The organism is Pseudomonas sp. NFACC46-3 (assembly GCF_900114515.1).
Lineage (GTDB): Bacteria > Pseudomonadota > Gammaproteobacteria > Pseudomonadales > Pseudomonadaceae > Aquipseudomonas > Aquipseudomonas fluorescens_Q.
Genome location: NZ_FOTH01000038.1, coordinates 1 through 46,920 on the forward strand (window position 1 = coordinate 1; position 46,920 = coordinate 46,920).

43 protein-coding genes are annotated in these 46,920 nt (G+C 62.0%); 19 read left to right on the forward strand and 24 right to left on the reverse strand.

Annotated elements, in window-relative coordinates; translation table 11 throughout:
• Positions 1-57 precede the first annotated feature (57 nt).
• The 8 genes from BM300_RS25975 to BM300_RS26010 all read right to left on the reverse strand — a co-directional run bounded on the left by BM300_RS25975 (position 58) and on the right by BM300_RS26010 (position 9,412).
• Entirely contained in the window at positions 58-1,059 is a 1,002-nt protein-coding gene (locus BM300_RS25975; RefSeq protein ID WP_092464389.1) for a response regulator, read from the reverse strand.
• A 45-nt stretch (positions 1,060-1,104) separates the two neighbouring features.
• Positions 1,105-2,037, reverse strand: a complete 933-nt coding sequence (locus tag BM300_RS25980; RefSeq protein WP_092464391.1) for a chemotaxis response regulator protein-glutamate methylesterase — start codon at positions 2,035-2,037, stop codon at positions 1,105-1,107.
• On the reverse strand, positions 2,034-4,298 hold the full coding sequence (locus BM300_RS25985) for a hybrid sensor histidine kinase/response regulator (RefSeq protein WP_092464393.1): 2,265 nt from the start codon (positions 4,296-4,298) through the stop codon (positions 2,034-2,036). Before BM300_RS25985 ends, BM300_RS25980 begins: the two co-directional genes overlap by 4 nt.
• Complete coding sequence (locus tag BM300_RS25990; protein WP_092223282.1) at positions 4,295-4,966, reverse strand: chemotaxis protein CheW; 672 nt, start codon at positions 4,964-4,966, stop codon at positions 4,295-4,297. Before BM300_RS25990 ends, BM300_RS25985 begins: the two co-directional genes overlap by 4 nt.
• The gene (locus BM300_RS25995) at positions 4,963-6,228 is read right to left on the reverse strand and encodes a CheR family methyltransferase (RefSeq protein ID WP_092464395.1); all 1,266 of its coding nucleotides are present in this window, start codon (positions 6,226-6,228) and stop codon (positions 4,963-4,965) included. The genes BM300_RS25990 and BM300_RS25995 overlap by 4 nt, the downstream gene beginning before the upstream one ends.
• Positions 6,225-6,761, reverse strand: coding sequence for a chemotaxis protein CheW (locus tag BM300_RS26000; RefSeq protein WP_092143969.1), 537 nt, complete (start codon positions 6,759-6,761; stop codon positions 6,225-6,227). The genes BM300_RS25995 and BM300_RS26000 overlap by 4 nt, the downstream gene beginning before the upstream one ends.
• Entirely contained in the window at positions 6,761-8,383 is a 1,623-nt protein-coding gene (locus BM300_RS26005) for a methyl-accepting chemotaxis protein (protein WP_092143966.1), read from the reverse strand. Before BM300_RS26005 ends, BM300_RS26000 begins: the two co-directional genes overlap by 1 nt.
• 318 nt (positions 8,384-8,701) lie before the next feature.
• Positions 8,702-9,412 carry a tellurite resistance TerB family protein gene (locus tag BM300_RS26010; RefSeq protein ID WP_092143963.1) on the reverse strand — a complete coding sequence of 237 codons (711 nt, stop codon included), beginning with the start codon at positions 9,410-9,412 and terminating at the stop codon, positions 8,702-8,704.
• Positions 9,413-9,596: 184 nt separating this feature from the next.
• On the opposite strand from BM300_RS26010, the gene BM300_RS26015 reads away from it, so the two are divergent.
• The 9 genes from BM300_RS26015 to BM300_RS26055 all read left to right on the forward strand — a co-directional run bounded on the left by BM300_RS26015 (position 9,597) and on the right by BM300_RS26055 (position 18,562).
• Positions 9,597-10,511 carry a LysR family transcriptional regulator gene (locus tag BM300_RS26015; RefSeq protein ID WP_018611075.1) on the forward strand — a complete coding sequence of 305 codons (915 nt, stop codon included), beginning with the start codon at positions 9,597-9,599 and terminating at the stop codon, positions 10,509-10,511.
• 144 nt (positions 10,512-10,655) lie between these two features.
• Positions 10,656-12,113 carry a gamma-aminobutyraldehyde dehydrogenase gene (locus tag BM300_RS26020; RefSeq protein ID WP_092464397.1) on the forward strand — a complete coding sequence of 486 codons (1,458 nt, stop codon included), beginning with the start codon at positions 10,656-10,658 and terminating at the stop codon, positions 12,111-12,113.
• A gap of 90 nt (positions 12,114-12,203) precedes the next feature.
• The gene (ydcS, locus tag BM300_RS26025; protein WP_092223288.1) at positions 12,204-13,355 is read left to right on the forward strand and encodes a putative ABC transporter substrate-binding protein YdcS; all 1,152 of its coding nucleotides are present in this window, start codon (positions 12,204-12,206) and stop codon (positions 13,353-13,355) included.
• A gap of 233 nt (positions 13,356-13,588) precedes the next feature.
• A complete protein-coding gene (locus BM300_RS26030) occupies positions 13,589-14,626 on the forward strand; it encodes an ABC transporter ATP-binding protein (protein ID WP_003198125.1) in 1,038 nt (345 codons plus the stop codon).
• A gap of 1 nt (position 14,627) precedes the next feature.
• A complete protein-coding gene (locus BM300_RS26035; RefSeq protein ID WP_092223290.1) occupies positions 14,628-15,575 on the forward strand; it encodes an ABC transporter permease in 948 nt (315 codons plus the stop codon).
• Positions 15,565-16,383: an ABC transporter permease gene (locus BM300_RS26040; RefSeq protein ID WP_057448389.1), complete on the forward strand. Its 819-nt coding sequence runs from the start codon at positions 15,565-15,567 to the stop codon at positions 16,381-16,383. The genes BM300_RS26035 and BM300_RS26040 overlap by 11 nt, the downstream gene beginning before the upstream one ends.
• 82 nt (positions 16,384-16,465) lie before the next feature.
• The gene (locus BM300_RS26045) at positions 16,466-17,890 is read left to right on the forward strand and encodes a gamma-aminobutyraldehyde dehydrogenase (protein WP_092223292.1); all 1,425 of its coding nucleotides are present in this window, start codon (positions 16,466-16,468) and stop codon (positions 17,888-17,890) included.
• A 146-nt stretch (positions 17,891-18,036) separates the two neighbouring features.
• Positions 18,037-18,300, forward strand: a complete 264-nt coding sequence (locus BM300_RS26050; protein ID WP_063322816.1) for a CopG family ribbon-helix-helix protein — start codon at positions 18,037-18,039, stop codon at positions 18,298-18,300.
• The gene (locus tag BM300_RS26055; RefSeq protein WP_092349114.1) at positions 18,263-18,562 is read left to right on the forward strand and encodes a type II toxin-antitoxin system RelE/ParE family toxin; all 300 of its coding nucleotides are present in this window, start codon (positions 18,263-18,265) and stop codon (positions 18,560-18,562) included. Before BM300_RS26050 ends, BM300_RS26055 begins: the two co-directional genes overlap by 38 nt.
• Positions 18,563-18,606: 44 nt before the next feature.
• Here the strand turns inward: BM300_RS26055 and BM300_RS26060 are convergent, their stop codons facing one another.
• Entirely contained in the window at positions 18,607-18,792 is a 186-nt protein-coding gene (locus tag BM300_RS26060) for a hypothetical protein (protein ID WP_092143945.1), read from the reverse strand.
• Between the two features lie 361 nt (positions 18,793-19,153).
• On the opposite strand from BM300_RS26060, the gene BM300_RS26065 reads away from it, so the two are divergent.
• Positions 19,154-20,782 carry a glucan biosynthesis protein D gene (locus BM300_RS26065; RefSeq protein ID WP_063322818.1) on the forward strand — a complete coding sequence of 543 codons (1,629 nt, stop codon included), beginning with the start codon at positions 19,154-19,156 and terminating at the stop codon, positions 20,780-20,782.
• A 98-nt stretch (positions 20,783-20,880) separates the two neighbouring features.
• Here the strand turns inward: BM300_RS26065 and BM300_RS26070 are convergent, their stop codons facing one another.
• The 3 genes from BM300_RS26070 to BM300_RS26080 all read right to left on the reverse strand — a co-directional run bounded on the left by BM300_RS26070 (position 20,881) and on the right by BM300_RS26080 (position 24,775).
• The gene (locus tag BM300_RS26070; protein ID WP_063322819.1) at positions 20,881-21,987 is read right to left on the reverse strand and encodes an NADH:flavin oxidoreductase/NADH oxidase; all 1,107 of its coding nucleotides are present in this window, start codon (positions 21,985-21,987) and stop codon (positions 20,881-20,883) included.
• A gap of 377 nt (positions 21,988-22,364) precedes the next feature.
• Positions 22,365-24,074, reverse strand: coding sequence for a single-stranded-DNA-specific exonuclease RecJ (gene recJ / locus BM300_RS26075; RefSeq protein ID WP_092349117.1), 1,710 nt, complete (start codon positions 24,072-24,074; stop codon positions 22,365-22,367).
• 158 nt (positions 24,075-24,232) lie between these two features.
• Entirely contained in the window at positions 24,233-24,775 is a 543-nt protein-coding gene (locus BM300_RS26080; RefSeq protein ID WP_003198109.1) for a YaeQ family protein, read from the reverse strand.
• 147 nt (positions 24,776-24,922) lie between these two features.
• Here BM300_RS26080 and BM300_RS26085 point away from each other — a divergent pair, with 147 nt between their 5' ends.
• A complete protein-coding gene (locus tag BM300_RS26085; protein ID WP_063322821.1) occupies positions 24,923-26,122 on the forward strand; it encodes a CaiB/BaiF CoA transferase family protein in 1,200 nt (399 codons plus the stop codon).
• A gap of 234 nt (positions 26,123-26,356) precedes the next feature.
• Here the strand turns inward: BM300_RS26085 and BM300_RS26090 are convergent, their stop codons facing one another.
• The 11 genes from BM300_RS26090 to ffh form a co-directional block, all read right to left on the reverse strand.
• Positions 26,357-26,644 carry a DUF3509 domain-containing protein gene (locus BM300_RS26090; protein WP_063322822.1) on the reverse strand — a complete coding sequence of 96 codons (288 nt, stop codon included), beginning with the start codon at positions 26,642-26,644 and terminating at the stop codon, positions 26,357-26,359.
• A 185-nt stretch (positions 26,645-26,829) separates the two neighbouring features.
• Entirely contained in the window at positions 26,830-28,200 is a 1,371-nt protein-coding gene (locus BM300_RS26095) for a transporter substrate-binding domain-containing protein (RefSeq protein WP_092223294.1), read from the reverse strand.
• A gap of 120 nt (positions 28,201-28,320) precedes the next feature.
• Positions 28,321-29,730 (reverse strand): threonine synthase, encoded by a 1,410-nt coding sequence (gene thrC, locus BM300_RS26100; RefSeq protein ID WP_092464399.1) that lies wholly within the window; start codon positions 29,728-29,730, stop codon positions 28,321-28,323.
• 146 nt (positions 29,731-29,876) lie between these two features.
• Positions 29,877-31,181, reverse strand: a complete 1,305-nt coding sequence (locus BM300_RS26105) for a homoserine dehydrogenase (RefSeq protein WP_003198098.1) — start codon at positions 31,179-31,181, stop codon at positions 29,877-29,879.
• Positions 31,182-31,313: 132 nt separating this feature from the next.
• Entirely contained in the window at positions 31,314-32,045 is a 732-nt protein-coding gene (locus BM300_RS26110; protein ID WP_063322825.1) for a DsbC family protein, read from the reverse strand.
• Positions 32,046-32,351: 306 nt separating this feature from the next.
• Positions 32,352-33,248 (reverse strand): site-specific tyrosine recombinase XerD, encoded by an 897-nt coding sequence (gene xerD / locus BM300_RS26115; RefSeq protein ID WP_003198093.1) that lies wholly within the window; start codon positions 33,246-33,248, stop codon positions 32,352-32,354.
• 133 nt (positions 33,249-33,381) lie between these two features.
• Complete coding sequence (gene rplS, locus BM300_RS26120) at positions 33,382-33,732, reverse strand: 50S ribosomal protein L19 (RefSeq protein WP_003175895.1); 351 nt, start codon at positions 33,730-33,732, stop codon at positions 33,382-33,384.
• Between the two features lie 45 nt (positions 33,733-33,777).
• Positions 33,778-34,551 carry a tRNA (guanosine(37)-N1)-methyltransferase TrmD gene (gene trmD, locus BM300_RS26125; RefSeq protein ID WP_170845966.1) on the reverse strand — a complete coding sequence of 258 codons (774 nt, stop codon included), beginning with the start codon at positions 34,549-34,551 and terminating at the stop codon, positions 33,778-33,780.
• Positions 34,533-35,069, reverse strand: a complete 537-nt coding sequence (gene rimM / locus BM300_RS26130) for a ribosome maturation factor RimM (protein WP_058544503.1) — start codon at positions 35,067-35,069, stop codon at positions 34,533-34,535. Before rimM ends, trmD begins: the two co-directional genes overlap by 19 nt.
• Positions 35,070-35,074: 5 nt before the next feature.
• Positions 35,075-35,326, reverse strand: coding sequence for a 30S ribosomal protein S16 (gene rpsP / locus BM300_RS26135; RefSeq protein ID WP_003198088.1), 252 nt, complete (start codon positions 35,324-35,326; stop codon positions 35,075-35,077).
• Between the two features lie 251 nt (positions 35,327-35,577).
• A complete protein-coding gene (ffh, locus tag BM300_RS26140) occupies positions 35,578-36,954 on the reverse strand; it encodes a signal recognition particle protein (RefSeq protein ID WP_003198085.1) in 1,377 nt (458 codons plus the stop codon).
• Positions 36,955-37,160: 206 nt separating this feature from the next.
• Here ffh and BM300_RS26145 point away from each other — a divergent pair, with 206 nt between their 5' ends.
• The 8 genes from BM300_RS26145 (at position 37,161) to cmoB (ending at position 46,614) form a co-directional block, all read left to right on the forward strand.
• On the forward strand, positions 37,161-37,973 hold the full coding sequence (locus BM300_RS26145) for a cytochrome C assembly family protein (RefSeq protein WP_092143920.1): 813 nt from the start codon (positions 37,161-37,163) through the stop codon (positions 37,971-37,973).
• A gap of 12 nt (positions 37,974-37,985) precedes the next feature.
• On the forward strand, positions 37,986-39,227 hold the full coding sequence (locus BM300_RS26150; protein ID WP_092464401.1) for a transporter associated domain-containing protein: 1,242 nt from the start codon (positions 37,986-37,988) through the stop codon (positions 39,225-39,227).
• 430 nt (positions 39,228-39,657) lie between these two features.
• Entirely contained in the window at positions 39,658-40,971 is a 1,314-nt protein-coding gene (locus BM300_RS26160) for an MFS transporter (RefSeq protein WP_092464405.1), read from the forward strand.
• Between the two features lie 150 nt (positions 40,972-41,121).
• On the forward strand, positions 41,122-43,536 hold the full coding sequence (gene lon / locus BM300_RS26165) for an endopeptidase La (RefSeq protein WP_092143911.1): 2,415 nt from the start codon (positions 41,122-41,124) through the stop codon (positions 43,534-43,536).
• 198 nt (positions 43,537-43,734) lie between these two features.
• Positions 43,735-44,127 carry a protease inhibitor I42 family protein gene (locus BM300_RS26170; protein ID WP_092464407.1) on the forward strand — a complete coding sequence of 131 codons (393 nt, stop codon included), beginning with the start codon at positions 43,735-43,737 and terminating at the stop codon, positions 44,125-44,127.
• Positions 44,128-44,129: 2 nt separating this feature from the next.
• Positions 44,130-44,774: a lysoplasmalogenase gene (locus BM300_RS26175; protein WP_092223302.1), complete on the forward strand. Its 645-nt coding sequence runs from the start codon at positions 44,130-44,132 to the stop codon at positions 44,772-44,774.
• A gap of 143 nt (positions 44,775-44,917) precedes the next feature.
• On the forward strand, positions 44,918-45,661 hold the full coding sequence (gene cmoA, locus BM300_RS26180) for a carboxy-S-adenosyl-L-methionine synthase CmoA (RefSeq protein WP_018611163.1): 744 nt from the start codon (positions 44,918-44,920) through the stop codon (positions 45,659-45,661).
• Complete coding sequence (gene cmoB / locus BM300_RS26185) at positions 45,658-46,614, forward strand: tRNA 5-methoxyuridine(34)/uridine 5-oxyacetic acid(34) synthase CmoB (RefSeq protein WP_092143899.1); 957 nt, start codon at positions 45,658-45,660, stop codon at positions 46,612-46,614. Before cmoA ends, cmoB begins: the two co-directional genes overlap by 4 nt.
• A 106-nt stretch (positions 46,615-46,720) precedes the next feature.
• Here the strand turns inward: cmoB and BM300_RS31210 are convergent.
• Positions 46,721-46,920: hypothetical protein (locus BM300_RS31210; protein ID WP_218190630.1), on the reverse strand; the 200-nt coding region annotated here is incomplete at its 5' end.

Here is a 46,920-nt window from a genome sequence, read left to right on the forward strand (position 1 = left end):
CGCAGCCCAACGGGAGCAAGCTCCCTCGCCACAAAAGCAATCTCGCCAGGCTAGGGGTTATTCGAAGCCTACCCGATTCCGCCCATTGTGCTTGGCCAGGTACAACCCCTTGTCCGCCGCCGAGATCAGTTGCCGGCAATCGCCACCTTGCTGCGGCGTGACGGTCGAGACGCCAATGCTGATGGTCAGGTTCTCGCCGCCGTCAGGCATGGTATGGGGGATTTTCAGGGCGACGACGCCCTGGCGCAGTTTCTCGGCCATTAGCCGGGCGCCGCCCGGCGAGGTGCCGGGCAGGACCAGGGCGAACTCCTCGCCGCCGTAACGGGCTGGCAAGTCGGAGGGACGGCTGCACGCCTCGCGGATCGCCGTGGCGACCTTGCGCAGCGCTTCGTCGCCCTCCAAGTGGCCGAAGTTGTCGTTGTAGGCCTTGAAGTAGTCCACATCGATCATCAGCAGCGACAGTTGGCTCTGGTCGCGCATCGCCCTGCGCCATTCCAGTTCCAGGTATTCGTCGAAGTGCCGGCGATTGGACAGGCCGGTCAGGCCGTCGGAGTTCATCAAGCGTTGCAGCACCAGGTTGGTGTCGAGCAGTTGCTGCTGGCTGACCCGCAGTGCCCGATAGGCCGCGTCGCGTTGCAACAGCATCATGTAGGAACGCGAGTGATAGCGGATGCGCGCCACCAGTTCGATGTTGTCCGGCAACTTGACCAGGTAGTCGTTGGCCCCGGCGGCGAACGCCGCGCTCTTGACCAGCGGGTCCTCCTTGGTGGACAGGACAATGATCGGGATATCACGGGTGGCCGGATGGTTACGGTACTCGCGCACCAGGCTCAGGCCATCCAGGCCGGGCATCACCAGGTCCTGGAGAATCACCGTCGGCTTGATGCGAACCGCATGGGCGATGGCCTGGTGAGGGTCGGAGCAGAAGTGGAAGTCGATGTTGTCTTCATTCGACAGCCCGCGCCGCACCGCCTCGCCAATCATCGCCTGGTCGTCAACGAGCAAGACCATGGCGGCGTTCTCTTCGCGCTTGAATTCGTCGAGCTGCAGATCATTCATGGTGGCTTACCTGAGTACGGCCTGAGGCAACGCGGGCGGAATTCTTCATGGGGTAAAAATCTCCAACAACCGTGGCGCGATAGCGTCCAGGGCGACGGTCACATAGCCCTGCTGGCGCATGAGTTTAAGCCCTTGTGCACCGTCGCGGCCCATGCCGGTGAGCAATACGCCCACCGCGTCACCGCTCCAGTACTGGGCAACACTTTCAAAAAACACGTCGATGGAGGGCCGGTAGATCTCGTTCACCGGCTCGGCGGTATAGGCCAGGGTGCCGTCCTTCAACAAACGCAGATGATGGTTGGTCCCGGCCAGCAACACCGTACCACTTTGCGGCGTCTCGCCGTGCCGGGCCAGGCGCACCGTGTGGCCCGACACGCTGCCCAGCCACTCGGCCATGCCTGCAGCGAACACCTCGTCCACATGCTGGACCAGCACGATGGCCGGGGCAAAGTGACGCGGCAGCGCCTTGAGCAGCACTTCCAGCGCCGCCGGCCCGCCCGCCGACGACCCGATGGCCACCAGGCTCTTGCGCGACACTGCCGCACGCTGCGCCGCCGGCGCGGGGCGCTCATGCTTGTTGCGCTCACCGATCAGCCAGCCGATGTTGGTGATCTTGCGCAGCAGCGGTGCCGCCGCGTCCGCCGGATTACCGACACCCAGGGCCGGGGTATCGACCACATCCAGCGCGCCATGGCCCATGGCCTCGAACACTCGGTGGACATTCTGCTGGCTGTCCCCGGTGACAATCACGATCGCGCAGGGGCTGTCGGCCATGATCCGCCGGGTGGCCTCCACACCATCCATGATCGGCATGAGCAAATCCATCAGGATCAGGTCCGGGGTGTACTCGGCGCAACGCTGCACCGCCTCGGCCCCGTTGGCGGCCACCCAGACCAGTTGGTGCGCCGGCTCGAACGCCAGGGCCCGGCGCAGGGCCTCGACCGCCAGGGGCATGTCATTGACGATGGCGATCTTCAAGCGCGCGCCCCTCCGATCAATTCGACCACGGCATCAAGCAAGGCGTCGTCATGGAAACTCGCCTTGGCCAAATAATAGTCGGCACCGGCGTCGAGGCCACGGCGGCGATCTTCTTCACGATCCTTGTAGGACACCACCATCACCGGCAGCGATTGCAGCCGGTTGTCACGCCGCAACAGCGACACCAGCTCAATGCCGTCCATGCGCGGCATGTCGATGTCTGTGATCAGCAAGTCGAAATCCTCCGAGCGCAATGCATTCCAGCCATCCATGCCATCCACCGCCACCGCCACGTCATAGCCGCGATTGAGCAACAACTTGCGTTGCAGCTCGCGCACGGTCAGGGAATCGTCCACCACCAGGATCCGCTTGCGCGGGGCCTGGGCCTGGTTCTGCCGGGCAATGCGCTCCAAGCGTCCGGTATCGAGCAACTTGTCCACCGAACGCAGCAGGTCTTCGACATCGACAATCAACACCACGGAGCCGTCGTCGAGCAAGGCCCCGGCGGAAATGTCCTGGACCTTGCCCAGGCGTTCGTCCAGGGGCAGGACCACCAGGGTTCGCTCGCCGATGAAGCGCTCCACCGCCACGCCGTAGATCGTCTCGCGCTCGCGGATCACCACGACCTTGAGGGTTTGGCTGCTGCCTTGCGTCGCCGGGCGATTGAGCAACTGGCTGGCGGCGACCAAGCCGATATGCCGGCCTTCGTGCCAGAAATGCTGGCGGCCTTCGACCTGAACGATGTCTTCCGGCGCCAGGTCGCACATGCGTTCGATGTGGGCCAGGGGAAAGGCGTACGCTTCATCGCCGACTTCCACCACCAGGCTGCGCACCACCGACAGCGTCAGCGGCACCTCAAGATGGAAACGACTGCCCTCGCCCGCCGTCTGCTCCAGTACCACCGCGCCGCGCAGTTGCCGGACCATGTGCTGGACCGCGTCCAGGCCGACGCCGCGCCCGGACACTTCGGTGACCTTGTCGCGCAAGCTGAAACCGGGCAAGAACAGGAAAGTCAGCAGTTCCTCTTCGCTCAGGCTGGCGGCGGTTTGCTCAGGGGAAAGGCCGCGCTCGACGATGCTGCGGCGCACCCGTTCCAGGTCTACCCCGGCACCATCGTCCGCCAATTCCAGGACCAGCAGGCCAGCCTGATGGGAGGCGCGCAGACGAATCACGCCTTCGGCAGGCTTGCCGGCCAGTATCCGTTGTTCCGGGGGTTCGATGCCGTGGTCCACGGCGTTGCGCAGCAAGTGGGTCAGTGGCGCTTCAAGCTTTTCCAGCACATCGCGGTCGACCTGGGTTTTCTCGCCTTCAATCTCCAGGCGCACCTGTTTGCCCAGGCTGCGGCCCAGGTCACGGACCATGCGAGCCTGACCCGAAAGCACATCGGCGAACGGGCGCATGCGGCAGGCCAGCGCCGTGTCGTACAGCACCTGCGCCCGCTGACTGGCTTGCCAGGCGAACTCATCCAGCTCGGCGGTTTTCTGCGCCAGCATTTGCTGGGTTTCGGCGAGCAAACGGCGGGCATCGCCAAGGGCTTCCTGGGCTTGCAGGCTCAGGGCATGGTCCTTGAGGTGTACATTCAACTCTTCAAGGGCGCGCAAACCGGTGCTTTGCTGGCGCTTGAGCCGCTGCATCGTCGCCAGCCAGGGCTTGAGGCGCTGGGTCTCCACCAGGGACTTGCTCGACAGATCGAGCAAGCTGTTGAGGCGTTCGGCCGTGACCCGCAAGACCCGCTCGCCGCCTTCGGTGACCCGTTTGTGCTTGGGGGCCGGCTCCGTTGCCGGGGGCGGTTCCACTTCCGTCAGCTCGATGCGTAGCGGCTCGACCGCTGTCTCGACGCTTGGTACGACTACTGCCGGGGCCTGTGGCGCGTTGGGATCAAGCAGCCGCCCCATCAACGCCACATAGGCGTCGATATCCGGGGCACCGACGCTGTTGCCCGGGGTGGCGATGCGCATCAGCAGGTCAGTACCTTGCAGCAAGGCATCGATGTGTTCAGCGCCCAGCACCAGGCGCTGCTCCTGGGCGCTGACCAGGCAATCTTCCATCACATGGGCCACGCTGACCCCAGCGTCCACCCCGACAATACGTGCCGCGCCCTTGAGGGAATGCGCCGCGCGCATGCACGACTCCAGGTAATCGGCCTGGGTCGGATCGCGCTCCAGGGCCAGCAGGCCGGCACTCAGTACCTGGACCTGGGCTTCGGCTTCCAGGCTGAACAGCTCCAGCAACGAGGCGTCGCGCATCTGGTCAGGGGTCATGACAGGCTCCGAGCCACGGCGGACAGCAGTTGTTCTTCATCCAGCCAGCGCAGGCTACGGCCCTTGAAGGGCAGCACACCACGGGTGTACTTGCCCGTCGATTGCGAAGCGCTCGCCAGGACGCGTTCATCGATGGCGTGGATGCCGTCGACCTCATCCACCGGCACTACCACCGGCCCGCCCTTGGCCGCGACAATCAACATGCGCGGCATCACCCGCGCGCCGGAAACCACCGCCGCGCCGGGTTCCAGATCCAACAGCTCCACCAGCGACAGGCAGGCCACCAGCGCCCCGCGTACATTCGCCACCCCCAACAAGGCCCGCGAGCGCTGGTGAGGCAAGGAATGGATCGGCTGCAACGGCGCCACTTCCACCAGGCTGCGCGTCGTCAGGCCCAGCCATTCCTCGCCGAGGCGGAACATCAGCAGCGAGCGCGTGACCACATCGGTGTCCGCAGGGGCAAGAGACAGATCCCGCTGATCCTGAGGCAAGGCATAACGGTCGAGCAACCGGGTGGCGGCCGCCGAATACACCGAGCAATTGCGGCAGTGAATATGCTCGACCAACAACGGGCAGGATTTGTCGCCATGCACGCCGATGCGATTCCAGCAGTCGTCGATAGCCTGGGCATCGTCATGGGTAACGGTGTAAGAAGCCGAACCGCTCATCGTTTGTGCTCACTGTCTGCCGCGCGCCCGCTACGGGCGGCGCGTTCCTGCAATCGACGGGCTCCGGCCGCGTCTCCCTGGGAAGCCAGCAGCGCCGCCAGATGCACCAGGGCCTCGGCGTGTTGCGGTTCAAGATAAAGCGCCTTGCGATAAAAACCCTGGGCTTCAAGGGCGCTGCCAGCCATGTCGCTGAGCAGGCCCAACCAATAGAACACCTGGGCGTTTGGCGCGTGGCTGCGCAAGTAGGCCTCGCAAGCCACGCGGGCCTCGGCGCTTTTGCCACCGTTGGCCAGGGCAGCAATATTGGCCAGCAAGGCCGCAGCGTCACTGCTTTTGGGTTCGGCAATCGGCGTCACGCTTGCCGCAAACGGCCGCGGCCGAATCACCGGCGGGACAACGCGGGGCGGTGGCTGACGAACCGGCAGCGGGGTCGGCATCAAGGCCGGCAACGGTTGCGGCTCGGGTGCCCCCTGGCGGCTGAAGGCGAACGATTGGGCGATCCCGATCGAGCGCATGCCCAATCGGCCCAGCAAGCTGCCCTCGGCGGGGCCGATAAACAGCACACCGTCCTGATGGGTCAGGCGCTTGAGCACCTCGAACACCTGCTGCTGGGTCGGTTGGTCGAAATAGATCAGCAGGTTGCGACAGAACACAAAGTCGTAAGGTGCCTCGTTCACCAACAAGGCCGGATCCAGCAGGTTGCCCACTTGCAAACGCACCTGTTCGCATACCCGCTCGCTGAGGCGGTAGCCCTCGTCTTCGGCGTCGAAGTACCGCTCGCGAAAACCCAGCTCCGCACCACGGAAGGAATTCCTGCCGTAACGCGCTTCCTTGGCCCGCGCCACCGACAGCGGGCTGACATCCAGGCCGTCCACCTTGAACTGATGCGGTCCCAGGCCTGCGTCGAGCAAGGCCATGGCAATCGAATAAGGTTCTTCGCCGGTGGAACACGGCAAGCTGAGGATGCGCAGCGCGCGCAGGTGCTTGATCTCGGCCAGGCGCTTGACGGCCAGCCTGGCGAGGGTGGCGAAGGATTCAGGGTAGCGAAAGAACCAGGTCTCCGGGACGATTACCGCTTCGATCAGCGCTTGCTGCTCCTGGGCCGAATACTGCAGGCCCTGCCAATATTCATCGGCGGTTCGCCCGGGCACGGCACCGATGCGCTGACGCACGGCTCGCTCAATGATCGCGGTGCCGACGGAGGTCACATCCAGGCCGATGCGCTCCTTGAGAAAATCGAAAAAACGCTGGTCGTTGTTCATGGCGTTGCCTCGAGGTCGTCGAGGTTCAGCGGCGGCGCAGGAAACAGCAGCGCCCGAACCGACTCATCGAGCAGGTCATTGACCCGCACCCATTGCAGCAACCCCTGGGCATCTTCGCGTACCGGGCCGAGGTACGGCGCCTGCCGGTTGTCCAGGCCATAGGGTTTGAAATCGGCCGGGTCACAGCGCATGGTGTCGGTCGCCTGCTCAAGGATCAGGCCCAGCACCTGTCCCGTTTGTTGCGCGTCGCCCTGATAGCGCACCAGCACCAGTCGCGTACTGGTCCGGGCCTCGGCGCTCTGGCCAAAGGTCAGGGCGCACAGGTCGATCACCGGCACCACCGTGCCACGCCAGGCAAACACCCCCGCCACCCAGGACGGCGCCCGGGCGATCGGTTTGAGGGGCAGGCGCGGCAGCACTTCCACCACATCGATGGCCTGCAGGGCGTAACGTTCGTTGCCGATGCAGAACACCAGGAACAACGACTGGCGGGCCGTCGGTGCGGCGCCACGCCGGGTCTCGAGTTCGCCCATCAGACTTTGAAACGCGAGACGCCGCTGCGCAGCCCTACGGCTACCTGGCTCAGTTCGTCGATGGCGGAACTGGCCTGGCGCAGGGACTCCACGGTCTGGCTGCTGGCATCGCCCAGTTGCACCAGGGCGTGGTTGATCTGCTCGGCACCGGTGGCCTGGGCCTGCATGCCTTCGTTGACCATCAACACCCGCGGTGCCAGGGCCTGGACCTGATGGATGATCTGCGATAGCTGCTCACCCACCTGTTGCACTTCGGCCATGCCTCGGCGCACTTCTTCGGAGAACTTGTCCATGCCCATCACGCCGGCCGATACCGCGGACTGGATCTCGCGCACCATCTGCTCGATGTCATAGGTCGCCACGGCGGTCTGGTCGGCCAGGCGTCGTACTTCAGTGGCGACCACGGCGAAACCACGACCATACTCACCGGCCTTTTCGGCCTCGATGGCCGCATTGAGGGACAACAGGTTGGTCTGGTCGGCCACTTTGACGATGGTCACCACCACTTGGTTGATATTGCCGGCCTTCTCGTTGAGGATCGCCAGCTTGGCGTTCACCAGATCGGCGGCACCCATCACCGAATGCATGGTTTCCTCCATGCGCGCCAGGCCTTGCTGGCCAGAGCCAGCGGCCACCGAGGCCTGGTCGGCGGCGGTGGACACTTCAGTCATGGTGCGCACCAGGTCTCGGGAGGTGGCGGCGATTTCCCGGGAGGTCGCGCCGATCTCAGTGGTGGTGGCGGCGGTTTCGGTGGCCGTGGCCTGTTGCTGGCGCGAGGTCGCAGCGATCTCGGTGACCGAGGTGGTGACCTGCACGGAAGAGCGCTGGGCCTGGGACACCAGTGAGGTCAGCTCGGCCATCATGTCGTTGAAGCCGGTTTCCACGGCACCGAATTCGTCTTTGCGCGCCAGGTTCAGGCGCCCGCTCAGGTCGCCGCTGCGCATGACCTCGAGGATCTCGACGATGCGGTTCATCGGCCCCATGATCGCCCGCATCAGTAACAGGCCACAGAGTACGGCGACGACCAGCGCGACCAGTAACGACAGGCCCATGGCGATCTTGGCCGCCGTTACCGCGTCGCCAATGGTCTGGGTGGCACTTTGCGCCAGTTCGCGATTGCGCTCGATGATCTGGTTCAAGTGCCCGCGGCCGTCGAGCCACGCCTTGGTCAGCTCTGTGTTCAACGCCAGTCGCGCCCCTTCGTAATCCTTGCGCTGATACAGGTCCAGGACCTTCGCCAAGGCCTTGTTGAAATCCTGGTGATTGACTTCGAACTCGTCGAAAGAGACTTGGTCGGCCGGGTCCTGGATCAGTTTCTGATAGTTCTGTATTTCTTCGCGCAGGTGCTGCTCGAAGCCCTGGTAGCGGGCCTTGTCCTCGGCGGTGATTTCCCGGTTGCCCGAAAGGCCGACGATTTGCTGGGTCAAGACGTAGCTGTCCACCCAGCCACCGCGAATCATGGAGCTGTAATACACCCCAGGCACCGCATCGACCCGGACGTTTTCTTCACTGTCCTCGATCTTCAACAACCGTGAATACGAGACAACCACCATCAACAGCATGATGGCGATGATCACCGCAAAACTCGCCAGGATGCGTTGGCGCAATGTCCAATTCTTCACAGTAAAACCTCGGGCACTTGAAAATGCTGGGGAGTATAGCCGAGGGTTGCGTGGTGACTTAAGGGCGGCGTGGTGCGAAGGCAAGGTTCATTAATCGTCCAGGGCCAGATGAGAGCCCTGTGGCGAGGGAGCTTGCTCCCGCTGGCGTGTGGAGCACGTCCAAACGGACCGACGCGGTATGAGCTGACCCACCGCATCGGCTGGTTTGGGGCGGCTGCGCCACCCAGCGGGAGCAAGCTCCCTCGCCACAGGGGTTGCGCCCTTCTGTGGGAGCCTGCTCGCGATGGCGGTGGATCAGGGAATAGCGCTGGGGCTGTTCTAGGCGGTCGCCTGGCGCACCTGTTTTTCCAGTTCCACTTTCAACCCCGGCTCCAATTTGAGTTGGCGCGCCAGTTCATCGAGGTAGGACTTCTCCATGAAGTTTTCCTCGTCCACCAGCATTACGCTGGCGATGTACATTTCTGCCGCCATCTCCGGGGTGCTGGCGGCGCGGGCGACGTCGGTGGGGTCCAGGGGCTTGTTGAGTTCGGCGTGCAGCCAGTGTTGCAGTTCCTGGTCGTTGTCGAGCTTGGTGAACTCGCCTTCGATCAACTGCCGCTCGCGCTCGTCCACATGGCCGTCGGCCTTGGCCGCCGCCACCAGCGCCTTGAGGATCGCCTGGCTGTGCTGCTCGACCTGCGCCGGAGGTACACGGTCGAGGGTCTGCGGTTCGGATTTCGGCGCGGTGCCTTGCTGGGCCTGCCAGTTGCCGTAGGCCTTGTAGGCGATCACGCCCAAGGCTGCGAGGCCGCCATAAGCCAAGGCCTTGCCGCCGAAGCTGCGGGCTTTCTTGTTGCCCAGCAAAAGGCCCATGGCGCCGGCGGCCAGTGCCCCGCCGCCCGCGCCGGAAAGCATCCCGCCCAGGTTGCCGGAGCCGCCGAGCAATCCACCCAGACCGCCGGATGACTTGCCTTGGGACCCGCCAGCCTTGTTCTGCAACATTTCCTGGCCGGACTTGAGAAGCTGATCGAGCAATCCACGGGTGTTCATTTGTTGTCTCCACCTATTCGGGTCAACTTAAGGCCCCCAGCGTAGATCGAAAGTGCCCCGGCGCCGTTGGCGAGATTGCTTCCAGATGTTGCCTGGCTCATTCAAAGACACACTTACCTACCCTTCTAAAAAAACGATATACACTCCAGCACATTGATAAAAATCGCCCACCGGGTATTCGACCATGATGACCCTGCGCCAGATCCGCCATTTCATCGCTGTGGCCGAAACCGGCTCGATCTCCGCCGCTGCGCAAACGGCGTTCATTTCCCAGTCGACCTTGACCCTGGCCATCCAGCAACTGGAGCAGGAAATCGGCGTCAGCCTGTTCAACCGCCACGCCAAAGGCATGACCCTGACCCATCAGGGTCATCAATTCCTGCGCCAGGCCCATTTGATCCTGGCTACGGTCGACAACGCCAAGCGCAGCCTGCAACAGAGCACCGACCAGGTCGCCGGCCAAGTCACCATCGGCGTCACCAGCCTGGTCGCCGGCTATTACCTGGCTGACCTGCTGACCCGTTTCCAGCGCGCCTATCCCAACGTGGAAATCCGGGTGATGGAGGACGAGCGGCCCTACATCGAGCATTTACTGGTCAGCGGCGAAATCGACGTCGGGGTGTTGATCCTGTCCAACCTGGAAGACCGCCATGCCTTGCAGACCGAAGTGCTGACGCATTCACCACACCGCTTGTGGCTGCCGGCGCAGCACCCATTGCTGGAACACGACAGCATCAACCTGGCCGACGTGGCCCGCGAGCCGCTGATCCAGCTGAACGTCGATGAAATGGACCGTAACGCCCAACGCCTGTGGCGCGGTGCCGGCCTGCAACCGAAGATCACCCTGCGTACGGCATCGACCGAAGCGGTGCGCAGCCTGGTGGCGGCGGGGTTGGGCGTGTCGATCCAGCCGGACATGACCTACCGGCCTTGGTCGCTGGAGGGTGACATCATCGAAGCACGACCGATTGCCGACCTCAACCAGACCCTCGACGTCGGCCTGGCCTGGCGCCGGGGCACGGCGCGACCGGCGTCGGTCGACCCGTTCCTGGCCGTCGCCCGGGAACAGCCTCATGGCGGGCGCAAGCCATCTATTTAATCGAACGCAGCCTTGAGTATTTCGAATTTGTCGGCCTTGAGGCTGAGCACTAGTCTTGCTGCATCACCCCATTCCATTGTGGGAGCGAGCAAGCTCGCCCCCACAGGTTCGGTGTTTCAACCGACATAAAAAGAGAAATCGGACATGGCTGGTATGCAAACCCCGTTGTGCACCGCGTTGCTGATCGACGGGGAACTCGTTCCCGGTGCAGGCATTGTCGAGCCGATTCTCAACCCAGCTACCGGCGAAGTGGTGGCTCATATCGCCGAGGCCAGTACCGAGCAAGTCGAAGCCGCGATCCTCGCCGCCCATCAGGCCTTCGACGGTTGGTCGCGCACCACGCCGCAACAACGCTCGAACCTGCTGCTGGACATCGCCAGCGCCATCGAAAAGAACGCCGATGAGCTGGCCCGCCTCGAATCCCTGAACTGCGGCAAGCCGCTGCACCTGGCGCGCCAGGACGACCTCAATGCGACGGTGGATGTATTCCGTTTCTTCGCTGGCGCCGTGCGCTGCCAGACCGGCCAGCTCAGTGGCGAATACCTGCCCGGCTACACCAGCATGGTGCGCCGCGACCCGATTGGCGTGGTGGCGTCCATCGCACCGTGGAACTATCCGATCATGATGGCCGCGTGGAAAATCGCCCCGGCCCTGGCGGCCGGCAATACGCTGGTGTTCAAGCCGTCGGAACACACACCGCTGTCGATCCTGGCCCTGGCGCCGACACTGGCGCAGATCCTGCCTCGAGGCGTCATCAATATCCTCTGCGGGGGCGGCGAAGGTGTGGGCAGCCATCTGGTCAGCCATCCCAAGGTGCGCATGGTCTCGCTGACCGGCGATATCGTCACCGGGCAGAAGATCCTTCAGGCAGCAGCGAAAACCCTCAAGCGCACGCACTTGGAACTGGGCGGCAAGGCACCAGTGATCGTGTGCAACGACGCCGACATCCAGGCCGTGGTCGAAGGCGTGCGCACCTACGGCTATTACAACGCCGGGCAGGATTGCACCGCGGCGTGCCGGATCTACGCCCAAGGCGCGATTCACGATCGCCTGGTGGCTGAACTCGGTGCGGCGGTCAGCAGCCTGCGCTTTGCCGGCAAGCGCGACGCCGACAACGAGATCGGCCCGCTGATCAGCACCCGCCAGCGCGACCGCGTGGCCAGTTTTGTCGAGCGCGCCCTCGGCCAGCCGCACATCGAACGCATCACTGGCGCGGCAGTGCATTCCGGCGCCGGTTTCTATTACCAACCCACGCTGCTGGCCGGCTGCAAGCAAAGCGATGAAATCGTCCAGCGCGAAGTGTTTGGCCCGGTGGTCACCGTGACCCGCTTCGACGAACTCAGCCAGGCGGTGGACTGGGCCAACGACTCCGAATACGGCCTGGCGTCCTCGGTATGGACGCAAAACCTGGACAAGGCCATGCAGGTCGCGGCGCGCCTGCAATACGGCTGCACCTGGATCAACAGCCATTTCATGCTGGTCAGCGAAATGCCCCACGGCGGCCTGAAACGTTCGGGTTACGGGAAAGACCTGTCCAGCGATTCGCTCCAGGACTACAGCGTGGTGCGCCACATCATGGCCCGCCACGGCCAGCATCTGTAGGTAACAGCACTACTCTAATAACAGGCCTTCAATGGCGCTTCACCCCGTTGAAACACTGCCCCGACCATAATTAAAGCAAGAGGGATTTCCATGTACGCGCACAAGACCGTATTGCTCAGTGCACTCACCACGGCGCTGCTGACCAGCGTCAGCCTCCAGGCCGCCGAACCGCTCAAGGCCGTCGGTGCCGGCGAAGGCCAACTGGATATCGTTGCCTGGCCGGGTTACATCGAACGCGGCGAAAGCGACAAGGCCTACGATTGGGTCACCGGTTTCGAGAAGGAAACCGGTTGCAAGGTCAATGTGAAAACCGCCGCCACCTCCGACGAAATGGTCAGCCTGATGACCAAGGGTGGCTACGACCTGGTCACCGCCTCGGGCGACGCCTCGTTGCGGCTGATTGCCGGCAAGCGTGTGCAGCCGATCAACACCGCGCTGATCTCCAACTGGAAAAACCTCGATCCGCGCCTCAAGGATGCACCGTGGTACGTGGTCAACCAGCAAACCTACGGCACCCCGTACCAGTGGGGCCCGAACGTGCTGATGTACAACACCGACGTGTTCAAGCAGGCGCCCACCAGTTGGAACGTGCTGTTCAGCGCCCAGAACCTGCCCGACGGCAAGCCGAACAAAGGCCGCGTGCAAGCCTACGATGGTCCGATCTACATCGCCGACGCGGCGCTGTACCTCAAGACCGCCAAGCCTGAGTTGGGCATCAAGGACCCGTATCAACTCGACGAGGCGCAGTACAAGGCCGTGCTGGAATTGCTGCGGGCCCAGCAACCGCTGATCCACCGCTACTGGCACGACACCACCGTGCAGATGAGCGATTTCAAGAACGAAGGCGTGGTGGCGTCCGGCGCCTGGCCGTATCAGGTCAACGGGCTGATGAACGAGAAGCAACCGATCGCCTCGACCATTCCCAAAGAAGGTGCCACTGGTTGGGCCGACACCACGATGTTGCACGCCGAGGCCAAGCACCCCAACTGCGCGTACAAGTGGATGGATTGGTCGCTGCAACCGAAAGTCCAGGGTGACGTCGCCGCCTGGTTCGGCTCGTTGCCGGCGGTGCCAGCGGCGTGCAAGGGCAGCGAACTGCTGGGCGCCGAAGGCTGCAAGACCAACGGTTTCGATCAGTTCGACAAGATCGCCTTCTGGAAAACCCCACAGGCCGAGGGCGGCAAGTTCGTGCCGTACAGTCGCTGGACCCAGGACTACATTGCGATCATGGGCGGGCGCTAAGTCCCTCAGTCGGCGAAAAAACCGGAGCTGAGCACCGCTCTTGTGGCGAGGGGATTTATCCCCGCTGGGCTGCGAAGCAGCCCCAAAGCAGGCGATTCAATCTGCCTGATACCCGCAGGTGTCAGGTTTTGGGGGGCTTCGCCCCCAGCGGGGATAAATCCCCTCGCCACAGGTCCGTGCCCGACAATCCAGCCATGACTCAATAGAAGTCGCGCTTTTTGGAGCCCCGCACCATGACGCTTGCAGTCCAATTCACCCAGGTATCCCGTCAGTTCGGCGATGTGAAAGCCGTTGACCGGGTTTGCATCGACATCCAGGACGGCGAGTTCTTTTCCATGCTGGGCCCATCCGGTTCGGGCAAGACCACCTGCCTGCGGCTGATCGCCGGGTTCGAACAACCCAGTGCCGGCTCGATCCGCATCCATGGCGAAGAGGCCACCGGGCTCGCGCCGTACCAGCGCGACGTCAATACGGTTTTCCAGGATTACGCCCTCTTCCCCCATATGAACGTGCGCGACAACGTGGCCTACGGCCTGAAAGTCAAAGGCGTCGCCAAGGCCGAGCGCATCCAGCGCGCCGACGAAGCGCTGGAGATGGTTGCCCTGGGCGGCTACGGCGAACGCAAGCCGGTGCAGCTCTCCGGCGGCCAGCGCCAACGCGTGGCCCTGGCGCGCGCGTTGGTCAATCGCCCACGGGTGTTGCTGCTCGATGAGCCCTTGGGCGCCCTGGACTTGAAGTTGCGTGAACAGATGCAGGGCGAGTTGAAAAAGCTGCAACGCCAGTTGGGCATCACCTTCATTTTCGTCACCCACGACCAGACCGAAGCACTGTCGATGTCCGACCGCGTGGCGGTGTTCAACAAGGGGCGCATCGAACAGGTCGACACCCCACGCAACCTGTACATGAAACCGGCGACCACCTTCGTCGCCGAATTCGTCGGCACCTCCAACGTGATCCGCGGTGAGTTGGCCCGGGAACTGAGCGGTTATCCACAGCCGTTCTCGATTCGCCCGGAACACGTGCGTTTCGCCGAGGGTCCGTTGGCCAGTGGTGAGATCGAAGTCCACGGCCTGCTGCACGACATCCAATATCAGGGCAGCGCCACGCGCTACGAGTTGAAACTTGCCAACGGCCAGACCCTGAACCTCAGCCAGGCCAACACCCAGTGGCTCGACAACACGGCGCAGCACCAGACCGGCCAGCATCTGAGCGTACGCTGGGCGCGGGAGGCGATGGTCGCGCTGCACGACACCGTCAGTGGCGAGGTGTGAGATGAACACCCTGGCCATCGCTCAAACGCCCTCGCCCGGCTCACCGTTGCGACGCTTTTCCAACCTGCTGTACCGGCGCCCCAACCTGTACCTGTCGATGTTGCTGGTGCCGCCACTGATCTGGTTCGGCGCAATCTACCTGGGCTCGCTGCTGACCTTGCTGTGGCAAGGTTTCTACACCTTCGACGACTTCACCATGACGGTCACGCCGGACCTGACCCTGGCGAATTTCACCGCGCTGTTCCAACCGTCGAACTTCGACATCATTTTGCGCACCCTGAGCATGGCGATAGCGGTGTCCATCGCCAGCGCCATCGTCGCGTTCCCGATTGCCTATTACATGGCGCGCTACACCAGTGGCAAGACCAAGGCGTTTTTCTACATCGCGGTGATGCTGCCGATGTGGGCCAGCTATATCGTCAAGGCCTATGCCTGGACACTGCTGCTGGCCAAGGGCGGCGTGGCGCAATGGTTCGTCCAGCACCTGGGCCTGGGGCCGGTATTGCAGTTCGTGCTGGGGATCCCGGGCGTGGGGGGCAGCACCTTGTCCACCTCACACCTGGGGCGTTTTTTGGTGTTCGTCTACATCTGGCTGCCGTTCATGATCCTGCCGATCCAGGCGTCCCTGGAGCGCCTGCCGCCATCGCTGCTGCAAGCCTCTGCCGACCTGGGCGCCAGGCCACACCAGACGTTCATGCAGGTGATCCTGCCGCTGTCGATCCCCGGCATCGCCGCCGGCTCGATCTTCACCTTCTCGCTGACCCTGGGGGATTTCATCGTGCCGCAACTGGTGGGCCCGCCGGGCTACTTCGTCGGCAGCATGGTCTACGCCCAGCAAGGCGCCATCGGCAACATGCCCATGGCCGCGGCGTTCACCCTGGTGCCCATCGTGCTGATCGCGCTGTATTTATCCATCGTCAAGCGACTGGGAGCTTTCGATGCACTCTGACTCTCAAGACCGGGCCTCGTGGGGCTTGCGGATCGCGGCGTGGGGCGGGCTGGTGTTCCTGCACTTCCCAATCCTGATCATCTTCCTCTACGCCTTCAATACCGAGGACGCGGCGTTCAGCTTCCCGCCCAAGGGCCTGACCTTGAAGTGGTTCAGCGTCGCCTTCTCGCGCCCGGATGTACTGGAAGCGATCAAGCTGTCGTTGCAGGTCGCGGCCATCGCCACACTGATCGCCATGGTGCTTGGCACCCTGGCCTCGGCGGCGCTGTACCGCCGGGATTTTTTCGGCAAACAGGGCATTTCGCTGATGCTGATCCTGCCGATTGCCTTGCCGGGCATCATCACCGGTATCGCGCTGCTGGCGACCTTCAAGACCTTGGGCATCGAACCCGGGATGTTCACCATCGTCGTCGGCCATGCAACCTTCTGCGTGGTGATCGTCTACAACAACGTGATCGCCCGCCTGCGCCGCACCTCCCACAGTCTGATCGAGGCTTCGATGGACCTGGGCGCCGACGGCTGGCAGACCTTTCGCTACATCATCCTGCCTAACCTGGGGTCGGCACTGCTGGCCGGCGGGATGTTGGCGTTCGCGCTGTCGTTCGACGAGATCATCGTCACCACCTTCACCGCCGGCCACGAACGCACTTTGCCGCTGTGGCTGCTCAACCAGCTTAGCCGCCCTCGCGATGTGCCGGTGACCAACGTGGTGGCGATGCTGGTGATGATGGTCACGATGTTGCCGATATTGGGCGCGTATTACCTGACCCGTGGCGGTGAGAGCGTGGCCGGTAGCGGCGGGAAATAGTCACGGTGGAACCGGATCCCTTGTGGGAGCGGGCTTGCTCGCTCCCACAGGAGTCACAAACAAGATTGAAGAGGACTTGGACATGCAAACCAAACTGCTGATCAACGGCCACCTGGTGAACGGCGAAGGCCCCGGCCAGGCAGTGTTCAACCCGTCGCTGGGGCGAGTACTGGTGGAAATCAACGAGGCCAGCGAGGCCCAGGTCGATGCCGCCGTGCGCGCCGCCGATGCCGCCTTCGAAGCCTGGTCGCAAGTACCGCCCAAGGACCGCTCCCTGTTGCTGCTCAAGCTGGCCAATGCCATCGAAGCCCACGGCGAAGAACTGGCGAAGCTGGAGTCGGACAACTGCGGCAAACCCTTGAGCGCCGTGCTGAACGACGAGATCCCGGCGATTGCCGACGTATTCCGCTTCTTTGCCGGTGCCAGCCGCTGCATGAGCGGTTCGGCGGGGGGCGAATACCTGCCGGGGCACACTTCGATGATCCGTCGCGATCCGGTGGGCGTCATCGCCTCCATCGCGCCGTGGAACTACCCGCTGATGATGGTCGCCTGGAAAATCGCCCCGGCCCTGGCGGCCGGCAATACCGTGGTGCTCAAGCCGTCGGAGCAAACCCCACTGACGGCGTTGCGCCTGGCGGAACTGGCGTCGGAAATTTTCCCGGCCGGCGTGCTCAACGTGATCTTTGGCCGTGGGCAGACCGTCGGCAATCCGCTGGTCACCCACCCGAAAGTGCGCATGGTGTCGCTGACCGGCTCCATCGCCACCGGCTCGAACATCATTTCCAGCACGTCCGACAGCGTCAAGCGCATGCACATGGAACTGGGCGGCAAGGCCCCGGTGATCATTTTCGACGACGCCGATATTGACGCGGCGGTGGAAGGCATTCGCACTTTCGGTTTCTACAACGCCGGCCAGGACTGCACCGCCGCCTGCCGCATCTATGCCCAGCAAGGCATCTACGAGCAGTTCGTCGAGAAACTCGGTGCCGCGGTGGGCAGCATCAAATACGGCCTGCAAACCGCGCCGGACACCGAAATGGGCCCGCTGATCACCGCCCAGCACCGCGACCGCGTGGCCGCTTTCGTCGAGCGGGCCATCGCCCAGCCTCATATCCGCCTGGTCACCGGCGGCAAAGCGGTGGACGGCAACGGTTTTTTCTTCGAACCGACGGTGCTGGCCGACGCCCAGCAGGATGACGAAATCGTCCGCCGGGAAGTCTTCGGGCCAGTGGTGTCCGTCACCCCGTTCCTCGACGAAGCACAAGTACTGGCCTGGGCCAACGATTCGGACTACGGCCTGGCCTCATCGGTGTGGACCGCCGACATTGGCCGTGCCCATCGCCTGTCGGCACGCCTGCAATACGGCTGCACTTGGGTGAACACGCACTTCATGCTCGTCAGCGAAATGCCCCATGGCGGTCAGAAACGTTCCGGCTATGGCAAGGACATGTCCATGTATGGGCTGGAGGACTACACGGTGGTGCGGCATGTGATGTTCAAGCATTGACGACAAGACAACGTTGGCAACACATGCTCGCGCCTGCCCGGCGTTCGTCCTGCTAAGGTTTTCGTCGATCGGTGCACGCCCGCCGGTTGACGGAAATCCTGGCAGCACCTAGGGTGTCTACAACGTATACACCTTGGAGATCAGCCATGGCCTCGCCCGTTTTGTCCTTTCGTGTGGAAGAAGGTCTGGCCCAACAGCTGGACTTGCTGGCTGCCGCCACCGACCGCGACCGCCAATATCACCTCAAGCGTGCACTGGTTCGATATGTGGAAGCCGAATCCTGGCATCTGCAAGCCATCAGCGAAGGCATGGCCGATGCCGACGCTGGAAATCTGACCGATCTGGACGCCGTGAAGGCTAAGTGGGCAAAGCGTGCCGAGCATCGTACTGACCGACAAAGCACAGAGTGACCTCGACTCGATCCACGAACATTACCAAAGCGCTATCGGCGCAGAAGGCGCCGATGAGGTCATCTTCGCCATCCTGGAGACATTGCGCCAACTGCAACGCTTTCCCGGCTCGGGCCGTCCTTCGGTCGTTCCCGATATTCGAGAGCTGGTGTTGACACGCTACCCGTTCGTTGCCCCGTACCGGCTCGAGCAGGGACAACTACAAGTCCTGCGGATACTGCACCAGCGCACCGAACGTCCCCAGGACTGGTCGGTGGAGTGATGTCGGCCGGCGCGCCTGCCCCGACCGCTCACCTGCGCCACGCTTCAAAACCGCGAAACACTCCTCATCGCATCCACCAGGTAGCGCATGGCGATGCGGTCGTTTTCCGACAACTCCCGATAACGCTCCACCAGTCTCAATTCTTCAAGGCTGAGCCGGCGTGGCCTGCGCGGGTTGGTCAGGCCAGGAAAGATCCCCAGCATTTCGGTAATGCCCTGTATTTTTGTCATGAGTTGTCCTTCTTTACGTCGAGGTTAACCTGATAGCCCCGTCTGAACCCGGATTAGATCGTCTATCACGCTAAAGAATAGGGAGGATTCAAAGCGTGAAAAGGGAGTTTTAGAGTAATTAGTCAAAAAAAGTCGAAATCGATATAAAAAAAGAAATAACTGTAAGAAAATTTGACCAAGCCACGCTTTCCTTGCTCTCAAAGCCCGTATTTCCCCTATGATTTTGCGCCTCGGTGAACCGATCCAGCTCTCAGGCATCTGTTCTAACGTTCGTCGCGTTTGGCCAAAGGCATGTCCGAACTCCCTTATCAGTCTTTGTTGCCAGGAACGGCTCGGGATTGTTTCGAGAAAGGTTGTATTTATGCACCGCAGGAATCTGCTCAAGGCCTCCATGGCCTTCGCCGCCTACACCGGGCTTTCAGCCTCCGGGCTCATGGCCGCACGCGCCTGGGCCGCCGATCAGACTGCCGACGGCGAAGCCCGTCCTTTCGACTTCAACGGTTTGAAAGATCAAGCCCGACGGCTGGCCGAGAGCCGCTATGTCGACACCAAGCAAGTCCTGCCAGAAACCCTGGCCCTGATGTCTCCGCTGCAGTTCAACGCCATCCAGTACGACGTCAACCACTCGCTGTGGAATGACCTGGACGGGCGGCAACTGGATGCGCAGTTCTTCCACGTCGGCATGGGCTTCAAGCAACCGGTGCGCATGTACAGCGTCGATCCGAAGACGCGTATGGCCCGTGAGGTGCACTTCCGTCCGGAACTGTTCAACTATCAGAAAACCACGGTCAACACCGCGCAATTGAAGGGTGACCTGGGCTTCGCCGGCTTTCGCGTCTTCAAGGCGCCGGAACTGGACCGACACGACATCGTTTCGTTTCTGGGGGCCAGCTACTTCCGCGCCGTGGATGCCAGCGGCCAGTACGGGCTGTCGGCCCGCGGCTTGGCCATCGACACCTACGCCAAGCAACGCGAAGAATTCCCGGACTTCACCAAGTTCTGGTTCGAAACCCCGGAAAAGAACAGCACCCGGTTCGTGGTCTATGCCCTGCTCGACTCTCCCAGCGCCACCGGAGCCTATCGGTTTGACATCGATTGCCAGCCAACCCGGGTAGTGATGGAGATCGACGCGCACATCAATGCCCGTACCGCCATCGAGCAACTGGGTATCGCGCCCATGACCAGCATGTTCAGCTGTGGCACCGTCGAACGGCGCATGTGCGACACCATTCACCCGCAAATCCACGATTCCGACCGGCTGGCCATGTGGCGCGGCAACGGCGAGTGGGTGTGCCGTCCGTTGAACAACCCCGCCACCTTGCAATTCAACGCCTTCGCCGACAAGGACCCGAAAGGTTTCGGCCTGGTGCAGACCGACCACGACTTTGCCAGCTACCAGGACACTGTGGACTGGTACAGCAAGCGCCCAAGCCTGTGGGTCGAACCGACGACGGCCTGGGGCGAAGGCTCGGTCGACTTGCTGGAGATTCCTACCACCGGCGAAACCCTGGACAACATTGTCGCGTTCTGGACACCGAAAAAACCGGTGGCCGCCGGTGACTCGCTGAACTATGGCTACAAGCTCTACTGGAGCGCGCTGCCGCCGGTCAGCACGGACCTGGCCCGCGTCGACGCCACCCGCTCAGGCATGGGCGGTTTCATCGAAGGCTGGGCACCGGGAGAGCATTACCCGACCGTCTGGGCCCGTCGCTTTGCCGTGGACTTCAGCGGCGGCGGCCTCGACCAACTGCCGCCGGGCACCGGCATCGAACCGGTGGTGACCTGCTCCCACGGCGAAGTGAAGGACTTCAATGTGCTGGTGCTGGATGCGATCAAGGGCTACCGCATTACCTTCGACTGGCACCCGACCGACGACAGTGTGGAGCCGGTGCAGATGCGCCTGTTCATTCGCACCAAGGACCGCACCTTGAGCGAGACCTGGTTGTACCAGTACTTCCCGCCGGCGCCGGATAAGCGCAAGTACCCCTGAGCCCTGCTGCTCGCGATGAGACAGCTATAGACACCGAATATTTCCGCCAGATAAGCAAAAGCCCCGGCCAACAAGACCGGGGCTTTTTTATCCCTCACTCAATCACGCAAATCCGACTCATGAATCGGCTGGTCCCGATGCGTGGCCCGCTGGTACTGCGCGGGCCACGTGGCCTTGCGTCCGCCCAGGTCATCGTCGGCATGCAGGGCCCAGTACGGATCGCGCAACAATTCGCGGGCCAGGAAGATGATATCGGCCTGGCAGGTGCGCAGGATGTGTTCGGCCTGGGCCGGTTCGGTGATCATGCCGACGGTGCCGGTGGCGATTTCCGACTCCTTGCGCACCCGCTCGGCAAAGCGCGTCTGGTAACCCGGGCCGGTGGGAATTTCCGCATTGGCGGCCGTGCCACCCGATGACACATCGATCAAATCCACTCCCAGGGCCCTGAACCGCCGTGCCAGCTCCACGGTTTCGTCCGGGTTCCACCCGTCCTCGACCCAATCGGTGGCAGAAACGCGAACGAACACCGGCAGTTCTTCAGGCCATACGGCCCGCACCGCTTCGGTGACTTGCAGCACCAGGCGGATGCGATTCTCGAACGAGCCGCCATATTGATCGCGCCGCTGATTGCTCAAGGGCGAGAGGAACTGATGCAACAGATAACCATGGGCCGCGTGGACCTCAACCACCTTGAAGCCGGCCGTGAGAGCACGCTTGGCCGAGTCCACGAAGGCCTGGATCACCCCGGCGATCTGCCCTTCGTCCAGTTGGACCGGCTGGGTGTGCTGCGGGTCGAAGGCAATCGGCGATGGGCCAACCGGCACCCAACCGCCGTCCGCCGGTTTTACGCTGCCATGCTTGCCCAGCCAGGGTCGCCAGGTGCTGGCCTTGCGTCCGGCATGGGCCAGTTGTATGCCCGGCACGGCCCCTTGGGCGGTAATGAACCGGGTGATGCGTTGCAAGGGTTCGATCTGTTCATCATTCCACAGCCCCAGGTCCTGGGCAGTGATGCGACCGTCGGCGGTGACGGCGGTGGCTTCGGTGAACACCAGGCCGGCACCGCCCACGGCACGGCTGCCCAAGTGCACCAGGTGCCAATCGTTGGCCAGGCCATCGGTGCTCGAATACTGGCACATCGGCGATACCGCGATGCGATTGGGCAGGGTCAATTGGCGAAGGGTATAGGGTTCCAGCAGCAGACTCATGGGGCACCTCTCGAATCAGTGGGCAGGCTCCAGGGTTCTGTTTGAAAAGTCGACGTGTGACAAAAGGTGCAACACCCGCCCCCGCGGGCAAAAAATTCGACAAGACGTCACAAGGGCTATCAAGCAGTGCTTAGAGCCTAGTCGACAACCCGCAGGGACGGAGGGTTCAGAACTTAAAAACCGACGGTGTGACCAGATTACTCTCGATCGGGCCTGTGACTTTGTGGCGAGGGGATTTATCCCCGCTGGGCTGCGCAGCAGCCCCCTGGACCTATCAGACGGACCGAGTTGTCAGGTTGTAGGGCCGCTTCGCGCCCCAACGGGGATAAATCCCCTCGCCACAGGACAGTATTCCCACAGTAACTAACAGCTAGAGCCTAGCGCGGTTCGATATGGGCAATCATCAACTGCACCGTTTCCTGGCCGCGGAACTCGTTGAGGTCGAGCTTGTAGGCCAGTTCCACCCAGCGCACGGTAGGGTTGGGCCAGATCTCGCGGTCGATGCCGAAGGCAATGCCGTCGAGCTTCACCGAGCCGCACTCGCTCTTGAGGACGACCTTAAGGTGCCGTTCGCCCACCACGCGTTGTTCGACCAACTGGAACACGCCATGGAACATCGGCTCCGGGAAATGCTGGCCCCAGGGACCGGCATGGCGCAGCGCCCGGGCCAGTTCGAGGTGGAACTCCTCCACTGCCAGGGTGCCATCGGACAACAGCCGGCCGGTCAGGTCTTCTTCGCGCAATTGCCGGCGCACTTCCGCGTCGAACGCTTCGGCGAACAACGGAAAATTCGCTTCCGGCAACGTCAACCCCGCCGCCATGGCGTGACCGCCGTACTTGCTGATCAGGGTCGGATGCTGCGCCGCCACCACGCTCAGCGCATCGCGAATGTGAAAGCCCGGTACCGAGCGCCCCGAGCCCTTGAGCAAACCGTCCCCGGCATCGGCAAAGGCAATGGTCGGGCGGAAATAGCGCTCTTTCATCCGCGAGGCGAGAATGCCGATGACCCCTTGGTGCCACTGCGGATCGAACAGGCACAAACCGAATGGCATCGACTCCACGGGCAGGTCCTTGAGCTGAGCCAGGGCTTCGCGCTGCATGCCCTGCTCGATGGACTTGCGGTCCTGGTTCATGCCGTCCAGTTGCGCCGCCATCTCCCGTGCCAGGGCCGGATCGTCGGTGAGCAGGCATTCAATGCCCAGGCTCATGTCGTCCAGGCGTCCTGCCGCATTCAGGCGCGGCCCGAGGATAAAGCCGAGGTCGGTAGAGGTAATCCGTGAAGCGTCGCGCTTGGCCACTTCCAGGATTGCCTTGATGCCGGGCCGGGCGCGTCCGGCGCGAATCCGTTCCAGGCCCTGGTGCACCAGGATCCGGTTATTCGCGTCCAGGGGCACCACGTCGGCCACGCTGCCCAGGGCCACTAGGTCGAGCAATTCGCCGATGTTCGGCTGGGGTGTACTGGCATACCACCCCAGGCTGCGCAGACGCGCCCGCAGGGCCATCAGCACATAGAAAATCACCCCGACACCCGCCAGGGCCTTGCTCGGGAACTCGCAGCCCGGCTGATTCGGATTGACGATGGCATCGGCCGCCGGTAGTTCGAGGCCGGGCAAGTGGTGGTCGGTGACCAGCACCTTGAGCCCCGCCGCTTTCGCCGCCGCCACGCCTTCCACACTGGAAATACCGTTATCCACGGTGATCAGCAACTGCGGTTCGCGGGCCAGGGCGACTTCGACGATTTCCGGGGTCAGCCCGTAGCCATATTCGAAGCGATTGGGCACCAGGTAGTCGACATGGGCCGCACCGAGCAGGCGCAGCCCGAGCATGCCCACGGTGCTGGCGGTCGCGCCATCAGCATCGAAGTCGCCCACGATCAGGATGCGTTGGCGTTGCTCCAGCGCCGTCACCAGCAGATCCACCGCGGCGTCGATCCCCTTGAGCTGCTGAAAGGGAATCAAGCGCGCCAGGCTCTTGTCCAGTTCAGCCTCGGACTGCACACCACGCGCGGCGTACAGGCGGGTCAACAGCGGCGGCAGATCACCGAGAAATGGCAGGGTGTCGGGCAGTTCGCGGGGTTCTATGCGCATGGGGTGACGGACATTTCTCTATTTTTTGGATCCTGGACTGTGGCGAGGGAGCTTGCTCCCGCTGGGCTGCGAAGCGGCCCCTTTTTGTGGGCGCTGCGCACCCAAGCGGGAGCAAGCTCCCTCGCCACAATGAGTTCACTCAATACCGGGTCAACGGCTCAACCACGCTCGCCCAGCAACCATTGCAGCTGGACTTCATGCTGACCACGGTCGTCGGTCACGAAAATCGTGCCCTCACTGATCATCACATCCCACTTGATCACCCGGGGCATGTCCTGGGCCAGGGTTTCGAGCACTTCCTGGGGCACAGCGGCGATGTTGACGTTTTTCAGGTTCTTGACCGCCGGGATCACCTTGCCTTCCCACACCCGCAGGCTGCCGTAAGCCAGCAGGCTGGTGCGCTCGGTCCGGCGCGAACACCAGGTCAGGCGATCGGCATCCGGCTGGCCGACTTCGATCCAGTGCAGCACACGGTCATCCAGGCTTTTTTCCCACAGCGCAGGCTCGTCGACGTCTGACAGGCCACGACCAAACGCCAGCAGCTCGTTGTACCAGAATGCGTAGGCCAGCAGACGCACGGTCATGCGCTCTTCGGTTTCCGAAGGGTGGCGGGCGATGGTCTGCTTCACATTCTCATACACATTGCGGTCGAGATCGGTGAGGTTCAGTTCAAACTTGTAAGTCGTGGACGGCTGGGCCATGAACGGGCTTCTTGATACGAGGAAAGGCGGCAAGTCTAACCGATGACGCGGGCAATCCACGAATTGCCGACCATCAACCTACGGCGACTGACGCTGGCCTATGATAAAACGCTCTATTCGTTCTGCCTTTGTCCTACAGGATCTGTCATGTCGCTTACTGCCAAACCCCTTGCCGGCGTCAAAGTCATCGAACTCGGCACCTTGATCGCCGGGCCTTTCGCCTCGCGCATCTGCGGCGAATTCGGTGCCGAAGTCATCAAGGTCGAATCGCCCGACGGCGGTGACCCCCTGCGCAAGTGGCGCAAGCTATACGAAGGCACCTCGCTGTGGTGGTTCGTCCAGGCACGCAACAAGAAGTCCCTGACCTTGAACCTCAAGCACCCTGAAGGCCTGGCGATCCTGAAAAAACTGCTCGGCGAAGCCGATATCCTGATCGAGAATTTTCGCCCCGGCGTCCTGGAAAAGCTCGGCCTGGGCTGGGATGTCCTGCACGCACTGAACCCGAAACTGGTGATGGTGCGGCTTTCGGGCTTCGGCCAGACCGGGCCGATGAAAGATCAGCCGGGGTTTGGCGCGGTGGGCGAATCCATGGGCGGCCTGCGCTATATCACCGGCTTCGAGGACCGCCCGCCAGTGCGTACCGGGATTTCCATCGGCGACTCCATCGCCGCCCTCTGGGGCGTGATCGGCGCATTGATGGCCCTGCGTCACCGCGAGATCAATGGCGGAACCGGGCAAGTGGTGGACGTGGCCCTGTACGAGGCGATTTTCGCCATGATGGAAAGCATGGTGCCGGAGTTCGATGTGTTCGGCTTCATCCGTGAGCGCACCGGCAACATCATGCCCGGCATCACCCCCTCGTCCATCCACACCAGCTCTGACGGAAAGCACGTGCAGATTGGCGCCAACGGCGACGCAATCTTCAAGCGCTTCATGCAGATCATTGGCCGCGACGACCTGGCCAATGACCCGCAACTGGCCAGCAACGATGGCCGTGACAGCCGCCGCGACGAGCTGTACGGCGTCATCGATCGCTGGGTCAACGCGCTGCCGCTCGATAGCGTTATCGACCAATTGAACCAGGCCGGAGTGCCGGCCAGTCGGATCTTCAGCGCCGAGGATATGTTCAGCGACCCACAGTTTCTGGCCCGTGAAATGTTCCTGCAGGCCAAGTTGCCGGACGGCAAGGCGTTCAAGATGCCGGGGATCGTACCGAAACTCTCCGACACCCCGGGCACCTCCGAATGGGTCGGGCCGGCGCTGGGTGAACACAACGCACAAGTGCTCGGCGAGCTTGGCTACGATGCACAGCAGATCGCCAAGCTGCGCACCGAGGGTGCCATTTGACACACCGCAGCAGGCCGTCACAGAAGATCAGACCTGTGGGAGCGCCTGACAGAACGCGCTAAAAACGTAAAAGCCAGGCAAAAAGAAACCCCGAGAAGTGGGGAGACGACTCGGGGTTAAACGTGACCATTCATGGTCCGTACAACAAGCGACAAGCACCGGAGCACAATGCTTGCTCTTGTTGGTAAAGAGTCTGACTCGTCAGGACGTAGGAAGGTTCCCACAAACCCCCAGTCAATTCGCCCCGACCATGACCTTGTCGCGCGCCAGATTGCGCAGCGCCGCAATCACACAGGGCTCCAGGCGGCCCTCGGCAATCAATACATCGCGATGCAGGCCATCGACCACATCCGTCAACTGACGCTTGTCGGTCAATTGGGCCTGATTGAACACTCGCTCGACCATGATGGCCCCGGAGGCATTCTTCAGCGTCACCAGGCATTCGCCCTTGGCGCCGGAGGGAGTCAGCGTGACCAGATACGGGCTCAAAGCCTCACTCAGCAATAGGCTGATACTTTCCATTCGCTCACCCTTCAATAGTCCGAAAAACAACTGCATGTTCACAGTAAGTGACCGTGGGCCGCAGCAGAAAGTTCGTCAGCGCACCGGACCGGCACGCCTCCAACCTGTTCAACCGAGCATGCGCGCCCAATATGACAGGCAAACAACAGCCTTCTCTTGAGGCCTTGGCGTGGTGACGCTCGGCGTCAGGCCATCAACTTGTCGCAACGGCGCCGCCGACGCCCGGCATCGGTCCAGCCCCCCAGAATGCCGCGCAACTGCCCATCAGCCCCATAGAAGGGCACCGACCAATGATAGATTTCCCGCAAGCCGCTGCTGAACATCAATTGCCGGTCGAAGAACCGAGACTGGCCGGTGCGCAATTGCTCCATCACCTCCCCATGGAGCAACTCGGCGGTGGCCGGTGGAAATGCCGCCAAATCCGTCAGCCGCGTGCCCCGCAGCTTTTCGAAGCGGGTCGCTAACTGGTCCTCGTAGCTTTTGTTGCACATGACCAGGCGCCCTTCCAGGTCCCGGATGAAAATCGGGTCGGGAATGGCGTCCATCAAGGCGCGTTGGAGCATCAATTGGTCCTTGAGGATCGCCTCAGCCTTGAGGCGCTGGTCGATTTGTATCTGCAGACGGCGGTTCCATAGCAGGGACAGGAGGCCGAACACCACGACCACGGTCACGCACCAGTACCCCCAGCGGGAAAACCGCTCCCAGATCGATGGCGCCGGCGCGGGTGTGCTACCGGCCATCCATTTGGAACGCAGCGCGCGCATGTCCTTGGCCGGGAAGGCTTCCAGGGCTTTGTTCAAGATGCTCAGCAGCACAGCCAGGTCCTGGCGTACCGCGAGGTAGTCAGGTTCCCACTTGCCCTCAAGCCCCCTTCCTACCTGCAATTGCCCCGCCGGATAGAGATGCACCCCGGTTTCATTTTCGATGGTGGCATAGGCCTCCCGACTCTCGACCAATGCCCGCGCCTCGCCATAGGTCTTGGTCGTGCGCAATTTGATGGCCGGGTAGTCGCGCCTGATCTCCGCTTCCAGGGCATGCCGCGCCGGCAACGCCAGGACCTTCCCTTCCAGCTGTTCCAGCGAATGGAGGATCGACTCTCCGTCACGGCCAACAAATACCCAGCCCGAGCCACCAAATGCATGGCTAAAGCTCAGGAAATCCCTGCGTTCGTCATTCATCGCCAAGAGGGTCGTCATGTCGGCTTCGCTGTTCTCCAGCATCGTCAGCAACTCGCCGGGGGAGAACGACTCCCGATGCACGAACTCAAGGCCAGTCATTTGCGAGATGCGCTGGAGAATGTCGTGGTTCAGACCGTTCCACTGCCCCAGTTCATTCTTGAACAGGTACAGCGGAAACTGCATCGTGGCCACAATGACGCGTGGGTTCTCCTTGATCCACTTCAGTTCCTGCGCATCCAATACCAGCCGCTCGCCAGGATTGAACGGCGGCGTTTCGAAAGCCGCCAACTGCGTCGCATTGCCCCCCTGCACCCAGTGCATCAGGGCCAGGCCCATTACCCAGCCCCGGGCTGGCTTGCATTTGCTAAAAAACGACATCTGCATTTCCTTCGAGATGACTCGCCCGTCCCTCCAAGGGCGAAAACCTGATCAGTTTGGCATGCAGAAACAAGAAAGCCCGTCAGGAGACGGGCTTCAAAATGTGACAGGTCTAGGCTATCAGAGCGGCTTGCCGCGGTTGCCATGCTGGCTGACAAAGGCCTGCACAGCCTTCAAGTCGTTGGGCAACACGGTGCAACGCTCATCTCGCTCAAACAAATCAGAAAGATGTGCAGGTAGTTCAAGCGCTTTTCCTACACCGGCTTTCTCCACGGCTTCCGGGAACTTGACCGGATGCGCCGTGCCGAGAATCACCATCGGGATGTCCAGGCTACGACGGCACTCACGAGCGGCCCTGACGCCAATGGCCGTGTGCGGATCGAGCAACTCACCGCTCTGCGTGAACACCTCGGCGATGGTTTCGCAAGTCTGCTCATCGTCCACGGCCAGGGAGTCGAACAACTTGCGGGCTTCGGTCCAGCGCTCAGGCTCGACGCTGAAACCGCCGCCCTGGCGGAAGCTGTCCATCAGGCCGGCAATCGCCGCACCATTGCGACCGTGCAGGTCGAACAGCAAGCGTTCGAAGTTCGACGACACCATGATGTCCATCGAAGGCGACAGCGTGGCGTGCAGGGTTTCCTTGACGTACTGGTTGCCGCTCATGAAGCGGTGCAGGATGTCGTTGCGGTTGGTGGCGACGATCAATTGATTGATCGGCAGGCCCATGTTGCGCGCCAGGTAACCGGCGAAAATATCGCCGAAGTTGCCGGTCGGCACCGAGAACGACACGGAGCGGGCCGGGCCGCCCAATTGCAGGGCCGCGTGGAAGTAATAAACGATCTGGGCCATGATCCGCGCCCAGTTGATCGAGTTCACCGCCACCAGCCGCGTGCCCTTGAGGAAGCTCTGGTCGGCGAAACTGGCCTTGACCATTTCCTGGCAGTCATCGAAGTTGCCTTCGATGGCGATGTTGTGGATGTTATCGCCAAAAATCGTCGTCATCTGCCGACGTTGTACTTCCGAGACCCGGTTGTGCGGGTGCAGGATGAAAATGTCGACGTTCTCGCAATGCTTGCAGCCTTCGATGGCCGCCGAACCGGTGTCGCCAGAAGTGGCACCGACGATCACCACACGCTCGCCACGCTTTTGCAGCACGTAGTCCAGCAGGCGACCGAGCAATTGCAGGGCGAAGTCCTTGAACGCCAGGGTGGGGCCGTGGAACAGCTCCATGACCCATTCGTTACCGTTGAGTTGACGCAGCGGTGCGATGGCGTTGTGGGAAAAGACACCATAGGTCTCTTCCAGGATTTTCTTGAAATCGGCGTCCGGGATGCTGCCGGTGACGAACGGGCGCATGACCCGGAACGCCAGCTCGTGATACGGCAGGCCGGCCCAGGAAGCGATTTCTTCCTGGGTGAAACGCGGCAGGTTTTCCGGCACATAGAGACCGCCGTCCGTGGCCAGGCCAGCCAGGAGGACATCTTCGAAATTCAGGGCCGGTGCCTGGCCGCGGGTGCTGATATAGCGCATAAGGGCAAACCTTCGGTTTGAGCTTCGAGCTTCAAGCTACAAGCTACAAGTTAAAAGCAGCCGGGCTTTTGCTTGTAGCTTGCAGCTCATGGCTTGCAGCTGTATTGATTTAACTTGCAGCTTTTAGCTTGGAACTTGCAGCTGCTTCAATTCAAATGCTCGACGCGGATACGGACCACCGGACCCACGACGCCCTGCAGGGCCTCCAACGCCGCAATCGCGTCGTTGATGCGCTGCTCGACCACACGGTGGGTCAGCAGGATCATCGGCACCAGGCCGTCGTGTTCCTCGACTTCCTTCTGCATGATCGACTCGATGTTGATACCGCGTTCCGAGAGAATGCTCGCCACTTGGGCCAGCACACCCGGATGGTCCTTGGCCTGGATACGCAGGTAGTAGGAGCTTTCGCATGCCTCGATCGGAAGAATCGGGTGAGCCGACAACGAGTCTGGCTGGAAGGCCAGGTGCGGCACACGGTTTTCCGGGTCCGAGGTCATGGCGCGAACCACGTCCACCAGGTCGGCGATCACCGAAGAGGCCGTCGGCTCCATGCCCGCACCGGCACCGTAGAACAGCGTCGAGCCGGAGGCGTCGCCGTTGACCATCACCGCGTTCATCACACCGTTGACGTTGGCGATCAGGCGATCGGCCGGGATCAAGGTGGGGTGCACACGCAGCTCGATGCCATTGGCGGTGCTGCGCGCCACGCCCAGGTGCTTGATGCGATAGCCCAAGGCTTCGGCGTAGTTCACGTCAGCGGTGGTCAGCTTGGTGATGCCTTCGGTGTAGGCCTTGTCGAACTGCAACGGGATGCCGAACGCAATGGAGGCCAGGATCGTCAGTTTGTGCGCTGCGTCGATGCCTTCCACGTCGAACGTCGGATCAGCCTCTGCGTAGCCCAGGGCCTGGGCTTCGGCGAGCACGTCTTCGAAGGTACGACCCTTCTCGCGCATCTCGGTGAGGATGAAGTTGCCGGTGCCGTTGATGATCCCCGCGACCCAGTTGATACGGTTGGCGGACAGGCCTTCGCGGATCGCCTTGATCACCGGGATACCACCAGCCACGGCGGCTTCGAAAGCCACGATCACGCCCTTCTCGCGGGCCTTGGCGAAAATCTCATTACCGTGAACAGCGATAAGCGCCTTGTTCGCGGTGACCACATGCTTGCCATTCTCGATGGCCTTGAGTACCAGCTCACGGGCAACGGTGTAGCCGCCGACCAGCTCTATGACGATGTCGATCTCAGGGTTCGTGGCCACTTCGAAGACATCGTTGGTAATCGCAATACCGGTCGTCTGGAACTGAGGCTTTGGCGTGCGCATGGCAATTTGTGCCACTTCGATCCCACGCCCGGCACGACGAGCAATTTCCTCGGCGTTGCGCTGAAGTACGTTGAAGGTGCCGCCACCGACGGTACCTAACCCACAGATGCCTACTTTGACCGGATTCACTCTTGACTCCCCATGAAACGGCCGACACAAGGTCGGCCGTGAAATACAGCCGCGCAGCAACGCGACTTTGTGTTTAACGGCCCGACGAAGGTTTTCGCCGAGCCGTGATCTTCAGAAGCGGATCGCCCATGATCATTTTGCGCCCAGGGCCAGTTTGGCGACTTGTGGCGCCGGCTGATAGCCCGGAATCACCTGGCCGTCGGCCAAAACGATGGCCGGCGTGCCGTTCACACCAATGGACTGGCCAAGGGCGAACTGCTTGGAAACCGGGTTCTCGCACTTGGCGGCCTTGATTTCCTTGCCATCGACCATCTTGTCCATGGCCGCTTTCTTGTCCTTGGAGCACCAGACCGCCTGCAACTGCTCATCGCCCGGCGAGCCCAGGCCCTGGCGCGGGAATGCAACATAGCGCACTTCGATGCCACGCTTGTTCAGCTCCGGCACTTCGGCGTGCAGCTTGTGGCAATACGGGCAGGTGGTGTCGGTGAACACGGTGATGTGGGACTTGGTCTCGCCAATGGCCGGATAGACCACGGTTTCAGCAACTGGAATGCCGTTGATCAACTTGGAAATGCCCTGGCGCTCGGTCATCTCGGTGAGATTGACCGGCTTGCCGTCCTTGAGCTCGAACAGATTGCCCTGGACGATGTACTGACCGTCGGCGCTGGCGTAAAGCACACGGCTACCCTTGAGCTTGACCTCATACAGGCCAGCCATGGGACTGGCCGAGATGGTTTCGATCGGCACTTCGAGCTGAAGGTTTTCCAGGCTCTTGCGGATAGCCTTGTCGGCCGCGTCGTCGGCAATGGCAAAGGTACTGGCCAGCGCAATGGCGGCGGCGGTGAACATCTGGATCAAACGCATGGGGACTCCTGAGGCGAACAAATGAGACGGGAAACGCCGACCCGCAGATTCGGGTTCCAACCGCCCACTGTGCAAACCGGGAAAGCCTACCACATAAGGCCCGCGCGACCGAATGCACCTGTCGCAAGACAACACGCAATGTACGAGCATCAGTAACTTTGTGGCGAGGGAGCTTGCTCCCGCTCGACTGCGCAGCAGTCGCTAATGACGCACCCGTTTTTCCTGACAGTTCCTGGTGTGCGGATTCAGGGCCGCTGCGCGCCCCAGCGGGAGCAAGCTCCCTCGCCACAAAAAGCGATGCAACGCCTATCCACGCGGGTGATGCTTGGCATGCAAGTCCTGCAACCGCGCCCGGGCGACGTGGGTATAGATCTGGGTGGTGGACAGGTCGCTATGGCCCAGCAGCATCTGCACCACCCGCAAGTCGGCACCGTGATTGAGCAGGTGTGTGGCGAAGGCATGGCGCAAGGTGTGGGGCGAAAGGGATTTGTTGATTCCGGCCACCTTGGCCTGGTGCTTGATGCGGTGCCAGAACGTCTGGCGGGTCATCTGCTCGCCGCGCAGGCTGGGGAACAGCACGTCGCTGGGGCGCCCGCCCAGCAGTTCGTGGCGGGCATCGCGCATGTAGCGCTCGACCCAGACGATCGCTTCCTCACCCATCGGCACCAGGCGTTCCTTGCTGCCTTTGCCCATCACCCGCAGCACGCCCTGGCGCAGATTGACCTGTTCCAGCGTCAAGCTGATCAACTCGGTGACCCGCAGGCCGCAGGCGTACAAGACTTCCAGCATGGCCCGGTCGCGCTGACCAATGGCTTCGCTGAGGTCGGGGGCCGCCAGCAGCGCTTCCACATCGGCTTCCGAGAGGGACTTGGGCAATGGACGCCCCAATTGCGGCATCTCCACGCGCAAGGTCGGGTCCACCGCAATCAATTTTTCCCGCAGCAAATAGCGATAAAAACCACGCAAGCCAGAGAGAAACCGCGCCGTCGAGCGCGGTTTGTAGTTCTGCTCCAGGCGCCACGCCAAGTGATCGAGGATCAATTCCCGGCCGGCATTGATCAGTTCCAGGTGGTTTTCCTGCAACCAACCATTGAACAGCGCCAGGTCACTGCGATAAGCATCACGGGTGTTATCGGACAACCCCTTTTCCAGCCACAGGGCGTCGAGAAACTGGTCTATCAGCGGATGATCGATGGCGGGCATAAGAACTCTTGAAGGATGCGGGCACACACAGCATCAAAATGGCAAGTGAAGCTATGCAGGGTGCTCAAAGCGCAAATCGCAGGCAACAAAAAAGCAGCCCGCAGGCTGCTTTTTTTTGCATCGGAAGCTGGACTTAAGCCAGTTTTTCCTTGATGCGAGCTGCTTTACCCGACAGGTCACGCAGGTAGTACAGCTTGGCTTTACGTACGTCACCGCGACGCTTGACAGCCATGCTGTCGATTTGCGGGCTGTAGGTCTGGAAAGTACGCTCTACGCCAACACCGTTGGAGATTTTACGAACGGTGAATGCACTGTTCACGCCGCGGTTACGCTTGGCGATAACGACGCCTTCGAACGCTTGCAGACGGGAACGGTCGCCTTCCTTCACTTTCACCTGAACGACAATGGTGTCGCCTGGGGCAAAGGTAGGGATTTCTTTGGTCATCTGCTCTGCTTCGAGTGCAAGGATGATTTTGTTAGTCATGCTGTGCTCCTAAGGCAAGTCGTCGGACTCACCATCGATACGTTGTTAACTATCGTCCCGCTCGCGGATGTATTCCTCGAGCAGCTTCTTCTCTTCTCCAGAAAGCGAGCGGCTTTCCAGAAGATCGGCGCGTCGTTCATAGGTCCGACCAAGGGACTGCTGTAAACGCCAACGCCGGATGTGCGCGTGGTTGCCACTTAGCAACACGTCGGGAACACGCTGATCCGCATACACCTCCGGTCGGGTGTAGTGCGGGCAATCCAGCAGACCATCCGTAAAGGAATCTTCCTCAGCGGAATCTGCATGCCCTAAAGCTCCAGGCAGCAGTCGTGTAACCGCATCGATCAGGACCATCGCCGGCAGCTCGCCGCCAGACAGTACATAGTCGCCAATCGACCACTCTTCATCGACATGAGCTTCAATGAAACGCTCGTCAATGCCTTCATAACGGCCGGCAATCAGGATCAATGCATCCGAATTCGCCAGCTCGCGTACCGCCGACTGAGTCAGCTGGCGGCCTTGGGGCGACAGGTAAATTACCTTCGCACCCTCCCCGGCTGCCGTCCTGGCCTGAACCAGCGCATCTTCCAGGGGCTTGATCTTCATCACCATGCCCGGACCACCGCCAAACGGGCGATCGTCCACAGTGTGATGCCGATCCGTGGTGTAGTCCCGCGGATTCCAACAGGTGAGCTGTAACAGCTCCTGTTTCACCGCGCGGCTGGTTATGCCGTACTCGCTGATGGCGGAAAACATCTCGGGAAACAATGTGATGACTTCAACGCGCAAGTTAGCCACGTTCAGAAATCCGCATCCCATTCCACCTTCATCTCGCCTGCGGCAAGGTCGACGGCCAACACGCATTGCTCGGTATAGGGCAACAGGCGTTCGCGATCATCCAGGCTGCCGACGCAAGGCTTGACCACCATGACATCGTTCGAACCGGTCTCGAGCAGGTGATCGATTTTCCCGAGCAATTGCCCGAGGTGGTCGATGACCTTCAGACCCACCAGCTGGTACCAGTAGTACTCGCCGTCGGTCAGTTCAGGGAACAGGTTGCGCGGCACGCAGATCTCATAACCGGCCAGAAGACGCGCTTCTTCACGATCATCGAGACCCTTGAGCTTTGCGACCAGGAACTTGTCGTTCCCGCGTCCGCTGACCAGCTCCACCTGTTTCACGCTACCTTCGCGCTTGAGCGTCCAGGTTTTGTAGTCCAACAGGTTCTTGATCGGATCAGTAAAGGAATACACCTTCACTTCGCCGCGAACGCCATGTACAGAGTAGATTTTGCCGACAACGATCAAATCATCAGCATCTTTTGGCGTCGCGTTCATATTGCTCAGGCCGCAGCCTTAGCCGATTCCTTCAACAACTGAGCAACGCGCTCAGAAGGTTGTGCACCAACGCTCAGCCAGTAGGCTACGCGCTCTTGGTTCACGGACAGACGAACTTCCTGACCACGGGCAACAGGGTTGAAGAAACCAACCTGCTCCTTGTGGGAACCGTCACGCGGGTTGCGGCTGTCGGTTACGGTCAGGTGGTAAAACGGGCGCTTTTTGGAGCCGCCAAGGGCAAGACGGATTGTTAGCATGTGAACATCGTTCCTGTAGTCGGTGCTGCAAATCTAAATGCACAGCGGGCATAGGTGCCCGAAAGGCCGCATATTCTAAGGAATATCCGGACTTTTGCAAATGTCTTTTTCCGGCGCCTGGCGCCATGCGATCAAGATTTGCCATAGAGCCGTCATGAAAAACGGCAAGTCAGCTCCCGCGTAGCGCGGGTTTGCTGGAGATCCCCGCATCCGTGCGGGGCAACGCCGACATGACAGCCGGCGCAGATTCTTTACATTTTCGGCATGCCGCCGCCGGGCAACATACCGCCCATGCCGCGCATCATCTTGGCCATTCCGCCCTTGGCGGAGAATTTCTTCATCATCTTCTGCATCTGCTTGTGCTGCTTGATCAAGCGACCGATGTCCTGCACCTGGGTGCCGGAACCCATGGCGATACGGCGCTTGCGCGAACCGCTGATCAGCTCAGGGTCGCGGCGCTCGGCCGGGGTCATGGAGTTGATGATGGCTTCCATCTGCTTGAACTGCTTTTCAGCCGCGCCTTGGGCGTTGCCCATCTGCGCCAGGTTCACGCCGCCGATGTTCGGCAGTTTGTCCATGAGCCCGCCGAGGCCGCCCATGTTCTTCATTTGTTGCAGCTGGTCGCGGAAGTCTTCGAGGTCGAAGCCCTTGCCCTTCTTCAGCTTCTTGGCCAGTTTGTCGGCCTTGTCCTTGTCGAGGGTCTGTTCAGCCTGCTCGATCAGGCTGAGCACGTCGCCCATGCCGAGGATGCGCGAAGCGATACGCTCGGGGTGGAACGGCTCGAGCGCTTCGCTCTTCTCGCCCATACCGATGAACTTGATCGGCTTGCCGGTAATGGCCCGTACCGACAGCGCGGCACCGCCACGGGCGTCACCGTCGACCTTGGTCAGGATCACGCCAGTCAACGGCAGCGCATCGCCGAATGCCTTGGCGGTGTTGGCCGCGTCCTGGCCGGTCATGGCATCGACCACGAACAGGGTTTCCACCGGGTTGATCGCAGCATGCAGCGCTTTGATCTCGCCCATCATCTCTTCATCGATGTGCAGGCGACCGGCGGTATCGACGATGACCACGTCGATGAATTTCAGCTTGGCTTCTTTAATAGCCGCCTGGGCGATGTCCACCGGTTTCTGGCTCAGGTCGGACGGAAAGAACGTCACGCCGATGTCGTTGGCCAGGGTTTCCAGTTGCTTGATCGCCGCCGGACGGTAGATGTCCGCCGACACCACCATCACCGACTTCTTCTTGCGCTCTTTAAGGAAGCGCGCCAGCTTGCCGGCTGTCGTGGTCTTGCCCGCGCCCTGCAGACCAGCCATCAGCACCACCGCTGGCGGTACGGCACTCAGGTTCAGGTCTTCGTTGGCGGCGCCCATCAGGCTTTCGAGTTCGGCCTGGACGATCTTCACGAACGCCTGGCCCGGTGTCAGGCTGCGCGACACTTCGGTGCCGACGGCGCGTTCCTTGACCGAATTGACGAAGTCCTTGACCACCGGCAGGGCGACGTCGGCTTCGAGCAACGCCATGCGCACTTCGCGCAGGGTGTCTTTGATGTTGTCCTCGGTCAGTTTCGCCTTGCCGGTGACATGGCGCAGCGTCTGCGAGAGACGGTCGGTTAGGTTTTCAAACATGCGCGATCCTTTCAGGCCCAGATGAGACCGGGATAATGGCGGCCCAGACCGTGAAAAATGTGCTCGGCGAGCCTGCGGCGTGGGCAGGTCGCGGATTATAGCGAAGAAGCGGGCAACGTACACCTTGCTGTCAGTTGCTGTGGTCTTTCGTGCGGAGGCGGTTCTATGCCAAACTCAGCGCCTTTCGGGCTTGCCTAACAGGATTTATGCTCCCCTTGTCACCCAGCTTGCTTGCCACGCTCGCCGCCGCCTGCCTTTATGCCGCTGCGACCCTCTATCAAGGCACCCGCCTGGCCACCGGCGCCAAGGCGAACAAACGCCTGCTGGTCACGCTCGGCGTGCTGGCGGTGCTCGGCCACGCGGCCAGCCTTTATACCCACTTGATGACGCCGATCGGCCTGGGCCTGGATTTTTTCAACGCCGCCAGCCTGATCGCCGTGGCTGTGATCGCCTTGACGCTGATCGCCTGCTCGCGCATCCCGGTGGAGAACCTGCTGGTGCTGCTGTTCCCGCTGGGGCTGGCGACGGTGCTGCTGGCGCAGTTCGCGCCGTCAGGTACGGTGCAGATCATCGACGAAGAGCCGGGCATCCTTGCCCACATCCTGCTGTCGATCCTCGCCTACGGCCTGTTCACCATCGCAGTGTTCCAGGCCTTGCTGCTGCTGGTGCAGGACCACCAGCTCAAAAACAAACACCCGTCCGGGCTGATCCGCAACTTCCCGCCATTGCAAACCATGGAAAGCCTGCTGTTCGGCTTCCTCTGGGCCGGCTGGAGCCTGCTGTCGCTGTCGCTGATCTCCGGTTGGCTGTTCGTCGAGAACCTGTTCGCCCAGCACCTGGTGCACAAGACCCTGCTGGCCTGCCTGGCGTGGATCGTCTTCAGCGTGCTGCTGTGGGGCCGCAACCGCCTCGGCTGGCGCGGCCACAAGGCGATTCGCTGGACCCTGGCCGGTTTCTGCCTGCTGATGCTCGCGTACTTCGGCAGCAAGCTGGTTCGCGAATACATCCTGCATGTCTGACGGACGGCCCTGATGGATACATTGCCCGTGGCGCCGCTGTTTGCCGTGCTGGTGGTGCTGATCCTCTGGTCGGCCCTGTTCACCGCCATCGAAGCCGCCCAGCAGCATCTGTTGGCCCAGCGCACGGCCTCGCGCGCCAGTGACAAACCGCTGGCAACGCTGACATTCCCACTGGCCAGCCTGATCCTGTGCAATACCCTCTGTCGCACCCTGGCCGTGGTCATCGGCACCTTGCTGGCGATTTTTACCTGGCTGGAAAACGGCCCCTGGGTCGCCTGGCTCGGCACCAGCGCCGCCCTGCTGGTGCTTGCCGACTACCTGCCGCGCGCCTTGGCCACCCGCCAGCCCGAAGCGGTGCTGGCGCTGGGCAACACGTTGCTTGGCATACCGTTGAAGATCCTCTATCCGTTTGCCTGGCTGTTGAATAGTGCCAGCCAATTGTTGCTGCGCCCCTTTGCGCGCAAGGCCCGCATCGTGCAGCAGAGCGACGACGAGATGCCCGCGCCACCGCGCAGCGAACACGAACCTGAGCACGGCAGCAGCCGACTGCACCCGATTTCCGGCATCCACGCCCTGGACAACATCACCGTCAACGATATCCTCGTGCCCCGCAGCGAGGTCGATGGGATCAACCTCGACGACCCCATCGGCGAGATCATCGAACAGCTGCGCCTGAACCGTCGCACCCGCCTGCCGGTGTTCCACAGCGACATCAACCAGGTCGAAGCGGTGCTCAACACGCGCCAGATCCGTCATTTGCTGGCGGATGCGAGCCTGACCCAAGAAGCGCTGCTGGCCGCCTCCCACGAGCCTTACTTCGTCCCTGAAAGCACGCCATTGCAACTGCAATTGCTGAATTTCCACAAGCAGCAACGGCGCTTGGGCATGGTGGTGGACGAGTACGGCGAAGTGCTGGGCATCGTCACCCTGGAAGACATCCTGGAAGAAATCGTCGGCGAATTCGAAAGCGAGCACAGCCTCGACAACCCCCACGTCCACCCCCAGCCCGATGGTCGCCTGATGATCGATGGCGCGGCGTCGATCCGCGAATTGAACAGGACCCTGGGCTGGCATCTGCCTTGCGACGGCCCCAAGACCCTCAACGGGCTGGTGACCGAAGCCCTGGAAACCATCCCCGAAAGCCCGGTGTGCCTGAAGATCGGCCGTTATCGACTGGAAATCATCGAGACCGTGGACAACCGTGTCAGCCAGGTGCTGGCGTGGCATAACAGTTTGGTGCCTGCCGCTTCCTGAAACTCCTGCCTGGACCGGGCGCAGGGTAGCCCTTGTGGCGAGGGAGCTTGCTCCCGCTGGGCTGCGAAGCGGCCCTGAAACCTGATAAAACGGTGCGTCAGGCAGGTTGGGGTTGCTGCTTTGGGGCTGCTTCGCAGCCCAGCGGGAGCAAGCTCCCTCGCCACAGAGTTCTGCGCAAGCGTCACGAACGTGCGCAGGCCCACTTGTTGATTAGTTAGCCTCCTTCCTATACTCCATCCGCTTACCCAGCCCCGCCCGAACCCCGTGCCTACCCCGCACCCAGCCGGTTCCGGCCAGACCATCGGCAAAATCCGCATCAGTCCTGCGACTGTTCCCACCCGAAACAGCGAAAGGATACCCGCCCACATCCCTGGGTGTTCGACCATAATAATTCGCTCCAATGGAGCACATGACTGTCAGGGATAACCGCATGACGACCGCTACCTGCAACGAGGCTGTGTCTGCCCAGCCGACAAACTCGACCACCCGCGTGGCCACCGCGAGTTTCATCGGCACCGCCATCGAGTTCTACGATTTCTACGTCTACGCCACGGCTGCGGCCCTGGTGATCGGGCCGGTGTTCTTCCCGCAAACCTCAGGCACGGCACAGATGCTGTCGTCCTTCCTGACGTTCGGCATCGCCTTCCTTGCCCGCCCGTTGGGCTCTGCGCTGTTCGGCCACTTCGGCGACCGGATCGGGCGCAAGTCCACGCTGGTGGCGTCCCTGCTGCTGATGGGTGTGTGCACCACCCTCATCGGTGTGCTGCCCGGCTACGCCAGCATTGGCGCCTGGGCGCCGATCCTGCTGTGCGTGCTGCGTTTCGGCCAGGGCCTGGGGTTGGGCGGTGAATGGGGCGGCGCGGCGCTGCTTGCCACCGAGAACGCGCCCAAAGGCAAGCGCGCCTGGTTCGGCATGTTTCCCCAACTGGGGCCCTCCATCGGCTTCCTGGCGGCCAACGGGCTGTTCCTGACCCTGGCGATGAGCCTGGACGATGAGCAATTCCGCGCCTGGGGTTGGCGGATTCCGTTCCTGCTCAGTGCCGTGCTGGTGATCGTCGGCCTCTATGTACGGCTCAAGCTCCACGAAACCCCGGTATTCGCCAATGCCATGGCCCGCCAGGAGCGGGTAAAGGTGCCGTTGGTCGAGCTGTTCAGCCAGTACTGGGCGCCAACGTTGCTGGGCGCGGCGGCGATGGTGGTGTGTTACGCGCTGTTCTACATCTCGACGGTGTTTTCCCTGAGCTACGGCGTGTCCACCCTCGGCTACAGCCGCGAGACCTTCCTGGGCCTGCTGTGCTTTGCCGTACTGTTCATGGCCGCCGCTACGCCCCTGTCGGCCTGGGCCAGCGACCGCTACGGGCGCAAGCCGGTACTGATCGTCGGCGGCGTATTGGCGATTGCCTCGGGTTTCCTCATGGAGCCCTTGCTGACCCACGGTTCGACCGGCGGCGTGGCGCTGTTCCTGTGCATCGAGCTGTTCCTGATGGGGGTGACCTTTGCCCCCATGGGCGCCTTGCTGCCGGAACTGTTTCCGACCCACGTGCGCTACACCGGCGCCTCGGCGGCCTACAACCTGGGCGGCATCGTCGGCGCCTCGGCCGCGCCGTTCTTCGCCCAGAAACTGGTGGCGATGGGCGGCCTGAGCTACGTCGGCGGTTACGTATCAGGGGCTGCGGTGCTCAGTGTGATCGCCGTGTTGTGCCTGAAAGAGACACGCCACAACGATTTGAACAGGGTCGCCTGAACAGGGAGCCGGGCCTGGCAACAGGCCCGGCTCCAGACCTGTCGGACGCCTGAACAACGCTCAATGAAATACCCGCTAACATTCACCCACCATTGAAACCACCCCCCACCTGCCCCATCTAAGACCCATACCCCATTGCGCAGGTGCCCCATGAGCGACCAGCACTCTACCGAAGCCACTCACGATTACGCCGATTCCGACCACATCGAACACACCTCTTCCGGCACCGGCCTGGCGCTGCCTGGCCAGAATTTGCCGGACAAGGTCTACATCATCCCGATCCACAATCGTCCGTTCTTCCCGGCCCAGGTGCTGCCGGTCATCGTCAACGAAGAACCGTGGGCCGAAACCCTGGAGCTGGTGGCCAAGTCCGACCATCACTCCCTGGCGCTGTTCTTCATGGACTCGCCCCAGGAAGACCCGCGCCATTTCGACACCTCGAAACTGCCGTTATACGGCACGCTGGTGAAGGTGCACCACGCCAGCCGGGAAGGCGGCAAACTGCAATTCGTCGCCCAGGGCCTGACCCGCGTGCGTATCCGCACCTGGCTCAAGCACCATCGCCCACCGTACCTGGTGGAAGTCGAATACCCGCACCAGCCGAGCGAGCCGACCGATGAGGTCAAGGCCTACGGCATGGCGCTGATCAACGCGATCAAGGAACTACTGCCGCTCAACCCGCTGTACAGCGAAGAGCTGAAGAACTACCTCAACCGCTTCAGCCCCAACGACCCTTCGCCGCTGACCGATTTTGCCGCTGCGCTCACCTCCGCCACCGGCAATGAGCTGCAGGAAGTGCTCGACTGCGTGCCCATGCTCAAGCGCATGGAAAAAGTCCTGCCGATGCTGCGCAAGGAAGTCGAAGTGGCGCGGCTGCAGAAAGAGATTTCCGCCGAGGTCAACAACAAGATCGGCGAACATCAGCGCGAGTTCTTCCTCAAGGAGCAGCTCAAGGTCATCCAGCAGGAGCTGGGGCTGACCAAGGACGACCGCAGCGCCGATATCGAGCAGTTCGAGCAGCGGCTCGAAGGCAAGGTGCTGCCGGCCCAGGCGCAGAAGCGCATCGAAGAGGAAATGAACAAACTCTCGATCCTGGAAACCGGCTCGCCGGAATATGCCGTCACCCGCAATTACCTGGATTGGGCGACCTCGGTGCCGTGGGGCGTGTATGGCCAGGACAAGCTTGACCTCAAGCACGCGCGCAAGGTGCTCGACCAGCACCACGCCGGCCTGGACGACATCAAGGACCGCATCCTGGAGTTCCTCGCCGTCGGCGCCTACAAAGGCGAGATCAGCGGTTCCATCGTGCTGCTGGTCGGCCCGCCGGGCGTGGGCAAGACCAGCGTCGGCAAATCCATCGCCGAATCCCTGGGGCGGCCGTTCTACCGTTTCAGCGTCGGCGGCATGCGCGACGAGGCGGAGATCAAGGGCCATCGGCGCACCTACATCGGCGCCCAGCCGGGCAAGCTGGTGCAGGCGCTGAAAGATGTCGAAGTGATGAACCCGGTGATCATGCTCGACGAAATCGACAAGATGGGCCAGAGCTACCAGGGCGACCCGGCCTCGGCCCTGCTGGAGACCCTCGACCCGGAGCAGAACGTCGAATTCCTCGACCACTACCTGGACCTGCGCCTGGACCTGTCGAAAGTACTCTTCGTCTGCACCGCCAACACCCTGGACTCGATCCCCGGCCCGCTGCTGGACCGAATGGAAGTGATCCGCCTGTCGGGTTACATCACCGAAGAAAAAGTCGCCATCGCCAAGCGCCACTTGTGGCCCAAGCAACTGGCCAAGGCTGGCGTGTCCAAGGGCAGCCTGAGTATCAACGACAGCGCCCTCAAGGCCCTGATCGATGGCTATGCCCGTGAAGCCGGGGTGCGACAGTTGGAGAAACAGCTGGGCAAACTGGTGCGCAAGGCGGTGATGAAGCTGATCGACGACCCCAAGGCCGTGATCAAGCTCGGGCCAAAGGACCTCGAGGCCTCCCTGGGCAAACCGGTATTCCGCAACGAGCAGGTGTTGTCCGGCATCGGCGTAATCACCGGCCTGGCCTGGACCAGCATGGGCGGCGCGACCTTGCCGATCGAAGCGACGCGCATCCACACCCTCAATCGCGGCTTCAAGCTGACCGGGCAACTGGGGGACGTGATGAAGGAGTCGGCGGAAATCGCCCACAGCTACGTCAGTTCGCACCTGAAGCAATTTGGCGGCGATCCGAAGTTCTTTGACGAGGCCTTCGTTCACCTGCACGTACCGGAAGGCGCCACGCCCAAGGACGGCCCGAGCGCCGGCGTGACCATGGCCAGCGCGTTGCTGTCCCTGGCCCGCAACCAGCCGCCGAAAAAAGGCGTGGCCATGACCGGCGAACTGACCCTCACCGGGCACGTCCTGCCGATTGGCGGGGTGCGCGAGAAGGTCATCGCGGCGCGGCGGCAGAAAATCAACGAACTGATCCTGCCGGAAGCCAACCGGGGCAATTTCGAAGAACTGCCGGACTACCTCAAGGAAGGCGTCACGGTGCACTTTGCCAAGCGGTTTGCAGATGTGGCCAAGGTGTTGTTCTGATCGTTATACAGCGGCTGTACCGGCCTCATCGCGAGCAAGCTCGCTCCCACAAAGGAATCTTGTGAACGCCACAAGTCCCTGCGGGAGCGAGCTTGCTCGCGATGGGGCCCTGACAGACAACACATCCCCACCTGACACACCCAGTAGCATCTTCGGTTATGCTCGCCGTTCGTCGTGAATGCCGGAGCCGTTGCCCTTATGTCCCTCACTCGCCTGCTTGTCCCCCTCAGCCTCGCCCTGTTGAGCGCCTGTGCCACGCAACCGAAACACAACGTGACCGTGGAAAAACTGAGCCAGTGCCCGGTGCGACTCAACAGTGGGCAAAACCTGATCCTGAGCTTGCCCAGCAACCCCACCACCGGTTATCGCTGGGCGATCCAGGATTCGGCCGGTGGTGTATTGAAGGGCTTGGGGCCGGAGGTTTATCGCAACCCGGAAGACGCCGGCATCGTTGGCGCCGCAGGTGTTTCGACCTGGCGCTTCCAGGCGTTCAACGCCGGCACCGGGCGCTTGCGCCTGACTTATCAACAGCCTTGGGCGCCGGAAGTGCCGCCCGTGGAAACCTTTGACTGCGCCATTTCGGTGAATTGACCGTGGGCTGGCTGATCCTGGCACTGATGGGCGCAGTCACCTACCTGTACGGCCTGACCGTGCACGCCACACTCTTGTGCCTGCTGGTCAAGCCCATGCCGGTGCTGGCCCTGCTCGGCTGGCTGCACGATGCGCCGCCCAGTGACTATCGGCGCTGGGTCAGTCTCGGGCTGATTTTCTCGCTGGTGGGCGACGTATTGCTGGCCTGGCCGGGGGACCTGTTCGTGTTCGGCCTCGGCGCGTTTCTGCTGGCGCACCTGGCCTACCTGAAAGCCTACCTCAGCGACTGCCGCCGCCCGGCGCTGCTGCCCTTGGCCCTTGCCTTGGGCATCGGTGCGATGCTGTTGGGAGTCCTGGTGTCGAACGGCCTAGGGTCGTTGCTGGTGCCGGTGATTGTCTACGGCCTGGTCATCAGCACCATGCTCTGGCGGGCGTTGGCGCGGCTGGGCACCGGTGTGCCCAAGCGTTCGGCGTGGCTGGCCGCCGCCGGGGCGCTGGCGTTTGTGTTTTCCGACAGCCTCATCGGCATCAACCGGTTCGTGCACCCCTTCCATGCCGCGTCTTACCTGATCATCATCAGTTATTGGCTGGGCCAATGGGGCATTACAGCGTCGGCGTTTACCCAAAAGCCACACGGAGCCAAATAATGTGGGAGCGAACCTGCTCGCGATAGCGGTCTATCAGTCAACATTATCGCTGGCTGATCCATCGCTATCGCGAGCAAGCTCGCTCCCACAGGTTTTTTGGTTAAAATGCCGGCCTTTTCACCACCCATGCCGCTGGAACCGCCGTGAGCAAAGACCCTGATCGCCTATTCGCCCAACCCCTGGCCCAAGTGCCGGACTTCGCCTTCAACGAGGACGTGGTGCGGGTGTTTCCGGACATGATCAAGCGTTCGGTGCCGGGTTATCCGACCATTGTCGAAAACCTCGGCGTGCTCGCCGCGCAATTCGCCCAGCCGGGCAGCGTGCTCTACGACCTGGGCTCGTCCCTGGGCGCGGTGACCCAGGCCCTGCGCCGCCACGTGCGCACCGACGGTTGCCGGGTAATCGCGGTGGATAACTCGGCGGCCATGGTCGAGCGCTGCCGCGAATACCTCAACGGCCAGGACTCGATGTTCCAGGAGCTGCTGCCGGTGGAAGTGATCGAAGGCGACATCCTCGCCCTGACGTTCCAGCCGGCCTCGGTGGTGGCACTGAACTTCACCCTGCAATTCATCGCGCCGGACCAGCGCACCGCACTGTTGAGCCGCATCCGCCAGTCGTTGCTGCCCGGTGGCGCCCTGATTCTCTCGGAAAAGCTGCGCTTCAACGATGCAGAGGAACACGCCCTGCTCACCGACCTGCACGTGGCGTTCAAGCGCGCCAACGGCTACAGCGAGCTGGAAATTGCCCAGAAACGCAGCGCCATCGAAAACGTCATGAAGCCCGACAGCCTAGAAGAACACCGCGAACGCCTGCTCGCGGCCGGGTTCTCGAAAGTCGTGCCGTGGTTCCAGTGTCTTAACTTCGCCTCGTTGATTGCCCTGCCATGATCGATCTGTCCCCCCTCGCCCGCCATCTGGCCGGCACGCCCCTGGCCGATTGGGCCGCGACGCTGCAGACGCAACTCGACAGCAAGATGGAAAAGGGTCACGGCGACCTGGAGCGTTGGCAAAGCGCCCTCGATGCGCTGCCGGCCTTGCAACCCACCACCGTCGATCTGCTGAACGGCCTGACGCTCGACACCGATTGTTCCGACGAAACCCGCGCGCAGATGCGTACCGCGTTGATGGGCCTGTCGCCATGGCGCAAAGGACCTTTCGACCTGTTTGGCGTGCACGTAGACACCGAATGGCGCTCGGACTGGAAGTGGTCACGGGTGGCCCCGCACCTGGACCTGAAAGGCAAGCGCATCCTCGATGTGGGCTGCGGCAACGGCTACTACATGTGGCGGATGCTCGGTGCCGGGGCTGACACGGTGATCGGCGTCGACCCCAACTGGCTGTTCTTCTGCCAGTTCCAGGCGGTGCAGCGCTACCTGTCGCAGCCCAACGCCTGGCACCTGCCGTTTCCATTCGAAGCCTTGCCGCCGGAGCTGGAAGGCTTCGACACGGTGTTTTCCATGGGCGTGTTCTACCACCGGCGCTCGCCGATCGAACATCTGCTGGCGCTCAAGGACTGTCTGGTCAAGGGCGGCGAGCTGGTGCTCGAAACCCTGGTGATCGAGGGCGACGAACACCAGGTGCTGGTGCCCGAGGATCGCTACGCACAGATGCGCAACGTCTGGTTCCTGCCGTCGGTCCCGGCCCTGGAGCGCTGGCTGCGCCGCGCCGGGTTCAGCGATGTGCGTTGCGTGGACGTGAGCCTGACCACCGTAGAGGAACAGCGCAGCACCGAGTGGATGAAGTATCAGTCGCTGAGCGACTTCCTCGATCCCGCCGACCACGGCAAAACCATCGAAGGATTGCCGGCGCCGATGCGGGCGGTGATTGTGGCGCGTAAGTAAATAGCCCAGCCTTATTGGAGGCCAATGCTGTTCACTGGAGATGGTCAGAGTCACTGTGGCGAGGGAGCTTGCTCCCGCTGGGCTGCGCAGCAGCCCCCTCTCAAGCTCACTCAATCAACCTGATCCACCGCGTCGCCGGGCTCCAGGGCCGCTGCGCGCCCCAGCGGGAGCAAGCTCCCTCGCCACGGGAATTGGGCACGGCGCGGGTCAAGGGAATGCCTCGAATCAGTGTCAGTTTCAAGAGCAAATCGGTTGGTCGACCGGAATGCTTTTGTGCTTTTGTGCTTTTGTGCTTTTGTGCTTTTG

What these genes read in the sequence shown, in the direction of transcription:
- BM300_RS25975 (WP_092464389.1), bottom strand. Translation starts at nt 1,059, where the DNA reads ATGAATGATCTGCAGCTCGACGAATTCAAGCGCGAAGAGAACGCCGCC.
- BM300_RS25985 (WP_092464393.1), bottom strand. Translation starts at nt 4,298, where the DNA reads ATGACCCCTGACCAGATGCGCGACGCCTCGTTGCTGGAGCTGTTCAGC.
- BM300_RS25990 (WP_092223282.1), bottom strand. Translation starts at nt 4,966, where the DNA reads ATGAGCGGTTCGGCTTCTTACACCGTTACCCATGACGATGCCCAGGCT.
- BM300_RS25995 (WP_092464395.1), bottom strand. Translation starts at nt 6,228, where the DNA reads ATGAACAACGACCAGCGTTTTTTCGATTTTCTCAAGGAGCGCATCGGC.
- BM300_RS26000 (WP_092143969.1), bottom strand. Translation starts at nt 6,761, where the DNA reads ATGGGCGAACTCGAGACCCGGCGTGGCGCCGCACCGACGGCCCGCCAG.
- BM300_RS26010 (WP_092143963.1), bottom strand. Translation starts at nt 9,412, where the DNA reads ATGAACACCCGTGGATTGCTCGATCAGCTTCTCAAGTCCGGCCAGGAA.
- BM300_RS26015 (WP_018611075.1), top strand. Translation starts at nt 9,597, where the DNA reads ATGATGACCCTGCGCCAGATCCGCCATTTCATCGCTGTGGCCGAAACC.
- BM300_RS26020 (WP_092464397.1), top strand. Translation starts at nt 10,656, where the DNA reads ATGGCTGGTATGCAAACCCCGTTGTGCACCGCGTTGCTGATCGACGGG.
- ydcS (WP_092223288.1), top strand. Translation starts at nt 12,204, where the DNA reads ATGTACGCGCACAAGACCGTATTGCTCAGTGCACTCACCACGGCGCTG.
- BM300_RS26030 (WP_003198125.1), top strand. Translation starts at nt 13,589, where the DNA reads ATGACGCTTGCAGTCCAATTCACCCAGGTATCCCGTCAGTTCGGCGAT.
- BM300_RS26035 (WP_092223290.1), top strand. Translation starts at nt 14,628, where the DNA reads ATGAACACCCTGGCCATCGCTCAAACGCCCTCGCCCGGCTCACCGTTG.
- BM300_RS26040 (WP_057448389.1), top strand. Translation starts at nt 15,565, where the DNA reads ATGCACTCTGACTCTCAAGACCGGGCCTCGTGGGGCTTGCGGATCGCG.
- BM300_RS26045 (WP_092223292.1), top strand. Translation starts at nt 16,466, where the DNA reads ATGCAAACCAAACTGCTGATCAACGGCCACCTGGTGAACGGCGAAGGC.
- BM300_RS26050 (WP_063322816.1), top strand. Translation starts at nt 18,037, where the DNA reads ATGGCCTCGCCCGTTTTGTCCTTTCGTGTGGAAGAAGGTCTGGCCCAA.
- BM300_RS26060 (WP_092143945.1), bottom strand. Translation starts at nt 18,792, where the DNA reads ATGACAAAAATACAGGGCATTACCGAAATGCTGGGGATCTTTCCTGGC.
- BM300_RS26065 (WP_063322818.1), top strand. Translation starts at nt 19,154, where the DNA reads ATGCACCGCAGGAATCTGCTCAAGGCCTCCATGGCCTTCGCCGCCTAC.
- BM300_RS26070 (WP_063322819.1), bottom strand. Translation starts at nt 21,987, where the DNA reads ATGAGTCTGCTGCTGGAACCCTATACCCTTCGCCAATTGACCCTGCCC.
- recJ (WP_092349117.1), bottom strand. Translation starts at nt 24,074, where the DNA reads ATGCGCATAGAACCCCGCGAACTGCCCGACACCCTGCCATTTCTCGGT.
- BM300_RS26080 (WP_003198109.1), bottom strand. Translation starts at nt 24,775, where the DNA reads ATGGCCCAGCCGTCCACGACTTACAAGTTTGAACTGAACCTCACCGAT.
- BM300_RS26085 (WP_063322821.1), top strand. Translation starts at nt 24,923, where the DNA reads ATGTCGCTTACTGCCAAACCCCTTGCCGGCGTCAAAGTCATCGAACTC.
- BM300_RS26090 (WP_063322822.1), bottom strand. Translation starts at nt 26,644, where the DNA reads ATGGAAAGTATCAGCCTATTGCTGAGTGAGGCTTTGAGCCCGTATCTG.
- BM300_RS26095 (WP_092223294.1), bottom strand. Translation starts at nt 28,200, where the DNA reads ATGTCGTTTTTTAGCAAATGCAAGCCAGCCCGGGGCTGGGTAATGGGC.
- thrC (WP_092464399.1), bottom strand. Translation starts at nt 29,730, where the DNA reads ATGCGCTATATCAGCACCCGCGGCCAGGCACCGGCCCTGAATTTCGAA.
- BM300_RS26110 (WP_063322825.1), bottom strand. Translation starts at nt 32,045, where the DNA reads ATGCGTTTGATCCAGATGTTCACCGCCGCCGCCATTGCGCTGGCCAGT.
- xerD (WP_003198093.1), bottom strand. Translation starts at nt 33,248, where the DNA reads ATGCCCGCCATCGATCATCCGCTGATAGACCAGTTTCTCGACGCCCTG.
- rplS (WP_003175895.1), bottom strand. Translation starts at nt 33,732, where the DNA reads ATGACTAACAAAATCATCCTTGCACTCGAAGCAGAGCAGATGACCAAA.
- trmD (WP_170845966.1), bottom strand. Translation starts at nt 34,551, where the DNA reads ATGGGATGCGGATTTCTGAACGTGGCTAACTTGCGCGTTGAAGTCATC.
- rimM (WP_058544503.1), bottom strand. Translation starts at nt 35,069, where the DNA reads ATGAACGCGACGCCAAAAGATGCTGATGATTTGATCGTTGTCGGCAAA.
- rpsP (WP_003198088.1), bottom strand. Translation starts at nt 35,326, where the DNA reads ATGCTAACAATCCGTCTTGCCCTTGGCGGCTCCAAAAAGCGCCCGTTT.
- ffh (WP_003198085.1), bottom strand. Translation starts at nt 36,954, where the DNA reads ATGTTTGAAAACCTAACCGACCGTCTCTCGCAGACGCTGCGCCATGTC.
- BM300_RS26145 (WP_092143920.1), top strand. Translation starts at nt 37,161, where the DNA reads ATGCTCCCCTTGTCACCCAGCTTGCTTGCCACGCTCGCCGCCGCCTGC.
- BM300_RS26150 (WP_092464401.1), top strand. Translation starts at nt 37,986, where the DNA reads ATGGATACATTGCCCGTGGCGCCGCTGTTTGCCGTGCTGGTGGTGCTG.
- BM300_RS26160 (WP_092464405.1), top strand. Translation starts at nt 39,658, where the DNA reads ATGACGACCGCTACCTGCAACGAGGCTGTGTCTGCCCAGCCGACAAAC.
- lon (WP_092143911.1), top strand. Translation starts at nt 41,122, where the DNA reads ATGAGCGACCAGCACTCTACCGAAGCCACTCACGATTACGCCGATTCC.
- BM300_RS26170 (WP_092464407.1), top strand. Translation starts at nt 43,735, where the DNA reads ATGTCCCTCACTCGCCTGCTTGTCCCCCTCAGCCTCGCCCTGTTGAGC.
- cmoB (WP_092143899.1), top strand. Translation starts at nt 45,658, where the DNA reads ATGATCGATCTGTCCCCCCTCGCCCGCCATCTGGCCGGCACGCCCCTG.